Below are 57,671 nucleotides of genomic sequence, written 5' to 3'. Positions count from 1 at the left end.
CGGGCTCCCAGCGGTCGAGGCGGGAGACATGGTCGCCGAGGGTGCGCAGGAAGGCGGTGAAACCCGCTGGGCCGCCGAGCAATCGGAGGATGAGGTTGCCCGCGGTGTTGTCGGAGACGGTGATCGCGGCGTGGCAGATCGCGGAGACGGTCATCCCGGTGTCGATGTGCTTTTCCGTCTCGGCGGAGTTCACCACGATGTCGGCCGCCGTGTAGTGGATGACCTGGTCGAAGTAGCCGGTGGACAGCGGATGTGCTTGCAGGAGAGCCCCGCACGCCAAACCCTTGAAGGTCGAAGCCATCGGGAAGCGCTCACCCTCGCGGTAGTTCACCGTCGTGTCACTGCCGGTGTCGACGACCGAGAGGCCGAGTCGTGCACCGTATTTCGCCTCCATTTCGGCGAATGAAGGCGCGGTCGACGAGGCGAGCGCGGATGTCGACGGTGGCGCCGGTACTACGTCATTGCTCGAGCAGGCGGTCGATGTCACGGCCGAGATCGCCAGCGTGACGGCGGCGAATCGGGTTCGAAGGCGCGGCGCTCGGTGCTTCAGTGCGGTGGGAGTCACCGGTGCACAACATCATCGCCTGCCACCACGAGGCCAATATCGGACACCGGCCTGGACAAGTCGCGCTCGATATCACCGCAGGTCGGAAGCGGTAAGTCCAGGCGGACGGCCGATCGTCACCGGCGGCGTCTCGCCGATCGACCGAGTGGCGGCAAGCGCGCTGGTTCAATGGCCGATATGGATCTGATCCGCCACCTCCGGTTCTTCGTCTCCGTCGCGGACGAGGGCCACTTCGGGCGGGCGGCAGCGGCGCTCGACATGACCCAACCTCCCCTGTCGCAGGGATTGCGCCGCCTCGAACAGCATCTCGACATCGAACTCATCCGCCGCACCAGCCAGGGCGCACTGCTCACCACCGCGGGCAGGCACCTGTTGCCGCGTGCCCGGCTGCTCGTCGACGACGCCGACCGGTTGCTCGCCGAATCGCAGCGGATCGCGCAGCTCAGCGGGACCGTGCGGTTCGCGGCGACAAGCGCGCTGCCCGATCGGCTGGTCACCGCGTGTGTCACGGGTCTGCGCGCCGCGGGTGGCAGCGTGGCGACGACGCTGGGCACGACCGTCGATCTCGTCGCGGAGGTGCGGGCGGGTGTGTGCGATGTGGCGGTGGTCGAACATCCGGCGCTGGTCGACGGTGTCGAGGCCGGACCGGTGGTGAAGTTACCGCGCTGGTTGGTGGTGCCCGCTGATCACCGCACCACCACCGCCGAGCGGCCGACCTTCCCGATGCTGGCCGGGCTGAACTTCGCGCATCCGCCGCGGGCCGCGAACCCACCCGCCTTCGACAGCATCATCGATCTGCTGCGGGAACGTGGGCTCGACGCCGCGCCGCTCGCGGCTCCCGACGATCGGGCGGTGCTGGCCGCCGTCGCCGCGGGCACCAGTTTCGGCGTCACCGCCACACCGCCGACACCGACGCCGGGGGTGGCTTGGCTCACGCTGTCGCCGCAGTCGATTGCCGTGCGGGTCAGGGTCATTCGCCGGGTCGATGCCGGCGCCCATGCCGATGCGTTGGATCGGGTGCTCTACCGGGAGCGGCTGCGATGAGCACGTTCGACGCGGCGAAAGCGATCAGTCCGCCCGGTGCGAGCCGGGATGGTCACGGCGTTCTGGGCATTGCCGACTCGGCGAGTGCCAGGATCCGTGCCGTGTTCGCGGACGCGGGCTGTGCCGGTTGGCTACACGCCCGGCGCTGCGACGGCTCCCCCGGCGAGGTCTCTGTCGGTGGGCGCGACCGCGTGGTGATCGCGTCGGTCTACAAGCTGCTGTTGCTGGCGGCGTTCCTGCGGCAGGTCGACCGCGACCGGATCGACCCCGCGGGCCGACTCACCATCAACCCCGCCGACTGCACTCCTGGCCCGACCGGCATTGCGGCACTGCGTGATCCGGTCACGCTGAGCCGTCGAGATCTGGCGACGTCGATGATGACGGTGTCCGACAATGCCGCCGCCGACGTGTTGCTCGGCGAAGTCGGCCTCGCCGCGGTGGGCGAGCTCGTACACGAACTCGACCTGACGGATACCCGCATCGTCGGCGGCACGGCCGACCAGCACCGCAGCCTCGTGCGCGATACCGATACCCACAGCACCGCGGAGGCTTTCGCGGCGCTGGCCGACAACGACGAGGCGTGGACGGTTTCCGCCTACGACCCCTCCTACGCCAGCGCGACCACACCCGAGGAGATGACACGGTTCCTGTGGAAGCTGTGGTCGGGCGACATGTTGTCCACGGCGAGCACCGAATTCGCACGCACGGTGATGAGCAGGCAGATCTGGCCGCACCGTATCGCCGCCGGATTCCCCCATCGCGGAGTGCTCGTCGCGGGCAAGACCGGCACGATCGGGGTGATCCGCAACGAAGTCGCCGTCATCGAGTTCCCCGGCGAAACACCGGTAGCGGTAGCGGTTTTCACCCGCGCCGCCCGCGCCGACCCGATGCTGCCGGTGGTCGACGCCGCCATCGGTGAGGCCGCACGGATCGCCGTCACCGAACTCCGTCGCCCGCGCTGAGGCGACAACGACCGAACGACAGTGGCTAGCATCTCGTTTGTGGGTGGAGATTCTTCCGGCTTCGGCCGAATGCAGAAAATCGGGATCGCGGCGGGGGCACTGGGTGTGGCGCTGGCGGTGGCGACTCCGTTGCTGCCGGTTCAGCAGCAGCGCGCGAGCCTGGATTGGCCGCAGCCGCAGTCGATGCAACTGAGCGCGCCGCTCGTGGACTACGTGCCGCTGTCGCTCGATCTGAGCATTCCGTGCACGGCGTTGCGCGATATGACCGGCGGGACCGTGCTGTCCACAGTGCCCGCCCAGGCGCCGCGAGCCGGGTCGAAGGGATTGGTAGCGCGGATCGAGGACCGGCCGGGAGCCGGTCGGACGCTGTCCGTGGTGCTCCGCGACAAGCTGCTGTTGAGTGCGTCGATCGCGGATATCGCAGGCGCCGATCCGGTGCGAGCGGGCACGCCCGGCGCCGACGCCGAGAGCACGCAGCCCCCGCCTGCCGGGACCAACCCACCGCCAGGCACCCGACCTCCCGGCAGCACGCCGCCCGACGGTGCTCCCGCTCCTGGCAGCCCTCCCCCTTCGGGCGCGGTTCCGCCCAGCGGTGCACAGGCATCGCCTACGAAGCCACCGGCCGGTCCGGATGGCGGGGACGCTCCGGGAAACGCTGTGCCTGCGAACGCGCGGGATGCTCGATGCGGTGCGTTGACGGTGGTTTCCACCGCGACGAGCACGACCGCCGAACTCACCCGCATGACCAGGGCCGACGGATCGCCGATGAAGACGACCGTGGACGCGGATATGCGGCCGCAAGTGGTCGGCGTCTTCACCGAATTGGATCGTGGACGGATGGGGGACGCGCGGCTGCATGCCGAGATCGATGCGCGGTTCTCGTCGAGTCCGAGTGGCTGGAAACTGGTGGCGATCATCGGCGCGGTGTTGTGCGCGCTGCTCGCGTTGATCTGCTTGCACCGCGGCGATATTCGCGACGGTCGTCGGGCGCGTCGCATCCTGCCCGCACGCTGGTGGCGATTCAGCGGTCTCGATGTGGCGGTCGCGGCGACCTTGGTCGGGTGGCATGTGATCGGCGCCAACAGTTCTGACGACGGCTACATCCTCACGATGGCGCGCGCGTCGAAGGAAGCGGGCTACACCGCCAATTACTACCGGTGGTTCCAGGTCGCCGAGGCCCCGTTCGGGTGGCCCTACGAGGTGCTCGCGCAGATGACCCGGGTCAGTGAGACCGGGCTGTGGATGCGGTTGCCCGCGTTGCTCGCCGGGTTCGTGTGCTGGCTGGTGCTCAGCCGGGAAGTGTTGCCACGCCTGGGTTCCGGCGTGAGTTCGAGCCGAGTGGCGCGCTGGACCGCGGCGCTGGTGTTCCTGTCGATCTGGCTTCCCTACAACAACGGCCTGCGCCCCGAACCGCTGATCGCGGTCGGCGCGCTCCTCACCTGGTGCTCGATGGAACGGGCGATCGCCACCCGCCGCCTGCTGCCCGCCGCCGTCGCGGTGCTGATCGCCGCGTTCTCCCTCGCGGCCGGTCCCACCGGATTGATCTGCGTGGCAGCACTATTGGCCGGTTCGCGGCCGGTGCTCCGGACGATCGTCGCCCGTGCCACACCGGATTCTGGCACTGTCGCGAGCACTCGCGGAGCCGTGTTCCTCCGGTACACCGCACTCGTGGTCCCGATCGTCGCCGCGGGCACTCTCGTGTTGGTCGTCGTCTTCGCCGATCAGACCTTCTCGACCGTCCTCGAAGCCACCCGTGTGCGCCAGCTCGTCGGCCCCGACATGTCCTGGTTCGAGGAACGCACCCGCTGGGATTCCCTGTTATCGGTCAACCCCGACGGCTCCCTGGCCCGCCGCTTCGGCATCCTCGCGATGCTCCTGTGTCTCGCCGTCGGCATCGTCGCGACTCTGCGCCGCGGCCGGATCCCCGCGACCGCCCGTGGCCCGGTCACCCGTATCCTCGCCGTCGTCTTCATGGCCCTGCTGCTGATGATGTTCACCCCCACCAAGTGGACCCATCACTTCGGCGTCTACGCGGGCCTGGCAGCCGCACTCGCCGCGATCACCGCGGTCGCCCTGACCCGCACCCGCTCCGGCTACCTGCGCACCCTGTTCGCCGCCGCCGTCCTGTTCCTGCTGGCCGTGAGCTTCACCGGCTCCAACGGCTGGTGGTACGTCTCGGGCTACGGAGTCCCCTGGCCCGACCGCGCCCCCACCCTCGGCGGCATCGAGATATCGACGATCTTCCTCGCGGCAACGGCCGCAGCGCTGCTCACTGCCCTGTGCCAGTACTACCGGGCGCCCTTCGCGAACCCCACCGATCGCGGTACCGACGGACTGAAGCGCCGGGTATCGGCTGTCGCGCCGCTGACGATCGCGGCGGCGGCCATGGTGTTGTTCGAAGTGGGATCGCTGGTGTCCGCAGCTGTTTCGCAGTACCCGGCCTACTCGGTCGGGCTGTCGAATCTGCGCGCGCTGGCGGGAGATCAGTGCGCGATGGCGGATGACGTTCTCGTCGAGACGAATACGGCGGACTCGTTGCTCACCCCGTACAGCGGCACCGTCGCCGAGGGACTGGGCGCCGAGAACACCGGCTTCACCCCGAACGGCGTCGGGAGCCTCGCCCCCGATCCCGGCCCCGGCCAATCCGCCGCCCCGCCTTCGGGTTCGGGACCTGGCCCCGGCGGTGCAGGCCCGGGTGGAGGCACACCCGGCGGCCCCGGCGCAGGCGCGCCCAGCGGAGCAAGCCCTGGCGGCTCAGCACCTGCTTCTCCCGGCACCAGAGGGGAGCCGGGCGGCGGGGCGAACGGCTCCACACCAGGCGGTTCCACCGGGGCACTGCCGAGCGGTCCGAATGCGGGACCACCGGGCGTGTCCGGGCCCGCGGTGGCGGGAGTTAACGGGAGCACGGTCGCATTGCCGTTCGGCCTCGCTCCAGAACGCACACCGCTGCTCGGCAGTTACTCGAGTGGTGAGCCGCAGCGGACGCAGCTGACGACGCAGTGGTATCGGATGAATCTCGCTGCCGCACAACAGAACCCGGCGTACCGCGTGCTGATTCTGACGGTCGCCGGACGGATCGAGTCCACCGCGCCCGATGGTTCGCGCATGCCAGGGCAGCGGTTGCGGGTGGAGTTCGCTCGTCGCGACGGCGACGGAACCATCACTGCCCTGGGCGATGTGGTCCCGCCGACGGTCGGTGGCGCTCCGGGCTGGCGCAATATCCCGGTCGCGCTGGATCGAATTCCCGCAGGCACCACTGCCGTTCGGCTCGTCGCCGACGCGGGCGAGCCCAACCCCATGCAGTGGCTCGCGCTCACCCCGCCGCGCCTGCCGAAACTGTCGAGCCTGAACACCGTCGTCGGCAGCTCCGACCCGATCCTCGCGGATTGGCATGTAGGACTGGCGTTCCCGTGCCAGCGCCCGTTCGATCATCGACACGGTGTCGCGGAGATGCCGATCTGGCGGATCCAGCCCGACAAGCTCAACGCACAGGTCTCCGAGACGTGGCAGGGCGACACCGGCGGCGGCCCCCTCGGCTGGACCGGCCTGCTCATGCAGTCCCGCACCATCCCCGCCTACCTGGCCGACGACTGGACCCGCGACTGGGGCGAACTCCAACGCCTCATCCGCACCGTCGCCGCGCCACCGGCGGACATCGACGTCCACACCGAAACCCGCTGGGGCCTGACCACCGTCTCCCCGATCAAGACCGGCTGACCGGCGCAAAAAGAAGCCGCCCCTACCCGAACACGGGTAGGGGCGGTTTCTGTTGTGGCAGAGACTACTTCGGCGGTTCGCCACCAGCGGGCGGTCCACCGGCCGGTGGTCCACCGGCGGGCGGTGCGCCACCGCCGGGCGGCGTCGCGCCCGCGGGCAACGGCTTGCCGATATTGCGTGCCATATCCGGCATCAGGCGGATGGCGACCTGTTCCCAAGTACCCCAGTTGTGAATGCCGATGTCGGGGAAGTCGTAGCTGACATTCTCGTAACCCAGTGCGGTCACCCGCTTTTCGAACGAACGGGTGTTGGCGAGGGCGATCGCCTCCAGTGGCATGCCCTGGGTGATCGCGTCGATCGAGGACAGGTCCTGGTCGGCGGGCTTGGCGCTGCCCGCGGAGACGTAGAGGCGGGTGTTGTTGGCGATGAGCTTCTCGACGAAGCCGTAGGGGTCCATCCGGCGCCACTTCTCGCTGCCCGCGGGTGCCATCGCCTCGATGTTGTACCCACCGCTGGCGATCATCGCCCCGCCGAGCGCCTCACGCATGCCTGGCATCGACATGTGCAGATAGCCCGACAGCGAGCCCGCGTAGGTGAACTGCTCCGGGTAGTAGGCCGCCATCAACAACGCCGCGCTACCACCGCTGGACAGGCCGACCACACCGTTGCGGGTCGAACTGAAGCCCAGCCGGGCCTTCATGGCGTCCGGGAGGGTCTTGGTGATGAAGGTTTCCCACTTGTAGGTGTTGGTCTTGCCCTGGGTGTCCTCCCAGCCACCGATCGCCGAACCGGAGTCCGCGCTCGGCAGCAGCGACCCGTCGGGATTGACGCCGCCGAAGCTGCTCGGCTGCTCCCAGTCGGCGTAGAAGCTGGACTGCCCACCCACCGGCATCACGACGTTGATATTGAACTTCGCCATCTGTGCCGGGATGGTGGTGTGCTTCTCCCAGCCGTTCAGGTCGTCCTCGGCGCGTTCGCCGTCGAGCAGGTAGACCACCCGATCGGTATTGCCGTCGGCCGCGCGGATGATCCTGGTGTTGATCTCCCCCATCGACGTGTCCACCCGGAAGTCGATCGCGGACGGGTCCGCATCGGCGGCGGCGGGCGCGACCGACGCGCCGAACGGCAGCGCCGCCACCACCGCACCTGCCATGACCCGCCGGAACAGCCCGGATCTGTGACGGCGCTGCCGCGCCCCTCCCACAATTACGCCACGCATGATCGGTGTACTGACCTTCCGTTTGTGCGGCCGCGCCGCTCCCCGCTCGACCCGCCGCGGTATGAAACCTGCGTGCGGGGCCCTGCCGGGCAGCATAGCGCGCACGACGATCCCCGGGAATATCGAATTACGCAGTGGGGCAGCCCGCTTCGCGCGTGCGCTCGGTGCTGCGGATTCTCGGCGAGGGAGCGCCCCGGACGGAGCGCTACCCTGGGAGGTCGATTCGTGGCCGCGCCCGGCCGCCCTGCCCAGAACGGGACCCCGTGAAGCTCGCCGTACGCCTGATGATGTTGTCGCTGGTACTCGCCCTGCTGTTCGGGGTGCCCTGGTGGACGTTGGTCTCGGCGCCGACCGGTGGCAGCGGCACACTGTTCTGGATCGGGACGGCGATCGGTGTGGCCGCCCTCGGGTTCCTGCCGCTCACGATGTTCCTCGGGCACGGGCCCGCGCAGTCCGATCCGGCGGTGATCGTCGGCGACACCCTGCTCGGGGTCCTGTGGGTGGTGTTCTCCTGGTCGGTGCTCGGGGTGTTCGCGCGTGGGGCACTGGCCGTGGCCGGTGTCGACGGTGCGCTCGCCGCGCGGCTCGTCGCGGCAGGCGTACTGGCGATCTCGGTGGTACTGGTCGCGTGGGGTGTCTACGAGGCGCGGCGGGTGCCACGGGTGCGCACCGTCGACGTGGCGATCCGCGGGCTGGCCGACGGGCTCGACGGTTTGCGCGTGGTGGTCGTCACCGATACCCACTACGCCGCGCTCGACCGGCGGCGATGGTCGGAGCGGGTGGTCGAGGTGGTCAACGCACAGCAGCCCGATATCGCCTGCCACGCGGGAGACCTAGCCGACGGATCGGTGGCGAAGCGGCACGCCCAGGTCGACCCGCTGGCCGAGGTGAAGGCGCCACTGGGCCGGTTCTACATCACCGGCAATCACGAGTACTTCGGCGACGCGCAGGGCTGGATCGACCACATGGCGTCGATCGGCTGGGAGCCGCTGCACAACCAGCACCGGGTCGTCACCCGCGACGACGACCAGCTCGTCGTCGCCGGGATCGACGACCCGACCGGCAAGGGCCTGCCCGGCCACGGCCCCGACCTGCCCGCCGCCCTGAGCGGCGCCCCCGATGTCCCGGTGGTGCTGCTGGCCCACCAGCCCAAACAGATCGCCGACAGCGCCGCGGCGGGCGTCGCGCTGCAGATCTCGGGCCACACCCACGGTGGGCAGATCTGGCCGTTCCACTATCTCGTCCGGCTCGACCAGCCGGTGGTCGCGGGCCTGAGCAGGCACGCGAACAACACCCAGCTCTACACCAGCCGCGGCACCGGCTTCTGGGGTCCGCAACTACGGGTGTTCGCACCCAGCGAGATCACCGTGCTGGTGCTGCATCCGGAGCGCTGATGCCGTTCAGCGGTGGGGCTGGGTGACCTGCGACGGCAGCGGACCACTCATCACGACGCTCGAACCGGTCCACGAGTAGGTGATCGTCGCGGGTCCGCCCTGGGGTGTGGCGAAGGGTTCGTCGGCGGCCAGCCACCGGTACTCGACGGTGACGGCGGTGCTGCTCGAACCGGCGACGGTGGTGAAGGCGTACGGCTCGGAAGTACCTGTGCCCAGGTACTTTCCGTTGTGGAAGAACAGCACGTGAATCGGGGCGCCCGCGGAGTTGCCGCCGATGGCGCGCACCCACAGCAGCTCACCGCAGTTGCCCGGCTGATCGGCGGAGGCCTGCCCGGCGACCCAGCTGCCGGTCAGGCTCGCCAGAGCATTCTGCACGCCGGTGGAGGACGTATCGATGCAGCGACCCGGTCCACTGATGTTGTTGGCGGGGGCGGGAGCTGTGGTGTCGGGCACCGGGATGATCGACGGAGGCGGTGTGAGCCGCGGTGTTTCGGGCTCTGTGGTGTCGCCGGGCCGAGGTGCGGAGGTCTCCTCGGGCGCGGTCGACCCCGGCGCCTGGGTGCCCGGCGCGGGCTTTGCCGACGAGGCGGCCGGCACGCGGGAGGTCGAAGTGGTTGTCCCTGAACCACTCTCGTCAGTGCAGCCTGCGACCAGCGCCGCGGCGACGGCGATCAGCGCACCCATCCGAACTGCGTTCTTCATGGTTCCTCGATTCTGTGTCCCCTACGCGCGGTAGCGCGTACATGCACACTTCATCGGGGCCCTCGGCACGGTCGTTAGGCGATTCAACGGAATCCTCACCCTAGGGTGCGACATCCGCACCCTGAGGCCTGGAGCTGCTAGGTTTCCTCGACACGGTGGGCCCGGCGAGGCTCGAGCAGTCCGGCCGTCACCATGCAGCCGAGGCGTGGCGAAGGGATGGGCGTGATGGATTTACAGGTACTCATCGATCAGTGGCGCGGGTACGTCCAACGTCATCGCGCTGTCTCGGTCGCCGATGTCGACGAGATGGAAACCCATCTGCGCGAACAGATCTCGACACTTCAAGGCGCGGGACTGTCCGGCGACGAGGCATTTATCGTCGCGGTGAAGCGAATGGGCAGCATGGACGCGATCTCCCGCGAGCATTCCGAAAGACTTTGGAAGCAGCTCGTTCTGGTGCCGGAGAAGTCTCAGGGCGGTGGGGGCAATCGAGAGCTGATGGTGGTCCTCGCACTCGCTGTAGGTGCTGCGCTCGCGGTGAAGGCGGGCTTCACCTGGCTGGACGGTCCCGTGCTTGGCCGCAACCTCAGCCTGCTCGTATTGCCTTTCCTCGCCGGATATTTCGGGTGGAAGCGACAGGTTTCGGCACGGGTGGCCGGGGTGCTGCTCATCCCGTTCGTCCTCACCGCACTCGTCCTCAACCTCTATCCGTTCGAGCCCGAAGGGGCGACCGAGGTCATCGCCGCGATCCACGCGCCGATCCTGCTGTGGTTGGTGGTCGGCCTGGCATACACGGGCGGTGACTGGCGATCCGGGCGGCGGCGGATGGATTTCATCCGGTTCACCGGGGAATGGGTCGTCTACCTGACCTTGCTGGCGCTCGGCGGCGGCGTGCTGATCGGGCTGACGGTCGGCGCGTTCGGGACCCTCGACTTCGATATCGAGCCCGTGATCGAAGACTGGGTGCTGCCCTTCGGCGCAGCGGGAGCGGTGATCGTCGCCGCGTGGCTGGTCGAGGCGAAACAGAACGTCGTGGAGAACATCGCGCCGGTACTCACCCGGGTCTTCACCCCGCTCACAATCGTCATGCTGCTCGCGCTGCTGGCCGCACTCGCGACCACCCGCGGACTGACCGCCATCGACCGCGATCTGCTCATCCTGATGGACCTGATCCTCGTCCTGGTTCTCGGCCTGCTCCTCTACACGATCTCGGCCCGCGATCCGCTGACCCCACCCGGCTTCTTCGACCGCCTGCAACTACTCCTGGTGGTCACCGCACTGGCCGTCGACGTGATGATGCTGGCCGCCATGCTCACCCGCATCGCCGAATTCGGGTCCACCCCGAACAAGGTGGTCGCGCTCGGCATGAATGTGGTGCTGCTGGTGAACCTGGCGTGGTCGGGCCACCTCGGCTTCGGTTTCCTGCGCGGCACGAAGACCTTCGCCGCTCTCGAGCGCTGGCAGACCGACTACCTCCCCGTGTACGGCATGTGGGCGGCGGGCGTGATCGTCGCCATCCCGCCGTCGTTCGACTTCCGATGATCTGACACTCGGCGAAAACCGCTGGCGGGGCGTGACAGGATCAGCAAGTGCTCTTGACGATCTCTACGACTCACACGCCGGCGACAGACCTCGGATACCTCGTGGTCAAACATCCCGACCGCGTGCAGTCGTTCACGACCACCGGCGGCACAGCCCACGTCTTCTATCCTCGAGCCGATGCCGACCGCTGCACGGTCGCGCTGCTGCTCGATGTCGACCCGGTCGAGTTGGCGCGACCGGCCAAGGGCCACAACGGTTCCGCGCTCGGGCGCTATGTGAACGATCGCCCGTATGTGGCGTCGAGCCTGCTGTCGGTGGCGTTGGGCAAGGTGTTCCGGTCGGCGCTGAACGGGACCAGCCGCGACCGCGCCGAGTTGGCGCAGACGGCGATTCCGCTGGAGATCGAGGTGCCCGCCGTACCGTGCCGGGGTGGGACAGAGATCGTCGAAAGGCTGTTCGCGCCGCTGGGCTGGACGGTGTCGACCACATCGGTGCCGCTCGATCCGCAGTTCCCGGAATGGGGCCCTTCGCCCTACACCCACCTCCGCTTGACCGGCACGCTGCGGCTGGCGGACGCGCTGAACCACCTCTACGTGCTGTTGCCGGTGCTCGACGACGCCAAGCACTACTGGGTGGATGCCGACGAGGTCGACAAGCTGTTGCGCGCGGGCGAGGGCTGGCTCGGTGCCCATCCCGACCGCGAGATGATCGCGCGGCGCTATCTGGCCGGGCGACGGACGCTGATGCTGTCCGCGCTGGAACGTCTGCGTTCGGTGGACGAGCCACTCGATGACGCCGAAATTCCCGGGGACGCGGTCGAACGCGTCGAAGCCGCCGAGCGCCGCACGCCGCTGGTGAAGCTCCGGAAAGAAGCGGTGCTCGCCGCACTGGCCGAGACCGGCGCATCGCGGGTGCTCGATCTCGGTTGTGGCCCGGGCGCTTTGCTCCTCGCGCTGCAAGCCGAACCCCGGTTCACCGAAATCGTCGGCGCCGACGTCTCCAGCGCGGCGCTGTCGATGGCGGAGCGGCGCTTGAAGTTCGATCGGATGTCGGACCGCCAGCGGGCCAGGATCACCCTGATCCAGTCGGCCCTGACCTACCACGACAACCGGCTGCAAGGATTCGACGCCGCGGTGCTCATGGAGGTGATCGAACACCTCGACGAGTCCAGGCTGCCCGCACTCGAACGCGCCGTCTTCGGGCATGCCGCACCCGGCGCGGTGATCGTGACGACACCGAACGTGGAATACAACGTGCACTACGAAACCCTCGACGGTCACCGTCACGACGATCACCGATTCGAGTGGACCCGTGCGGAATTCGCCGCATGGTGCGCCCGTGTCGCCGAGACGTTCGGCTACACCGTCGACATCCGCCCGGTCGGCGACCACGACCCGCAGACCGGCTCCCCCACCCAGCTCGCGCTCTTCCGGAAGGCCCCTGTGATATCGGCGCCTTTACTCGGCCCTGCGTGGTCACGCTCCGCTACCGCCTCCGGGCCTGAACGTAAAGGCGCGCTATGAACATCGACCTCCCCGAACTGTCGCTCATCGCGCTCGTCGGCATCTCCGGCTCCGGCAAATCCACCTTCGCCCGCGAGCACTTCAAGCCCACCGAGGTGCTGTCGTCGGACTTCTTCCGCGGCTTGGTCGCCGACGACGAGAACGACCAGTCCGCGACGAAGGACGCCTTCGACGCGCTCGGTCACATCGCCGGAATCCGGCTGCGCGCCGGTCGGCGGGTCGTCATCGACGCGACCAATGTGCAGAAGCACGCGCGGGCCGAATTGGTCGCGCTGGCACGGTCTTTCGATGTGCTGCCGGTCGCGATCGTCATCGACACACCTGAAGCTGTCGCGTGGGAACGCACTCAGGGCCGCACCGATCGCGACTTCGGTCGCAATGTGCTCAAGCGGCAGAGTCAGGACCTGCGGCGTTCGCTGCGCGAGCTCGGCCGTGAGGGTTTTCGCAAGGTGCACGTCGTCAGCGATCCGGCGGACGTAACGATCACCTACGAGAAGGCGTGGAACGATCGGCGTGAACTCACGGGGCCGTTCGACATCATCGGCGATGTGCACGGTTGCCGGGCCGAATTGGAAACGCTGCTGGGCGAACTCGGGTGGACGCTGGTTCGCGACGACGCGGGTCGACCGGTCGATGCCACACACCCGGAGGGGCGTCAGGCGGTATTCGTCGGCGACCTGGTCGACCGTGGGCCCGATTCGCCGGGCGTGCTGCGCTTGGTGATGGGAATGACCGCGAGCGGCCATGCGCTGTGTGTGCCGGGCAATCACGAGCAGAAGTTGCTCAAGAAGTTGCGTGGCAAGAACGTCACGGTGTCGCACGGTTTGGCCGAGACACTCGAACAATTGGACAGTGAGACACCGGAATTCGTGTCAGCTGCCGCGCAGTGGATCCACGACTTGGTGAGTCACTTGCGATTGGACGGTGGGCGCCTCGTCGTGGCGCACGCCGGGCTCAAAGAGGAGTACCACGGCCGGGCTTCCGGACGGGTTCGCGACTTCTGCCTGTACGGCGAATCCACCGGGGAGACAGATGAATACGGTCTACCGGTGCGTTATCCGTGGGCCCGGGACTATCGCGGTGCGGCGACGGTCGTCTACGGGCACGTGCCGACGCCGAAGGTGGAGTGGATCAACAACACCGTCTGCCTCGACACCGGCGCGGTGTTCGGCGGTGAGTTGACGGCGATGCGTTACCCGGAGAAGACGTTCGTCGCGGTGCAGGCCGAGCAGGTGTACTACGAGCCGATCCGGCCGCTCGCCGACGTCGAATCCGCGCGCGACAACGAGACTCTCGACCTCGCCGATGTCACCGGGCGCAGGCACATCCGCACCGATCACGGCACGGTGATCATCGACGCCGAGAACTCGGCGGCCGCGCTGGAGGTGATGAGCCGGTTCGCGATCGACCCCCGGCTGCTGCTGTGGTTGCCGCCGACCATGTCCCCACCGTCGACCTCGACCGTCGAGGGTTATCTCGAATACCCCACGGAGGCGTTCGCCGACTATCGCGCGGCGGGCGTGGACAAGGTGGTGTGCGAGGAGAAGCACATGGGGTCGCGGGCCGTGGTGCTCGTGTGCCGTGACCGGGCAGCGGCTCGGTTCGGAGTCGGCGACGGGTGCTCCGGTGCGATCTACACCCGCACCGGACGGTCGTTCTTCAACGATTCGGCACTCACCGAAGCCCTCCTGGAACGCGTACGTGCCGCAGCCGCACCGCTTTTCGACGAACTCGATTCGGACTGGCTGCTCCTGGACTGCGAATTGCTGCCCTGGTCGGCCAAGGCGGCCGGGCTGATCCGCACCCAGTACGCGGCTGCAGGCGCGGCCGCGCGGTCCGCACTTCCGGCCGCCGTCGCGGCACTCGACGCCGGCCTGGCCCGTGGGCTCGACCTCGGCGAACTGCGCGACCGCACCGCCGCCCGCGCCGAGAACGCGGACAACTTCACCGCCGCCTACCGCCGATACTGCTGGCCGACAACAGGACTCGACGGCGTCCAGATCGCACCGTTCGCCCTCCTGGCCTCCGAAGGCGCCACCTACGCCGATCGCGACCACAGCTGGCACCTCGACATCAGCGACCGATTGGTAGCCGCCGACCCGGTGACCTTCCGCCCCACCGGCCGCCGAATCGTCGATCTGTCCGACCCCGCCGCCGAAGCCGAAGCCACCACCTGGTGGCTGGAGATGACCGCGGCGGGCGGCGAAGGCATGGTCATCAAGCCCTACGCCGGCCTCGCCCACCGCACCAAAGGCAAACTCGCCCAACCGGGCATCAAATGCCGAGGCCGCGAATACCTCCGCATCATCTACGGCCCCGACTACACCACCCCCACCCACCTCACCCGCCTACGCGACCGCACCCTCAGCCGCAAACGCACCCTCGCCCTCCGCGAACACACCCTCGGCCTGGCAGCCCTGGACGCCGTCGCGACCGGCGCGCCGTTGTGGCGAGTCCACGAGCTGGTTTTCGCGATCCTCGCCATGGAATCCGTACCCACCGACCCCCGCCTCTGACCGCCCCTTCCCACTCGTCGCGCGCCCCAAACACTTGGACTCTGTTAGCTACGTAACACCTTGGTAGTTACCAGAGATCTCTCTACCGAACGGAAGTGCCTGAACAGACCCCCGAGAGGAACACACTTGACGACCCCGCCGTATCCGCAGCAGCCGTACCCACAACAGCCGTACGGCGGGCAACCGGGGTATCCGTATCCACCGCGACCACCGAAGAAGAGCAACGCGAACACGATCATCCTGGTGGTGGTCGGCGTCCTCGTCGCGCTCTGCGGGTTCGGCGGGTGTGTATCAGCACTATCGGGCAGCAGCGACAAAGCCACGGCCACTACGACGTTCACCACTGCCGCGGGCAAACCCACCGCACCCGGCAACCCGGCAGCCCCACTGCCCGACGATGACGCCCCCGCGCCCGCCGGAACTGCGGTGCGCGACGGCAAGTTCGAGTTCACGGTGAACGCGGTCGACGCACCGGTCAAGGTCGTCGGAGACAACCCCTACCTGCAGAAGACGGCGCAGGGCGAGTACATCCTGGTTCACCTCACAGTGACCAACATCGGCAACAAGCCGCAGTCGTACTTCTCGAGCAACCAGACGATGATCGATGACCGCGGCCGAGAGTTCGAGAACGACACCATGGCCGGAATCAACGTCAACGACGGCACCGCCATGATGTCGGACATCAACCCGGGAAACTCGATCCAGGTGGTCGTCGTCTTCGACGTGCCCGCCGGAACCGTGCCGACCACACTCGAACTGCACGACTCCGCATTCTCGGGCGGCGCCGAGGTCGCCCTCCGCTGAATTCCGTCGGTTGCACCCTGGCCCGACCCCTGAATCACCAGTCGTAGTACGAGACCACCGAGGGCTGGCCGGTGTAGCCGGGGCCTGCGGTGGTGTCAGCGCCGAGGTAGACGGCCGCGAAGTCGGGGCGGCCGTGGCCGTGGATCTGGTGTCGGCGGACGTCGTAGGTCAAGCCGGCCGCTCGGAGGGTCTCGATGACGGTGTCGGTTGCCGGGGAGCTGTTGGGGCGGCGGATTTCGGTGGGGTCGAAGTCGGCGGCGAATCGGGCCGTCGGTGCGAGCCAGCTCGTCATCGCTTCGATGAGGGCGAGTTTGTCGCCGATGTAGTGCAGGCCGTGTACGCAGGTGACCAGGTCGGCCTTGCGGGGTGGAGTCCAGGTTGTCGCCGAGGTGGCGAGCAGATGTAGACGGGGGGTGCGGGGTGTGCCGAGGAAGAAGTCGACGAGGTCTATGCCGATGATGGTGAGGTCGGCGGCCGGGAATTCTCGGTCGAATCGCGCTTCTGCCTCGAGCAGCGCGCGGCCCGAGCCGCAACAGACGTCGATCCAGGTGACCTGTGCCGTGGAGTCGGCGCGCAGGCGCTCGGCGAGTACCTCGTAGGGGTCGAATCCGAGTTCTCGGGTGTAGCTGTTCACGCCGGACAGTCCCCTGCCGCGGTTCATCGCGTTGTTCGCGACTATCGAGGACTGTTCCAGCGTCAGGTTGTCGAGCAGCACGGGATCTGTTGGCACCACATCATTATCGCTGCTGCGCAGTTCAGGTGGTATTTATCGGCGCCAGAAGAAGTTGTGTACCACTCCGCTGGGGCTGGGGATCTGCTCGTGGTGGAAGCGGTCGTCGTATTCGTCGGGGCTTTCCCACAGTCGTTCGCCCGCACCGATTTCCACCGGTGCGACTGCTATGTGCATCGTGTCGATGAGGTCGGCGGCAAGGAACTCGCGGACCGTGGCGACGCCGCCGCCGATGCGCACATCCTTGCCGTCGGCGGCGTCGAGGGCCTGGGCGAGTGCGTCCTTCGGGGTGGCATCGATGAAGTGGAAAGTGGTGTCGGCCAAGGTGAATGACGGGCGCTCGTGGTGGGTGAGGACGAAAACCGGGGTGTGGAACGGCGGGGTGTCGCCCCACCAGCCCTGCCAGTCGTAGTTCTCCCACGGTCCGCGCTGCGGGCCGAACTTGTTGCGGCCCATGATTTCCGCGCCGATGTTGAAGGGGAAGTCGCGGGTGATGTAGTCGTCGAGGCCGTAGGTGCCGCCGGGATCGGTGCGGTTGGGCCAGTGCGCGGTGGCGCCCGCCCAGGACATGAAGTCAGCGGGGTCGGCGTGACCGAAGGGGCGGTCGAGACTCTGTCCCTCCCCCGCACCGTACCCGTCGCGGGAAACGCTGAAGTTCTGAACGCGAACCATCTGAGCCATCGGGGTGCCTTTCTGATTGCAATATGCAAGCAGTGACGAACGTATCCTAGACTGATCCTATGTCGCAACCAGTTTCTCCGGAGAAGTTGCCGGTGACGCCGGGCAAGTCGGGCTGCCCGATCAATCTGACGGTCGAGCTACTCGGCGACCGATGGAGCCTGATCATCCTGCGCGACATCATGTTCGGCGGGTATACGCACTTCCGGGAGCTGCTCACCGGATCCATCGAGGGCATCGCCTCGAACATCCTGGCCGCTCGCCTCGCCAAACTCGTCGCCGCGGGGCTACTCACTCGTGACGACGACCCGAGCCACCGTCAGAAGGTCGAATATCATCTCACCGAAGCCGCGATTCAGCTCGTTCCGGTGCTGGCCGCGCTGGGCGCGTGGGGCGCGCGGTGGTTGCACACGGCGCCGGAGCTGACCGTGCGCGCGGAATTGTTGGCCGCGGGCGGGCCCCCGATGTGGGACCGGTTCATGGATGAACTGCGCGCCACCCATCTGCGCGGCGCGCCGCTGCCCGACGACGGGGTGCTCGCAGAACTCACCGCCGCCTACAACGCGGCAGTCGGCGAGTAAGCGCTACCGCACGGTCTGGCGGCCGACCTCGTTCAGGTGGGCCATCGCCTGTCGGTACGACTCGAACAGGCCGGTCTCGCAGTAGGGAACGTCGATCTCGGCGCAGAACTGGGCGACCATCGGCTGCGCACGGCGCAGGTTGGCGCGGGGCATCGACGGGAACAGATGGTGCTCGATCTGGTAGTTCAGGCCGCCCATGGCGGTGTCGACGAGGAAGCTGCCGCGCACATTGCGTGAGGTGAGCACCTGCCTGCGCAGGAAGTCGGTGTTGTCACCTTCGGGCAGAACTTCCATGCCCTTGTGGTTCGGGGCGAAGGTGGAGCCCATGTACAGACCGAACAGGCCCTGCTGAACGGCGATGAACACCAACGCTTTACCCGGCGACAGCACCAGGAACGCCGCGGAGAGCAAGCCGATGAAATGGGTGGCGAGCAGCGCGCCTTCCCAGATGCGGTTCGGGATCGGCCAGCGGAACACCGCGACGATGCTCTTCCAGTGCAGGCTGCCACCTTCGAGCAGCAACAGCGGGAAGAACAGCCACGCCTGGTAGCGGAAAATGAATCGGCGCCACCCCTTACCGGCCCGCGCGCGGTCACCGGAGAACGCGAGCACGCCCATCGCGTCCGGGTCGGCGCCCTCGGTATTGGGATGGGCGTGGTGGCGGTTGTGGTTGCTGGTCCACCAGCCGATGCTCAGCCCGATCGCGAGATTGCCGGCGATCAGGCCGTACAGGTAGTTGGCCCGCCGCCCGGCGAAGATCTGCTTGTGCCCCGCATCGTGGCCGAGGAACGCGATCTGCGAGAACACCGCCGCCAGGAACACCCCGACGGCCAGCGTCCACCACGAGTCACCGATGGCGAAAAACGCCGCCCAACCAGCAACGAAAGCCACCGCGGTCAGCGCACTCTTCCACCCGTAGTACCCCACTTGCCGGTCGAGCAGGTCCGCCTCCCGGACGCGGCGCAACAGGACCGAGTACTCACTGCCACGCACGGGGACGACATCAGACGCGATAACCACGGGACAAGCATGGCGCATGGAGGCCACGGCCGGGTGAACGGGTTGCAGATCGATGACGACCGGACCCCATCCTCTACTCGGAGCGGTTACCCGAGGTGATGTCAAGGGCAGCTTCCTTCATCGCTGGAGTCAGCTGCTTCGCGGCGTCGAGCAACTCCACGCCGAGCAGCGCACCGTCGGCATCGAAGACGAGAACGGCCTCGAGGCCGCCCTCGGAGTCGTGCGCCGACTCACTCCGTGCCACGCATCGCGGGCCCGATTGGTCGGACCGAATCGCGAGATACGCGGCGTCCGCCTGCCTATCCGAAGTCAGCTTCTCGATATAGGCGTTATCCAGCATCTCGGTCAGCTCCCACTGTTGGAACAAGGCATTCAGGGTCGGGTTCGGGCTCCGGTTCCGGTTCGGGCTCCGGCTCAGGTTCGGGCTCCGGCTCCGGCTCGGGCTCGGGCTCTGGCTCCGGTACGGGCTCAGGCTCCGGCTCGGGCTCGGGCTCGGGCTCAGGCTCCGGCTCGGGCTCCGGCTCCGGCTCCGGCTCCGGCTCCGGCTCCGGCTCAGGCTCCCATACAGAATCATCGGGAGGAGCAGCTGCCTCGTACTCCTCGATCGGCGGGACGCTGAAGTATCGCGGCGTATACGGGATCTTCGACGTCGTATCGGGAAACTCGTCCAGCTGCTCTTGTCGTGCGGGTACTTGCTCGCCCTCGGGGGTTTGCTCTCTGTCAGGTGTCGGCTGCGGCTCAGGTGCCGGTAGGGGATCGAGCGTCGGGTTCGGTGAGGTCTCGGTGGTAGATCGAAGTCCGTCGAGTTCGGCCCGTAGCTCCCGGCGCTGGCTCATGAACTCGTTGATCTGTGCCTGCAATTCCCGGCGCTGCGCCATCAATTCGTTCGGCCGCAACCCCGCTCCTTCGAGCGCCGCGGTCCGATCCGCGAACTCGTCCACACGCTGCGAGAACGCGTCGTCCGCGGCAGTTCGCATCTGCTCCGGCGTCATACCGTCCGGATCGATGCCCAATCCGCGCAGCTTGTCCCGCACAGAATCGAGCGCCGCGTCGGGGTTCTTCGCCTGCTCGCCTTCCGGCTTAGGCGCAACCTCCGGCTGCGACTGTTCCTCTCGCGGAGCACTGGTTTCTGGGTTGGCCTGGGGTGTGGCTTCCTTTCCCGCGGGACCGGCCTCGACGCCCGGTAGCGACTCGAACAGGTTGGTGTGGCGTTCGGCGGCACCGGCGCGCGGCTCCGAACCGGCCGCGGCGGGTTCGGGGGTACCCGCCCGCGGCGTGGTCGCTTCGTGGCCCCTCGGCGAGGTCGGCTGCGGACGGTTTTCCGCACCTGCCGTCGGCTTGGCTTGGCTGCCGTCACCCACCGCGGTTGGCTTGGCTTGGCTGCCGTCACCCACCGCGGGAGGCGGGGTGGACCGTGTGGGGTTCGACTCCGGACGAACGCTGTTGACAGCTTCTCCACTGGGATTAACACCGTTGTTCCCCTCCTGCACAACGGTTTCCGAACCAACAGCGGCACGGCTGCCAGCCGCATTCCTTTCGGCCGCACCGTTCGAGCCCTCACCGCCGACGGCACCGTCACCAGTGTTGCGAGTGCCCTGTGGCGATTCGGACACCGATGGGGTTCCGTTCTCGTGCACAGGATTCGACGACGATCCGTCGCCTCCGTGTGTCGCTGGCGCCCCCTTCGGCGAAGCACCGGACTCGTTCCCATTGTTCTGCCCGGACGAGCCCTCTCGCGCGCCCGCGCTTTCGGGGCCACCAGGAATTCCGGAACGAGTTTCGCCGCCGGCGGTGCTGGTTCCCTCACTCGAATTCGACAGTTGCCCAGTCTGATTCCCGGCACCGCTGCTAGCAGCAGCCCCAGCCCGCGACCCGGAACCGTTCTCGCCAAACGCATTCCCGGTACCACTGTTTCCAGGCTGGTTGCCGCCGGTCGACCGATTCTCCCCGGAAGTACTGTTAGCCGGATCCCCGGCGCGATGGCCGCTCTCGGCGCGCGCCGGCGCACTGCTGCCGTCCGGTCCACCGAAGCGTGCGGGGTCGGCCGCATTGAATCCGTTCGCACCGGGCCGACCGCCGGTCGGCGAATGACGGAAACCCTTACTGCCACCGGTCAACACACCGTAGGCCGCGCCGCTGGTGAGCAGTCGCGGATCCCACGTCCACCCATTGGCGATACCGCCGACGCCCCAAGCCCCCAACGCGCCAACCATGCCCGATCCGGCGCCGACAGCCGCGCCCTTCAGCCCATTGACGCCTTTGGCGGTCCATTTCCCGTCGGGCACAGGCAATTTCCCGGCCGCCTTGCCGAACAGCGCGCCTGCGGGACCACCGACCGCGCCCGCAGCCGCGGCGGTGTAGGCGGTGGTGCCCACCCGTTCCCAGTCGATCCCGTCCCGATGCCCCTTGCCGACCTGGTACGCCTGAATCGCGAGGTCCTGCCCGGCCCCGAGCACGGTGCTGATGGCGACATGCTTCACCGTGAATTTGGCGACCGCGGCAATACCGGTCTTCGCGGCGAATCGCGCGATGGCGGCGATCGCCCGGTTCGCCAGCAGCCGCACCGCCACGCGGGTGATGGCGATCGCTGCCGCTTGCACCGCGGGCGCGGTCGGCGGAAACAGCCATGCCAGCGCGATTTCGGCGGCGAGCATTCCCAGTGAGCTGATGACCAGGATCTTGGTGTACTCGATCTCGGTGGCCAGGGCATCCGCGGATTCGGCCACGTAGTCCAGAACCTTGGCCAGTTCCTCGAGCGACTCCGGGCCCCTGTCCAGCTTGTCCAATGCCGTGGTCATGGCCACGACGCCGTCGCCCCACGGGTACGCGTCGATGGTCGCCGTCTTGGCAGCGGCCAAATCCGGTAGCAGTTCCCGGATTTCGGCGGCGGCAGTGCGCCAGTCCTCGGCGATTGCCCACATCTGGTCTTCGTCGCCGTCGGGCCAATCCGACCCGGCGATCCAGCCGAGCCATTCCAGCTCACTGGGAATAGTGATGGACATGCGTTTACTTGAACGAGTCCGTCGACCGCTGTTCGGTGCGGGCCAGTAATTCCGCGGCCTTGTACTGCCCATCGGAGTAGGAGTCGAAGGTCTTGGCGGTATTGCCGATCCCCGTCGTGAGGTTCTCACGTGCCGCGATATAACCCTGATCGCCGTCCGCGAAGGTGCTGCCGTAACCGTCGCCGCCCCAGGGCGCACCCTTGGCGTCCAGGGAGGCCTCCAAGTTGGTGAGGATGGTGTTCATCCGATCGCGCAGATCACCCATTTTGCCTGCCGCACCACGCACTTGCTCCGGGGTTACCCCGACTTTCGATGCCACGCCTGGCCCCTTTCACCGATGAACCGATCTCAGACGATGGCATCGGCGCACGGGGCGGGAAAGATTCATTATCGAGTATTGACGCTTCCTTGATATATATTGCGGGACAACCGATCTCGTCTTGACGCAACGTTGATGCTCGCCCTACGACGGCGGCGGGCCGTACTCCGCTCGCATCCGCTCCGCCAGCTTCAGGAATACGGTGAAGTTCGGAATCAGGCTCACCGGAAGCGATTCCAGCGGTGCGGACTGTCCGGACACATGGATGCTCACCCACCCCTTGCTCACCTCGACATCTGTCACGTGCAACCACGCTGCCGATCGCTTCCCGGCACCGATCCGCGTGGACGTCATCCAGAAGTGTTCGAAGTCGAGCCGTCCACCCGCGTCGAGCACCGCTATCGACCGAGGCAATTGCGCGGCCGTCACGGCCTTGTCGATCGCCGGACCCCATTTCTCCGGATGGGCGATCGCGTGTCGCACCACGATCGGATCGCCCACGGAGTCGGTGAGCGTGTAGGAGTGCGAAACCTGTTCCGGTGCTGGATTTCTCACGAGCTGGACGACATTGCGCTTCAGTGCGGTGGTGTCGTAGCGAATGGTCCGTGGAGCCTCCCGCACGATCACGATGAGCCCGTGCTCGTACAGATCCAGTCGCGCTTTGCGGTTGCGGCTGTTGACATAACCCAACCGCAGCAGATCGAACACCAACCGACCACCGAGCATCCCCACGATCGTGAGACCGAGAATGCCTAGGATTTCGGCTCCGGTCACGAACCCGGTCACCGTCACCACCGTGAAGAGGACAACACCTACCGCCTCGATAACGGGTCGGCGCGTGCTCGGTTCCGCCGCGGTATAGGTCGCGAGGTGCCGCCCTAGATCCGCCTGCGCGGCGGCTCTGGCGACGGAATTCCGAAGCTCGAGATCAGGTTCGGGGACCACTGTCACGCCTGCTCACCGTCCACTGCGCCCATACTCGCCGATCATGCCGCAGCATCCCGGCACACGCCCGATCCGACGATCCTCCTTGACGGAACCTTCACGCTCGAACCGACCGGTGAAATCCGCGGACGGCCTTATGGCTCGGCGACGACGGTCTGACCGACCCAGACGATATTCTTCGATCTCTTCGATGCGCTTGTCCTTCTGGTCGCGGCGGACGATCAGGGGTCCTGGCTGAACCCGCGACGAAAGAGGCTGAGTTGAGCGACGATTCGTTGGACGAAGACGCAATGGCGGGGGCATCCGGGACCGAAGCTGGCTCGTCAGTGCGTAGCCGAGTGTTGGGGGCGGTAGGCGCGCTGTCGATACCGCTTCGCGCCGCGATCGGGATCGCGGCCGTAGGGGTGGGCGCGCTGCTGTTCTTCGCTCCCCTGCGGGTGCAGACCGTAGCCCTCGTCACCGGTGTCGGCTTCGCCCTCGTGGGGATCGCGGCGGCCCTGATCCCGCAGACTCGGGGCGGCGTTCCACTGCACGCGCGGGTGCTCGGTGGCGTGCTCGTCGTGCTGGGTGTCGCGATGGCGCTCTGGCCGAGTGCCGGGGCGCCGGGGCTCGCGTTCCTCATCGGGGCGGCGCTCATCGTCCACGGGCTGCTCGCCGCGTGGCAGGCTGTGCGCGGTGACGGCCGGGGCAATGCGGGCCGGGTGGGCAGCGTCGATCGGCGTATCACCGCGGGGCTCACCGCGGTCGCGAGTATCACCGTCGGCGTTGTCGCGTTCTCCTGGCCTGTCCTCACGATCGTGTTGTTCCGGTTCGGGGTCGCGGCGTGGTTCGTTTTCCTCGGGTTGCAACTGCTGTTCACCGCACTGCTCGAGCTCCGGGGGCACGGCGACGTCAACCGCCGTCGGCACCGAACCACACGCGGCTGGACCCGCACTATCGCCGCCGCTTCGGCGCTCGTGATCGCAGTGCTGCTGGCCTACGGCAGTGTTCGGCTCCTCTCCGGCGTGCCACTGCCCGAACCCGGCACCTTCTATACGGCGCCGGCGAACGCACCCACCGAACCCGGCCGACTGCTGCGGTCCGAGCCGCTCGACCAGGGCGTTCCCGACGGTGCGCGCGGATGGCGAATCCTCTATACGACAACGCATCCCGACGGCGCGGCCGCCGTGTCGAGTGGCACGATCCTCGCCCCGGAGCACCCGTCGGACAATCTGTACCCGCTGCTGACCGTCGCCCACGGCACCACCGGGATCGCGCCGAAGTGCGCGCCGTCGCTCGCCGCAGCGCCCTTCGACGACGGCGCCGGGACAGCGCTGCAGGAGATGGTGACCCAGCACGGCTGGGTCGCGGTCACCTCGGACTACATCGGGCTCGGGACACAGGGCACCCACCCGTACCTGGTCGGGGAGGCCGAGGCGCGCAACGTCCTCGACGCCTCGCGCGCGGCGCGGGAGTTCGACGAGATCTCGACGACCACCGACACCGTGGTGTGGGGCCATTCGCAGGGCGGCCAGGCGGCGCTGTGGACCGGGCAGATCGCGCGCGGTTACGCCCCCGAGCTCGACGTGAAAGGCGTTGCCGCCTTCGCCCCCGCCGCCGACCTCTTCGGCCTCGCGGAGTCCGACAAGACCGAGGTCGGCGGCAAGACCATCTCGGCCTATATCGCGACCACCTGGAATCGCCTCTACCCCGAACTCCGGCTCGACGAGCACCTGACCCCGGGTTCGGAGCGCGGGGTCGAGAAGATCCGAGACCTGTGCTTCAACGGCAAAGACGCCCTGCCCGCACTCCTGCGCGGCTCACAGATACCGAATCAGGTCTTCCCGGATCGCCTGCTCGACGGCGAATTCGGCGCGAAGCTGAAGCGCCAGACCCCCGTCGGCCCCTTCCCCGCCCCGGTACTGGTCGCGCAGGGACTCGCCGACCCACTCGTCAAGCCTGCGCTGCAACAGAATTGGATCGATGCGCGCTGCACAGCGGGCGAGCCGATCGACTACCGCACCTTCCCCGGCCTCAGCCACATGAGCCTCGTAGCGGCCGACTCACCACTCACCCCGCAGCTCGTCCAGTGGACGCTCGACCGCCGCAGCGGCACCGCCCCGACCCCGACCTGCAACGCCGGGTGATTCGCACGCGCGAGCATTCCGAAAACGACGAATGGCCCAGCTCGAAAGCCGGGCCATTCGTTCACGGACTCGCCGGTGATCCTGTCCGGCGCACCCGCTTTCGGCTCAGCTCTCGGCAACCTCGCTGCGGTCGCCGCTCCACAGGGTGTGGAATTTGCCCTCGGCGTCGATGCGCTCGTAGGTGTGCGCGCCGAAGAAATCGCGCTGGCCCTGGGTGAGGGCGGCCGGGAGGCGCTCGGCGCGCAGCGCGTCGTAGTAGGACAGTGAGGACGCGAACGCCGGGACCGGGATACCGAGCAGGGTGGCGGTGGACACCACACGCCGCCAGCTGTCGATGGCCGTCTCGATGGCCTCGCGGAAGTACGGCGCGAGGATCAGGCTCGGCAGGGCGGGGTCCTGTTCGTAGGCTTCTTTGATCCGGTTGAGGAAGCGGGCCCGGATGATGCAGCCGCCTCGCCAGATCGTCGCCAGATCGCCGGGGCGCAGATCCCAGCCGTATTCGGCGCTGCCCGCGGCGATCTGGTCGAAACCCTGCGCGTAGGCGACAACCTTGGAGGCGTACAGCGCCTGCCGGATGTCCTCGGTGAACTGCTCGACATCGGTGGGCTTGTCCGCGAGTGTGCCCGATGCGAGACCCACCGCGGCTTTGCGCTGGGCTCGGGAGCCCGACAGCGCCCTGGCGAAGACGGCCTCCGCGATGCCGGTGACCGGAACACCGAGATCGAGCGCGGACTTGACCGTCCAGCGGCCGGTGCCCTTCTGCTCGGCAGCGTCGACGATGACGTCGACCAGCGGCTTGCCGGTCTTCGCGTCGACCTGGGCGAGCACCTCGGCGGTGATCTCGACCAGGTAGCTCTCCAGGTCCCCGGAGTTCCACCGGGTGAACACCTCCGCGATCTGGCCCGCATCGAAACCGAGCGCGTCGCGGAACAGGTGGTAGGCCTCGCCGATCAGTTGCATGTCGGCGTACTCGATGCCGTTGTGCACCATCTTGACGAAGTGCCCGGAACCGTCGGGGCCGATGTGGGTGCAGCACGGGGTGCCGTCGACCTGCGCCGCGATCGACTCCAGCAGCGGGCCGAGCGACTCGTAGGACTCCTTCGGCCCGCCCGGCATGATCGCGGGACCGTTGAGCGCGCCCTCCTCGCCACCCGAGATTCCGGCGCCGACGAAGTTCAGCCCGCGTTCGCTCAGGGCGGCCTCGCGGCGGATCGTGTCGGTGTAGAGGGCGTTGCCGCCGTCGATGATGATGTCGCCCGGCTCCATCGCGGCGGCCAGTTCCTCGATCACGGCGTCGGTCGCGTCGCCCGCCTTGACCATGATCAGCACCCGCCGCGGCTTCTCCAGCGCCGCGACGAACTCCTCGACGGTCTCGGTGCGGACGAAATCGCCGTCGCCGCCGTGCTCGGCGAGCAGCGCGTCGGTCTTGGCAACGGAACGGTTGTGCAGTGCGACGGTGTAGCCGTGCTTGGCGAAATTGCGGGCGATATTGCTACCCATCACAGCCAGGCCGGTGACACCGATTTGTGCGCGCGCGGTGGGGGTCGGCATTGATCAGCTCTCTTCGTTGGGCGGTCGAGTGGGTGTGCGGAAACAGCTTCCGCGGCAGCGTGCCTCCGAGCGGCGCGCCCCTGGTAAGCCAAGCTACTTGGTGCCCGGACCGGACATCGCGCCGAGACGCGCGAGGAGCGCGGCGGCTTCGGTGAGTTTCGCGGCTTCCTCAGGAGTCATCTCGTCCAGGAGCCGCCGGATTCCGCTGGTCCACATGTCGTCGATCAGCCGATTGTTGTGCTCGGCCAACTCCGTTTCGTGCAGCCGGTACGAGCGACCGTCCTCGGGGTCGGCCCGCTTGTCGAGCAGTCCGCGGTCCACCAGATGGCGGACGGTGGTGCTCACATTGCTGCTCTGCAAACCCAGAAACCGGGCGACCTCGGAGACCGTGCTTCCCGGCCGCTCCGCCACGGTACGGAGCACTTCGATCTCCGAGTGGGGAAGCCTGGACAGTCCCGCCTCGCGCTCACCGAAGCGACGCAGCGCCCACACCAGCGACCGCGCCGTCTGGGCGAGGTGTGCGACGTCATCGACCGGGGGCTTGGACACGGCAGCAGTCTACCGTTTAGTCTATTTATAACTTTAGATATACTTTCATAGAAAGAGACGATGTGAGCCCGACCCCGCAGGACACCCTCGCTCCCGTAGCGCAGATCGACGCGCCGGTTGCCCCCGGCGAAGACCGGCCCACCCACTTTCCGGGGAAGTTGATCGCGACGCTGACGCTCCTGGCGGCGGTCGCACCACTGGCCATCGACATGTATCTGCCCGCATTCCCCCAGATGGCAGCGGAATTCGACACCAGCGCGTCAGCGATCCAGCTGACGCTCACCGCGTTCCTGATCGGTCTCGCCCTCGGGCAACTCGTCATCGGACCGCTGTCGGACCGCTACGGTCGGCGTCCACTACTACTCGCGGGCACCCTCGTCACCGCGCTGTTCAGCGCTGCATGCGCGCTCGCCCCCACCATCGAGGTGCTGGCCGGGGCTCGCTTCATCCAGGGATTCGCCGGTGCCGCGGGCATTGTGCTCGGGCGGGCCGTCATCTCCGATCGGGCTCAGGGCGCCGCCGCGGCGAAACTGTTCGGCCTGCTGATCGTCGTCAACGCCATCGCTCCGATCATCGCTCCCCTGCTCGGTGGCGTCATCGTCGCGGGCAGCGGTTGGCGCGCGGTGTTCTGGGCGCTGGCCGCGCTGTCGGTGCTGATGTTCGTGTGCGTGCTGACGATGGTTTCCGAGAGCCACCCGAAAGAGCGGCGCACCACCGGTGGGGTCGCCGCGACCCTGCGCGACGCCCGCACCCTCCTGCGCAACCGTCGATATGTCGGCTACACGCTGGCCTACGCGTTCGCTTTCGGCGTGATGTTCGCCTATATCTCCGCCTCACCGTTCGTCCTGCAGGATCTCCACGGATTGTCGACCACCTGGTATTCGCTCGCTTTCACCGCCAACGCGCTGGGTCTGGTCATCTTCAGCGTCGCCAACGGCGGGCTCGTCGCCCGCTTCGGTGATCGCGCGACGCTGCGGATCGGTCTCGTGGTGCTAGTCGTGTTCTCGGCATCGATGCTGGTCAACAGCCTCGTCGGACCCGCATTGTGGGCAACGCTTGCCCTGCTGTGGTGTGCGATCAGCAGCCTCGGCCTTGTCATCGCCAATGCCACGACATCGGCGCTCGGGCAGGCACGCCGAGCCGCGGGCACCGGTTCGGCCGTCCTCGGAGCGCTCCAGTTCCTGCTGGCCGCGGTGATCTCGCCGCTCGTCGGCATCGGCGGCGAACACACGGCCGTTCCGATGGCGATTGCCATGGTTGTCAGCGCGGTCGTCGCACTGGGCGCGCTCACGCTGACCAGCGAACGGTCCACCGCAGAGGTCGCCTAGCGTTTCGCCGGCGTGGATGGCTACGTTCGATGGTGAGCGACCACCCACGCCGCGACCTGCGCGCGGGTCGCGAAGTGCAATTTGCTCAGGATGTGCTCGACGTGCCCTGCGGCCGTGCGCTGCGAGATAACGAGTTTCTCCGCGATGGCCCGGTTGGTCAGACCCTCCGCGACGAGTTCGGCGATCTGCTTCTCGCGGCGGGTCAGTACGGCCATCGCGGCGGGAACCTCCGCCGCCGCTGACGGATCCTCCTCGAGTGCGTAGGCGAGCGCCGAGTCGATGTCGAGATCGCGGCCCCGGCGCAGCGCCACCTCGAAGGCGCGCTGCCCGAGCGCATTGATGGCGTACTGCTGCGCCTGGGTCTGGTGGCCGAACATCTCGAGAATACCGACCGCCTGGCTGCCCACGGATTCTCCGACCGCCATGGCGGCGCCGACGAGCACCGCGGCCCGCTGCGCCTGGCCCTGCTCGGCCGCGACAAAGGCCAAGGTCGCTAGACAGCTCGCGACGCTCAGCCCGTCCTCGATCATCCGGGACACCCGCAGACTCTCCTTGACCAGCACCGATCCGCGCTCGAGGTCGCCACGCTCGACCGTCGTATAGGCGAGCTGTGCGATCGCATAGGACCGGTAGACCGACTCGCCACGCGTGGTGGTGAGCGCCAGCGCCCGCTCCTGACAGGCCGTGGCGCGGTCCGCTTCCTGCAGCAGACCGCACGCGACGCCGAGGCCGAGCAAGCTCGACACCTGATGCAAGACATCACCGGCTGCCTCGAACCCCAGCACGGACCGCTCGAGCTGTGCCCGCGCACCGGTGAGGTCGCCGGAGAACAACGACAGCAAGCCGTGCGCACCATCGACATACGCGCACAACACCTCGTCGCCGCTGCCCTCGGCCAACGAACGTGCCTGTTCGATTCGCGCGGACCCGGACTCGAGGTCTGTCTGCATCGCGGCCAGCACCGTCTCCGCGCACAGCGCCGCGATGTGCGGCAACGTGGCCCCACCTGGTCTCTCCAACACGCGCCCGAGCCAGTACCGCGCCTCACTGACCCGCTGCCGCGCGACCCAGAACTCGTACTGCGCTACCGCGATCCGTTCGGCCGATTCCGCCTCATCGGGCCCGGCCAGGGAGTACTCCATCGCCTCACGCAGATTGGGCTGTTCCCGGTTCAGCCGATCGATCCATTCCAGCTGTTTCGGCCCGATCCATTCGCCGTAGGCCCGCAGCGCCAGGCGTTCGAACCAGTCCCGGTGGCGGCGCTGCAACGCCATCTCGCCGCCGCCGGCGCGCAACCGTTCCCGGCCGTACTCGCGCAGCGTTTCGAGCATCCGGTACCGGACGCCGCCCGCACCGCAGGTCTCACGGATCAAAACCGACTTGTCCACCAGCGAGCCGACCAGGTCGAGTACATCGCCGGGTTCGAGTCCGTCACCGCAGATCGCCTCCGCGGCATCCAATTCGAAACCGCCGGCGAACACCGTCACTCGCGCCCACAGCTCTCGCTCACGGTCGGTCAGCAGGTCGTAGCTCCAGTCGACGCACTGGCGCAGCGTCTGTTGACGGCTCGGCGCCGCGCGACCGCCACCGGTCAGCAGTCGATATCGGTCGGTGAGCCGTTGCAGGATCTGCTCCGGCGACATCGCCCGCAGCCGGGCCGCCGTCAACTCGATGGGCAGCGGCAGACCCTCGAGTCGCCGGCAGATGCTCGCGACGGTGATCTTGCTGTCCTCGGTCAGTTCGAAGCCGGGGACGGCAGAGCGCGCGCGGTCGACGAACAGCGCGACCGCGTCACAGCGCAACATCGCGCGCAGGCTCGGCGACCACTCCGCCGCTGGCACCGACAGCGGTGGCACCGGAACCACCACCTCCCCGCCGATGCCGATCGGCTCCCGGCTGGTCGCGAGGATGTGCAACCGCGGTGCGGCACGCAGCAGCGATTCGGCCAGCGAGGCGATCGCGTCCACCAGGTGCTCGCAATTGTCGAGAACCAGGAGCAGATGGCGCGTGGCGACGAAGTCGACGAGCAGCTCCTGCGGCGTCTGGGCCGTCCGCCCGGTCAGTTTCAGAGCGGACGCTGCGGCCCCTGCCACCAGATCCGGCTCACGAACCCTGCCGAACTCGACCAGCCAGACCCCGTCGTCGAACGCCCGGCGCACGTCCTCGGCCGCCCGGATCGACAACCGGGTCTTGCCCACTCCACCGATACCGGTCAAGGTCACCAGCCGCGACTCGGACAACAACTGTCTGACCTCGGCGATCTCACGTCCTCGGCCGACGAATTGAGTCAATTCCGCGGGGAGATTTCCCAGCGCGCCCTGACTGGTTGGCGGCATCGAGCATGCCTCACATTCGGTGGCGGAACGGTCTAGAACGCCAGGTTACGCCGTGTTCACCACGACAGAACCCGATCGACCCACGGCACCGCCACCTGCCGAGTGCTGGGTTCAGAAATAAACCGGTTTCCGAAAAACAGGTATATCGACCGTCCCCGCGAGGCCCTGGTCGGAGGACGCTGAAGCGAAGCCCATTTCCCGGAGGTCCGATGTACCCACCCGATCCAGCCGACAGCGGCAGAACCAGCGAAGACACCACGCGGCACGTGGAAGACATATTGATGATCCGCCGGTGCACCTGCTGCTACACGCTGTTCGCGGCGGTGACTGTCGGCTGCTCGTCCTGCGCATCCGGCAGCCTCGAGTGGCTGCCGTCGTCGGGCGCCGGTTCGATCGTGTCCTGGCGGGTACTGGATCGCGCCGCGACCGGAATGCGCGGCGCGCAGCCGCTGACGATCGCCATCGTCGAACTGGACGAGGGACCGTGGGTCTACACCTCCATCGAAGGCGAGCTCCCGCCCCGGAACTGCCCGGTGCGCGTCCAATTCCAGCCGTGTCCCAGAGACGACGGGTTCCCGGTATTCGCGGTGAGTGCCGGTCACCGAACGTCGGGCGACCAACACAGGTCCGCCAACCGTATCGACGCCTGACCAGGCTTGCTCCGGGCAACGTGTCGGCCACCTTCACCCCTTGGAACTATTTGCGGCGGCCACAAGCCGAGGTATCGTAGGTACGTACCTACATTAGGAGTCGCTGCAATGTCTTCGATGAGTGCTCGAGAGTTCAACCAGGATGTCAGCGCTGCGAAACGGGCTGCGACTGAGGGGCCGGTGGTGATCACGGATCGGGGTGAGGACGCTTTTGTGCTCTTGTCTATTGACGACTATCGACGACTGAAGGCCGACAGTCAGGATCTTGTTTCCCGGCTGAGCATGGATGACGAAATCGAGTTCGAACCGGCGCCACTGCAAGTGGAGCTGAGGGTCGCGGACCTGTGACTTTTCTCCTCGATACCAACGTCATCAGCGAGTTGCGCAAATCGTCACAGTCCGTGGACCCAGCGGTGCGCTCATGGGCGGCGCAACGGCGACCATCCGATCTGTTTCTGAGCGTTGTCACGATCATGGAGGTCGAAGTCGGCATCTGCCGGATTGAACGCCGCGACTCCGCCCAAGGCAGTCGGCTGCGCAGGTGGCTCGAAGACGATGTGCTCGACGTATTCGCGAACCGAATCCTGCCACTCGACCTGGCCGTAGGTCGACGCGCCGCACGGTTGCACGTGCCGGATCCTCGCCCCGAGCGCGATGCGATGATCGCGGCAACGGCGAACGAGCACGGTATGACGGTGGTGACTCGTAATGTCAAAGACTTCGAGCCGATGGACGTGCCTGTCATCAACCCCTGGGATCACACCTGACGGTCACCGGCGGTGGAGAAAATTGCGTGCGCGGGAAACCACATCCTTTGGTGAGAGGTCGCGTTTGAGGCCGACCAGATAGGAGACCGGCGATTCGTCACGCGCATCGCGAGACTTCTGCCGGGCGTCGGCGGTGGCGCCGATCAAGCATGCCGCCGCCGCACTCCCTGCTGAAACGACAGGAGGAAGGCCGATCTGATTCACCGCGGCAGCGACCAGAGCGGACGGAGTCAACGCCTTCATACCGAGCACTGAACGCACCGGTTGGAATCCGACGGTTCGCAGATCCGATTCGAGTTCCGCGACCCGCGGCTCGATCTCGCTGCGAACCAGCATGTGCAGGTGCTCTTGCAGGACGGTCGGTTCGTTGACCGTGGCAAGGTCGGCAAACGTGTCGGTGAGGGTGTCCAGGTACTTGCGGTAGGCAAGCTGCCTGGGCAGCAACCGCTCTCTGACCATCAGGATTTGCTCGAGCGGGATGCTGGCGAGGTCTTTCGGGATGACGGCCGTCACGGCGAGAAGTGTGAAAAGCCTGCCGACCTCGTCGGCGGTTGTTCCCGGGGATGAGTCACCGATACCGTCCAGGAGATACGCGGCCATCGTAGCGACCGACCAGTCGTTCAGTGCGGGAAGTAGGTGCCGCTCGTCGGTGATCGTGGCCATCCGATTCTGTTGTGCCAACCGCTCGGCCAACGAACACATGTACACCGCCGCAAGCTTGGGATGCATCCCCAACCAGCGGTGGTGCCTCACCGCCAATTCAGCATCGACCAACGCCTCGGTGAGCGTCCAGACCATCTTGTGTTCGTGAATCCACTCGAGACCATCAAGACCCTGGCCCGCGGAACGACTGTTGGCCAGGTAGCCATAGCGCGGCATCTCACCCAGGATGCCTGCGATGCCGTACTTCGACCGCAATTCATCGGCGCGCGCACCGACAATGTCAGCAAAGGCATCGGCCACTTCTTCCTCGACGTTCGCCACCGCGATGTCCAGGAGTGTGCCTGGATATGCCTCAAGCGTCGAATGGACTGCGCCAGGCAGGCAACCCCGCCACGGCCCTACCGATTCCGGGTCGTTGCCCCATCCGCCGTATCCGTGATCGCCGTCTCGAGGCACCATGCGCGCAATCCGCGGCCAGTGCAAGAGCGCCGACTTCAGCCAAGTCTCGTCTCGAATCCAAAGGTGCGGGTAGTACAAGGCAACGTCCGACACGACCGAATTCCCTTTCAACGCCACATGTTCCAAGCAGGGTGATCTGAACTGGACCGGCCCATCGTACGTGCCGAAGCAATGACATGACCGTCCGATGCGGTCGCTGGCCGGAACGGGCATTCGTAGCGCATGACGCAGGCCGTTTACGGGCATCACCGACGACCGTCTGTCCGCTGTCGGCGGCGCTCTCGAAAGTGGAGCTAAGGGGACTCGAACCCATGACCCCACACTGCCAGTGTCGCAAGGGATTTCCAGCGGGCGGGGCTCCGTCCATCTGGCCCAGGTCAGGGGCGGTACGCAGTTCGATGCGTACCGCCCCTTCCACTGTGTTTCTGCCTGTCTTGGCACACTGGGGCACAGCGGAACACCACGCTCACCTGCGCGGCAAGGTCATGCCGTGACGCCCAATCGACCGGCCAACGCACGCGATTCCCGTTCGGTGATCCGACCCCCATGCGTGACCAACTCGCCCGCCAGGGACCGCGCCAGCGGATGGCAGCGCATGGACTCTTCGCTCACGGCTGTGCCGGTGCGCAGCGCGCCCAGCGTCCCCAACCAATCGCGTTGTTGGGCGTAGGCACGCGCCAGTTCCAGCCACAGCCGTGCCCGCCGGTCGATCGACGGCACGGAATCGGGGTCGACCAGACTCGCCGCGTCCAATGCACCGCCCGACTTTCGCAGCTCCACCTGAACGGACACGGCCGATATCTCGGTGTTGGCCACGCCGAACAGCGTCCACGGGTGCGCGCTGCCGGTCGGCATCGCCTTCGCCATACCCATAGCCTGATCAATGCCGCGCAGTGCAACGCCTTCGCGGCCGATGCGGGCGGCGGTGATCGCGCCGTGAAGCTGGCAGGCACCCCAGAGCGCACGCGCGTCGGCGTCGTCATCGAGCTGAGGTTCGAGCAGGGCGACCGCATCGGCCGCCAGGCGATACGCATCATCTTCGCGGCCCGTGCTGCGCCAAACGTTGCCGAGTACCCACGATGCGGACGCCAGAGTGACCGGGTCGTCGGCAATCTCGGCTGCGGACATGCACCGGTCTGCGGCAAGCCAGAGCAGCGGGGCGTCAGCGACCCACGCAAGCACCTGTTCTGATAGTGCGTACGCGCCCGACAGGGCAGCGGCGGCGGCCCGGCGTTCCTGCCCGTCCAGGGTGCGCAGCGCCCGGCGGCCATCTCGGATGAGTTCGGGCAGCATCGCACCGGCGTCTGCCCGGGGCGTATCGGAGGTGTGCCACAGCCTCCACGCGCGTTCGACGCGGGCGGCCAGTTCGGCGGTATCGACCGGCGATGGGACCGGTGTCAGGTCCACGCCCTCGATGGCCTCACGGATCGCCGGAACAACGGGATGCCCTGCGCGCCGGGAGATGCCCACCAGCAACTCATGCTCCCCGGTGATCTCGGTCAGGTCCCGCACGCCCAGTGCCTGACCGATGCGCAGCAGCATCTCCAGGCCGGGTGGGTGCTGGAGTCGGCCTTTCTCGACATCACGTAACCAGTCCTCGGACCGGCCGACCAGACCGGCGACAACGGCACGTGTCCGGCCAGTACGCGTGCGGATTGCTTGGATGCGTTCGCCGATCGCCTTCGCGGCGAGTTCGTCAGGGGTCGACATAGCGGCCTGCCTTCTTCGCGGGTTGACCACTCGCAGAGACCCCTGATAGGTCGACGGGGGGTGCGGATCTCCGCGAGGAGGTTCCTCCCAGGATAAGGCCCGGTAGGCGTGCCACACCACAATCTGAGGTAGGGGGAATCCCCCTACCTCGCACGGTGGTTCGCGACCACCGGACCCCGGTACGTGACAGGCGCACAGTTCACACAGCCCCACCGCCGGGGTATGCCGGGCAACGCTGCTCGGCACATCGGGCGTAGCGAGCAGCGTCGACGATGGCGAAAGCTCTGCGGCGGTGGGCGCATCGACAATGACCCACAGGGGACCCGTGACACTGCCCCAGCGCACGCCGCACACGAAACCACCGCACCCGGTAGAAATCGCGCCACCCGAAGTGATCCGGCGGCTACTCGCCGCGCTCGATCGGTGGGAACCGAACCAGCGGACAGATATCACCTTTCGACTCGATCGATCCCCGCGCACTCTTTCCCATCGCAGGGAATCAACTGTGGCTACGGCACGCGGGCACAGCAAGGCGAAGCCACATCAAAATGCTGACCCACGGGTTGCATCCGGTTGAGCATCCCCACTCGTTTTCGACGAACTCCTGTTCGCCTTCGCGGTGGCCGACGCCCCCTCGACCGAGGAGCAGTATCGCGAGGCCGAGGTAGAGATGCCAGGCGAGATACCGTTGGGCAGCGACGAAGACTTTATCGACGACGAAGAAGAAGATTCCCCATGGGATGATTGGGAATCGTTGATGGGCAGCATCATTCTCGGCCGCTCACCTGTCTGCGACGCATTGTCAGCCATACTGCCGTTCGACAAGGTGGATCCCCACATCGGCCAACCGGATATCAGCGATGTGGACATACCCCACCCTTTCGAATGGTTTCACAACGCGATTGACGGCTGGGGAACCCGCCGCGACACCGAAGGCGAAGCCTGAGTTACGACGGTCGATTGCAGCTGTGTCAGCTTCACAGCGGATGCGCGGCTGCGTCGCGACAGCCTCCGGATCGCAGACCCACCGGCCGAGTAGCAACAGCTACAACTCGATAGCCGGTGGACCCGCGATCGGGGCCCAATCAAGGCCACTGCCGTCATTAGCGGGATATCATACCGCCCGGCAAGTGCTGACGCCGCTCACTGAATAGTCACCTGGATGCTGGCAACGCGTTCGAGCGCCTGGAGATCCTTCTCGATGACGTCGAACAGCAAATAGACGAGCACGAAGCCGACGATGCCGCCGACACCCAGTATGCGGACCGCCCAGACAACGGATTCGATTTCTGTCCCTGGCAGGAAGGTGATACCGGTGACGCCGACCAGCGGTATCGCGGCTGCCACGGTGAGGTAGAAGCCGGTGCGCCCAGCGAGCCTGCGGAGGTGGTCGACGTCGGCGGTGTCGGAACGCCCGCGTACCAGGAAAATTGGATACAGGCACCGCACCACGTACCAGGTGATCGCGAAGTACGGATACGCCACCGCGATTGCGCCGCACACGATGACCGACAGCAAGAAATGCGCGTATGTGCCGCGCGGAACGCCCCCGGCGATCAGATTCAGCAGCACCGGGAAAACCACACCGCCGAGAACCCAGAACCCGAAAGCAATCCACGCCACCCGGTTGCCGAGCCGTAGCGCGTCGATGCGTGCCCGAGTGAGAGTCTCATCGAGAAAGGTCCATCCGAAGCGCAGACCTACGAGTACTAGAATGAGGCGGCGCGAAATGTACAGAATCAGTATCGTGGCGACCGCAATGGCGAGCGGATACAGCACCCCCGCGACATAGTTGAAGGACTGCTGAGCCTCGGGGGTGAGTTTACTGACGATAAGAGTTCTGTTGTAGTAATAGTTGTACCCGGCCGCGACCACGTTCGGTACCCCGATCGCTATCGCGATAATCGGTATCGGCCACAGCGGCCCGGTCGGCCGGCGGCTGCGCTGCGGCGCATCCACCAGATCCCGTGCCCGAGAGTCGAGGCACAGCTCGAATTGCTGGGCCAGCTCCGCACCGTGGGCCCACCGATCCTTCCGCTGCGGCGACAGGCATGTCAGCAGCACTCGGCGCAGCGAGGCCGGGCAGTCCGCGGGCAGATCGTCCAGGAATTCCCGCGCGATCGGGCGACGCCGCACTTCGAGCAGCTGCTCGACGTATTCTTGTGAATCCTTCGCCTCGATCCGGGCAAACGGTCGTCGCCCGGTCAGCAACTCCCACAGCACGACGCCGAGGGCGTAGATGTCGCTGCGCGTGTCGAGATCGCCGACAGTGCCGGGCAGCGCGGGGTGGCTCGCTTCGAGGTGCTCAGGCGACATGTAGGCGAGGGACCCGCCGAAGTATGTCACCGGACTGCTGCCGGCGAGGTGATCGCTGAAGCTGATGTTGAAATCGGCCAACTTCGGCACCCCGTCAGCGGAGAGCAGGATGTTCGCCGGCTTGACGTCGCGGTGCAGCACACCCCGCCGCTCGGCGTAGTCCAGCGCCTCGGCGAGCCGACGTCCCAGCCAGGCCACCGTCTCCGGCCACGACAGAGCGGCGATCTCGTCACGCACGCCGACGCTCGAGGTACGCATCTCGCCTTTCTCCGCCAACGCCTCGTCGACGGCGTCCAGAAGTAGCCGTCCACCGCGTTGCTCCGGTGCGGTCTCGCGGACCCGTTTCAGCACCGATTCCAGCGTTCCACCAGGCAGGTACTGCATGTACATGAGTTTCAGCACGCGGTCGGGCAGCAACCGCTGGTCGTACACCCGAACGATGTATTCGTGTTCCAACTGGGCGAGGGTCTGGGGTTCAGTGCCATGGTCGGCGGAAACCTTCACCGCCACCAGTCGCTGCATCGAGCGTTGCCGAGCCAGAAACACCCTGGCGAACGTGCCGTGGCCGAGCTCGAGCACCAGGTCGAAGTCGTCGATCCGGTCCCCGGGCTCGAGCTCCTCACCGGCGATCGGCACGCTCGGCCGCTCCATGAGCGTGCTTTCGTACGGGTCACCCGGCCGGAGGATCACATCGAGCTCCTCGGCGTACTCGGGGTATTCCCGCACGTACTCGTCGACGTCGACCTGGACGCCGACGCGACGCAGAATGTGGAACTCCTCGTAGAGCAATTGCCGGGGCATCGGGCCGGATCGCAGCTCCGGAAACCGTACCCGGTAATCGGCGAGCCGCTTCGGACGGTCGTAGCGCAGCCAGCGGTACTTCAGGTCGACCTTGATCAGTCCGATCAGCGAGGCCCGGCGGACCGTGTCACCCTCCAGCGCAAACTTCGCCAGATCGGGTGGCGTTCCAGCCGATTCCCATGCCGCCGTGAATGCCTCGACCACGTCCACAAGCCGCGCCTCATCGCTCGCTGCCCGATCGGCCAACGGATCGAAGGCAGCGGTTTCATCGCCTGCCGGTCGAGCGCCCATCGCAGGTCACTCCGAGGTGAAACTCCGCCGCATGATCAATTTTATCGCGCTCCCCTCGAAACCAGCCCCAACTGCCTTGGCCATTTCACCCGGGGCCTGCACACCCGGTTGTATCTGACCGAGCGGGGGCTACACCACCGTGGGATTGGATCTGTCGCCGACCGCGATCGAGCTGGCCCGCACCGACCCGAAGTGCCCGTTCCGGGGCCATCGCCGGTCACCGCCGACGAGCTTCGCGAGGCAGTGGAGAAGTACTGGGTGGTCGAAGAGATCAGGCCGGCGCGAATCCATGGCAACATGCCAGTCGGCGACTTCGGGCCGACGGCCGACGGCCCGAGGTTCCGGTTCGAGGGCATCCGTGACGAGCCCAGTGGCCGCAAGTCGGTTCCCGCCTGGCTGCTGTGCGCCCACCTGGGCTGATCCCTCGACACGCCAGTTCGCGGGCACGACGAAACGAGAACGGCTCATGCTCTCCATGAGCATGCGCCGTCTACGAGTGGAGTGGAGCTAAGGGGACTCGAACCCCTGACCCCCACATAGAGCGTCATGAGCTCATAGGGCTGGCGAGGATCGAAGTTCAGCGTCCACACCAACGATCTCCTCCGATACGCGACAGATGTGCCCAGATCGACCCGGCGCCAGTTGCAGCGAATCAGGTTCAGCAACAAGGGATTATACTCCGCGCTGCAGACACTTCAGCCCGGACCGGGCAGTACGGCTTCCACCCGGGGGCGCGTCGAGGGCCCCACGCCGGGCATCTAATCCTGCGTACTTGATCGGTGTCACTGGAAGCCGACAGTCTCGTAGCGCCACTGCTGCCTTGACGAGGCCCTGCCTGGCGAGCGCCCACCGTCGCTCGACTGGCCGAGAGGTGGTATCCGGCTACGCCAACCCGATGCGTAGCCACTCATCCCAGCTACTCGAAGCACCGTACCGGCTGGATTGGCCGCTTTTCGTCTGTCACGGTTCGGGCGTCCACACCGGATGAGCGGTATCGCCTACGTAGGCGCAAATCAGCGCCTGGCCCGACGACGACTCCGCGACGGAGCTCCCGAGCCTACACACGGTGCCTGGCTGTTTAACGCCAGCGAACGACAAGGAGGGGGTCCACTTTGCCGTCGACCCGTCCGCGTATACGCATTTCAGTTGGCCACCATCTGACCCGATCACCCACCTGTCGAGACTTGGATCGCAGTCCCTCCCAGCCGCAGGCGTCGGCGGGCGCGGTGCCGGAATTGGCACCGGCGCGACAGTGGTCGTCGATTCGGTGGCAGCGGGCGAGGGAGTCCGGTTTGCGCTGCGGGTCGGCAGCGGATTCGGGAAAGTGATCGTCGCGTTCGCCGGGGACAGCTTGACATGGGACTGCGCGGCTGTTTCCGGCGTGGCATCCTCGGCCCACACGGTTGGTGTGAACCGCACTGCCGCCTGGTCGGGCTGCACTGAAACGACAACCCAGCCAGCAGTCTTGCGGCCCGGCGCGGCACTGGCCGCTGCTTGGTAGTCACGGCAACCAGCCGCCAAGCTGGCGTTTCCCGCACCGTGAGAAGCACCCAGCTTGTCGATGGTGGTGATCTCGGCGTAGCCCGGCTCGATCGATAAACTCAGCGCCCCAGGATTGTCGACCTCATACCGCACCGCGAGACCTTCTTGACCAGGCTCGCCGCCCCCTTCCAGACACGACGCTGGCAGCAGGACAATCTCGTAGATGATCAAGGTTGCGACAGCCCGCCCATCGTTGGCGCGCGAGAAGTGATACATCACTCCCAGACCCAGGGTCGAGGGCTTGCGCGTCTGCGTCGTGGTTGGTGTGAAGGCTGGGGCATCGCCCGCATCGCCGAACCGGAGCAGGCCAACGACGGCGGTGATCGCGGCGACGCCTAGCACGATTGCGGTAATGATCAGTCCACGTTGAGACCGGTTCCGCCCCTTGATATCCCCTGCATTCACGTGCGCGATCCTTGCTCCCCTTGGACTGAATCCGCAGCCTAACAGCCAGCTGCAAGATGTCAGCTGGGGTGTTCGGATCTGACAGAACGCCTCTTGGGAGGTGTAACGGGCGGGGCGGGTAGCGCGGTCGCGGGAGGTTTTGAGGTAGGTGATCTTCTGTTGGTCGTCGGCGGTGTCGTTGTTGAGGACAAAGACACACTCGGTCAGCGAGGCGCTGATCAAGCGAATTGGTGTCGGAGGCGTCCCGGTCGGGTCGGGCGACTTCGAAGAGGGAAACAGAAACCATGCCGACCGGCCCGACCAGCATCGTCAGATCGAATAGGAATCTGCGACGACCAGACGTTTTCCGGTTGCCCATGTTTTGCGTGTCCTGCCGGGGGCACGAACCTGCGACAACGGCAACCACAGCAGGTGCACGACCGCACCGGCCAAACAGAATCCAGGACCAAAACGGGGGGAACGCAGGGTCAGACACAAATAGCAGGTCAGGCCCGGTCTAAGACCGGGCCTGACCTGCTATTTCTGTGGAGCTAAGGGGACTCGAACCCCTGACCCCCACACTGCCAGTGTGGTGCGCTACCAGCTGCGCCATAGCCCCGTGTTCAGTTGTTCAGCTGCTCTCGCTGCTGCCTGAATGAAGTTACACCATGCGTCTGAGAGACAACAAATCGGCTGGTAGATGGCGAAAATGTGGGGTGGGGGCGGGGACTTCGGGGGCACGTGAGGCGGGACGGATCGGCTGGTCAGGGGTAGAATGTGCCCAACCTCACGCGGGGGCTCATGGGGCCAGGTTCACTACCCAGTTCTCGTCTTGCCAGTTGATCTTGGTGGTGCCGTCGTAGATCGAGGGGGTGGCGGCCTTGTTGCCGGTGCGGGCGTCGAGGTCGGCGAGGTTTTTCGCGGCGGCGGTCTTGGCGGCATCGGATTGGGTGCCGTTGTTGATGCAGGCGGCGACGGATTCGGGGGCGCCGGATTCGGTGGCGATGGTGGCGAGGGCGGGGTTGCTCAGGTCGGAGCCGCCTTCGGCGGGCTGCCGCTTCGTGAACAGCGTCTCGTGGAACTTGCTGTAGGTGGGGCCCGAACCCGTTTGGGCGACACAGAGATTCGCGGCGATCGCGCGGGTGGAGTAGTCCTTGCTCCTGGACTGGGGGTCGAGGAAGCTGACGAGGTGGTAGTTCACCGCGAGCTTGCCTTCGTCGATCTTCTGGGCGAGTTCCTGGCCGAAGCTGGTTTCCATCGTGCCGCAGGCGGGGCAGATGGGGTCCTCGAAGATCTCGATGGTCTCGAGGGCGTCGGGGCGGCCGAGGCGTATGACGCCCTCGGGGGTGGCGCTGACCTGCACGGCGGCCTCGCGGACGGGGCCGTAGCCCTCGTTGCGGACGGCGGGCGGCGGTTCGGCGCTCCACTTGTAGGCAGCGAACACCATCAACCCGATGAGGACGACCGCCACCGCGGCCAGCGCGTAGGTGGTGTTGCTGGAAACGGGGCGCGGATTGTGCGAAGAACCGGCTGTGCTCACCCGTCCACTCTGCCTCGAGTCGCCGCCGGCTCGCCGCCCGGGCAGGCCGAAATGGCGCTGACCTGCTACTGGGGCTTGTGGTAGTCGCTGGGTCGACCGGCGGGAACCATGCCGTCACGCACCACCGGCACCCCGTCGGGGCTACCGTCGCAGCTGCATTGCGGATCGATGCCGTCACCCGCGTGATCGGGGTGCTCGGGATCTTCGGGATGGATGATCTGCGAGGGCTCGGGAGTCACCAGCCACAGCGCGGCAGACACCGCGAGCACCGCGCCGGTGACCGCCATGCCCACACCGAAGGAGGTGCGCTCGGCCAGCCAGCCGATGACGATCGGGCCGAGCACGGTGCCGAAATCGGCCGCCATCTGGAACGCGGCAAGCACCGGGCCGCCGCGAGCACGCGAACCGATCACATCGGCCAGTGCGGCCTGCTGCACGGGGCTGAACATCCCCGAACCGAGGCCAGCGATAAACGACGCGATCAGGAACCACAGCAGGTTCGGCGCGAAGCCGAGCGCACCGGTCCCGAGCGCGCAGATGACCGAGCCTGCGATCAGGAACGGCTTGCGCCCGAACCGGTCGGAGAGCCGACCCGACAGGAACAACACCGCCGCATTACCGGCGGCGAACACCGTCAATGCCACGCCCGCCATGCCGATGTCCTGGTGCAGGGTCTCGACGACCAGCAGCGGCACGAACGCCATCCGCACACCGAATACCGCGATGCCACCCGCGAAACTCGACAGCAGCACCGCCCGGTAAGCGGGCTCGGCCCACCCTTGACGGAAGGTGAATTCGATCGGCTGCACACCGTTCTCGGGTGTGAGCACCGGCGATTCACGCAACCCGGCGAACACGATCACACACACCACCAGCAGCGCGGCCATATAGATGAGGAACGGCGCACGCAGCCCGAACCCGGCCAAACTACTTCCGACCAGCGGACCGAGCAGCGACCCGATCAGAAAACTCGTCGAGTAGACGCCGGAGATCCGGCCACGCGCCGCAGGCGGTGACACCCGGATGATCAGCGCCATCGATGACACCGTGAACATCGTCGACCCGATACCGCCGAGCGAACGCAGCACCAGCAGTTGCCAATACGTCTGCGCCAGTGCGCACGCACCGGTCGACAGGGCGACGATCGCGATGCCGGCCAGATACACCCGCCGCTCGCCCAGCTTCTGCACGAGCCGCCCGCTGGCGGGCGCGAACAGCAACCGCATCAACGCGAACGCGCTCACGATCGCCGAGGCGGCCGCGATGCCGACCCCGAATTCACGCGCGTACTGCGGCAGCACGGGTGCGACGAGACCGAACCCGAGCGCGATCACGAAAGCGGCCGCGATCAGGACCCAGATCTCGGCGGGTAGCCGGACTTTGGCCGGAGCGCTCACTCGATCAGCGCCTGGTTCACCATCTCCTCGGCCGCAGCCTGCACCTGGGTGAGATGTTCAGGACCGAGGAACGACTCGGCATAGATCTTGTATTTGTCCTCGGTGCCCGAGGGACGTGCGGCGAACCAGGCGTTCTCCGTGGTGACCTTCAGCCCGCCCAGCGGCGCTCCGTTGCCGCGCGCGGTGGTGAGGATGCCGGTGATCTCCTCGCCCGCGATCTCGGTGCCGGTGACGGCGTCGGGAGTCAGGCGCGCGAGTTTGGCCTTCTGTTCCCCGGTGGCGGGGGCGTCGATGCGCGCATAGGCGGGGCTGCCGTACTGGCGTTCGAGTTCGCCGTACCTGGCCGACGGGGTCTGGCCGGTGACGGCGGCGATCTCGGCGGCGAGCAGCGCGAGGAGGATGCCGTCCTTGTCGGTGGTCCACACGGTGCCGTCCATCCGCAGGAACGACGCGCCCGCGCTCTCCTCACCGCCGAAAGCCAAACTGCCACTGAACAATCCGGGCACGAACCACTTGAAACCGACCGGCACCTCGTGCACATCCCGCCCGAGCACGCCGACCACGCGGTCGACCATCGACGAGGTGACGACCGTCTTGCCGATCTTGGTGAGCGCGTCCCACCACATCCGATTCGCGACGAGGTATTCGATCGCGACGGCCAGGAAATGGTTGGGGTTCATCAGGCCACCGTCGGGGGTGACGATGCCGTGCCGGTCGGCGTCGGCGTCGTTGCCGGTGGAGATGTCGTAGTCGTCCTTGATCCCGACCAGGGCCGCCATGGCGTGGCGGGAGGACGGATCCATCCGGATCTGGCCGTCGCTGTCGAGGGTCATGAAACGCCAGGTGGGGTCGACGAACGGGTTCACCACCTCGAGCTCGAGATCGAAGCGCTGCCCGATCTCCTCCCAGTAGTCCACGCTCGCGCCGCCCATCGGGTCGGCGCCCATCCGGATGCCCGCGCCGCGAATCGCGTCCAGGTTCAACGCGTTCGGCAGATCGGAGACGTACTTGTCGAGGTAGTCGTAGCGCTGCACGTGGGAGTTCATCGCCTGATCGAGCGAGACGCGTTTGACCCCGGCCAGGCCGCCGCGCAGCAGTTCGTTGGCCCGGGCGGCGATGGCGTCGGTGGCCTTGGTGTCGGCGGGGCCGCCGTGTGGCGGGTTGTATTTGAAGCCGCCGTCGCGCGGTGGGTTGTGCGAAGGGGTGACCACGATGCCGTCGGCCTGGTGCTTGGTGCCGCCGCGATTGTGGTTCAAGACGGCATGACTCAGTGCGGGTGTGGGCGTGTAGCGGCCACGGGCGTCGATCACGGCCGTGACGTCGTTGCCCGCCAGGACCTCGAGTGCGGTGGTCCAGGCAGGTTCGGACAGGGCATGGGTATCGCGCGCGAGGTAGACCGGGCCGGTGATGTCACGGGTGGCGCGGTATTCGACGATCGCCTGCGTCATCGCCATGATGTGGGCCTCGTTGAACGCGCCGTCCTCGCTGGACCCACGGTGCCCCGAGGTACCGAACACCACCTGCTGGCTCGGCTCGTCCGGATCGGGGACGAGGCTGTAGTACGCGGTGACCAGGTGAGCGATGTCCACCAGGTCGGTCGGGCGGGCGGGCCGTCCGGCGCGATCGTGGGCCATGGTGGGTGTTCCCTTCCGTGTCGGCTGCGCGCGGCTGGTCATGAGAATCATGCGCACAACCACTGGGTCAGGGACGCGGCGGCGTAAACCGCGGCCAGGCTCGCCGCGACGCTGATCACGACATTGCCCACGGCATACACGTAGGCGCCCTCGGTTACCAGACGGATCGTCTCGTAACCGAACGTGCTGAACGTGGTCAGCGCACCACAGAAGCCGGTTGCCGCGAATGCCAGCAGCGAACTGCCCGCACTCGCGCCGATCAAACCCCCGAGCAACGCCGAACCGACAATGTTAACGGTTAGCGTCCCCCATGGCAGCCCAGTCGGAAACCGCGCCGACATCTGCCGGTCGATCAGGTACCGGGCAGGTGCGCCGAGCATGCCACCGGCCATCACCAGCGCCACCGTCATGCCACGCCTCCCCGTGTGGGAACCGACATCTCGACCATCGGCCCACCCCCTTCCGTCGTCGAATTCATGCGAACCCCCGCCGCGCGACCCACCGGGTCGCGATCATGGCGACTGCCACGGCACCGAGTGCCGCCAGTACCGACAGACCGAGATAGGCCACCGCGGTGCCCGTCGCACCGGTGCCGATGAGTCTACGAATCTCGAGGCTATAGGTGGAGAAAGTCGTGAAGCCGCCCAGCACACCGATTCCCAGGAACGGCCGCACGAGTTTCGGTGCCTCCCACAGTTCGGTGACCACGACCATCAGCACCCCGATCGCGAAGCAGCCGAGCACATTCACCGTCAATGTCGACCACGGGAATCGGCCGGGGAGCACCGGCCACCAGTGACCCATCCCGAACCTCGCGACGGCACCGAGGCCGCCCCCTACCGAGATCGCCGCGAGGACGGCGGGATCGAGCGCCGGAGGCCGCGATGTCATGCGCTGCCCTCCCGTTGGCCGATCCGTGTGGTGGTCGTTGCTCATGGTATCGAGACCCACCGACACGAGGGCGCGCGGTGCGGTTGCGGCAAACTTTCAGCAGACCCCACCGGCGAACGACGATGGCCCGAACCGATTGTCGGTTCGGGCCATCGCGTCGCAGTTGTGCTGGATCAGTGCGCCAGCACCGGCTCGCCTTCGGCCGGAGCGGGCACGGTGTTCGGCATGAGCACCGCGATCACGATCGCACCGAGCACGAAAGTGGCCGTCGCCCACCAGAAGCTGGTGGTGTAGCTCTCGATCGCGCCCTGCGCCATGGTGAGCGGGCCCGGCTGATGCGCCGACACGTAGTCGGTCATCGCCGAGGCCGCGATGGTGCTGAGCAGCGCGGTGCCGATGGAGCCACCGACCTGCTGGCTGGTGTTGACCATCGCCGAGGCGACACCGGCGTCCTCGTGCTGCACACCGGCCGTCGAGCCCTGGAACGCGACCGACATCGCACCACCGAGGCCGAGGCCGAGCAGTACCAGCGCGGGCAGGATATGGGTGACATAGCCCGAGTCGAGACCGATCTGGGTGAGCCACAGCATGCCCGCGGCGGCGATCAGGAAGCCACCGCTGATGACGATCTTGGGGCCGACCTTCGGCAGCAGCAGCGACGGCGCGGTGGTCGAGGAGACCACCATGCCCGCCACCATCGGCAGGAACGCCAGACCGGTCACGATCGGCGTGTACGCCAGTGTCAGCTGCATGTAGAAGGTGAGGAACAGGAAGATCGCGAACATGCCGATGCCCATGACGAACACGGTCAGGTACGACGCGCCACGGGTGCGGTCGGCGACGATGCGCAACGGCAGCAACGGATGCGCGACCTTCGTCTCTATCCACACGAAGGCCGCGAGCAGCACGGCGCCACCGATCAGGAACGCCAGCGTGGTCGGGTCGCTCCAGCCGTTGGACTCGGCGTGGGAGAAGCCGTAGACGATGCCGAACAGCGCGGCGGTGACGGTGACGGTGCCGTACCAGTCGAGCTTGGGGCGCGAGGTCGAAGTGTGCTTGGCCAGCAGCAGCACGGCGCCGACGAGCGCGACGGCGGCGAAGATCAGGTTGACATACATCGCCCAGCGCCACGACGCCCATTCGGTGAGCACGCCACCGAGCAGCAGACCGATCGCGCCACCGGCACCGGCCACGGCACCGAAGATGCCGAACGCCTTGGACCGTTCACCGGGTTCGGTGAAGGTGACCGTGAGCAGCGACAGCGCGGCGGGGGCGAGCAGCGCACCGAACACACCCTGGCCGACCCGGGCCGCGACGAGCATCTCGAAACTGGTGGCCGCACCGCCGATGGCCGAGGCCACCGCGAAGCCGATCAGCCCGACGATGAAGGTGTTGCGGCGACCGAACAGGTCGCTGAGCCTGCCGCCGAGCAGCAGGAGGCTGCCGAAGGCGAGGGCGTAGCCGGTGATGACCCACTGCCGGTCACCGTCGCCGAAGCCGAGGTCTGCCTGCGCCGCAGGCAGTGCGATATTGACGATCGTCGCATCGAGCACGACCATCAGCTGGGCGATGCCGAGTACGGCAAGCACCCACCAGCGCAGGGCGTGCGAGCCGCGGCGACCGGTATCCGCGGGGCTCTCGAGCCCGGTGTCGAGTGTGGTGGTCATAACTCCCCTAGTAGGTCTGCGGGTGGTTTCTGGTGGCATAATCGGAGATACCGCCTCCGCTTCATTCGAAGCTACCAGAGTAACGGAGAAACGACCTCCACTTAATCCCTGGATTGATAGGATGTACTTGTGAATCACGCCACGACGACTGCCACACCACCCCGCAGACTGCGCGCCGACGCCGCGCGCAATCAGCAACGCATCGTCGCGGCCGCCCGTGAGCTATTCGCCGATCACGGCCTCGAGATCACCCTCGACGACGTTGCCGAGCGCGCCGGAGTCGGCGTCGGCACGGTGTACCGGCGCTTCGCGAACAAGAAGGAACTCATCGCCGAGGTCTTCGACCAGCACGTGAAGGACTTCGCCGACGCGGCCGACGCGGCCATGAGCAACCCGGACGCCTGGCTCGCGCTCGTCGAGTTCTTCGAGAGTGCGTGCAAACACCTGGCGACCAACCGCGGTTTCGGCGAGGTGATGCTCGAACTCGAGGAAGATCCGGCCCGTTTCGCCGAGTTGCGCGACCGGATCCAACCGGCGGTCGCGGGCATCATCGATCGTGCGCGCGTGGCGGGCGCGGTGGACGCCGACGTCGCCACCTCCGACTTCTTCGCGCTGATCCACATGGTCAATTCCATCGCCGAGTTCGCCGGTCCAGTGAATTCCGAAGTGTGGCAACGGTATATGGCCATCGCGCTCAACGGCGTCCGCACCGACGCGGTGCCGCGCAGGCCACTGCTGGTCGCGCCGATGACCAACGAGGAGGTCGAGCAGGCCAAGGCCGCCGGCTGCCTCGGCCGCCGCCGCTGAGCCGAAACCTGTCCATCGAGTAGCGCGCGTCACAGCGCATCCTCTACTGTTGGACACATGACCAAGAGCACCTGGGTGAACTGGGCAGGCGAGCAGCGCTGCGCACCCGCCGTCGTCGCCGCGCCGCGTGACGTCGGGGAACTGGCCGCGATCGTGACGGAGGCGGCCGCCGCGGGGCGGACGGTACGCGTCGCCGGGTCGGGGCACTCGTTCACCGACGCCGTGCTCACCGACGGCACGCTGGTCGATCTCAGTGGTCTGGACAAGGTCCTCGATGTCTACGCCGACACCGGACTGGTCCGGGTGGAAGCCGGGATCTCGCTGCACGCGGCGAGCCCGCTACTGCACGGACACGGGCTGGCCTTCCCCAATCTCGGCGACATCGACACCCAGAGCCTCGCGGGCGCCACCGCCACCGCCACCCACGGCACCGGCGCCCGGCTGCGCAACATCTCCGCGGCACTGCACTCGGTGGAGGTACTGCGCGCCGACGGCACCCGGGTGGAGCTCAACGAGCAGACCGACCCCGACGGCTGGCGGGCGGCGCGGGTCAGTGTCGGCGCGCTCGGCATCGTCACCGCGGCCACCTTGCAGCTCGAGCCGTCGTTCGTGCTGGAGTGCGTCGAGCGGCCGGTGCCACTGAACGAGGTGCTCGCCGATATCGACGAATTCGCCGACGGCAGCGATCATTTCGAGTTCTTCGCGTTCCCGCACAGCGAGACGGCGATGACCAAGTCCATCGATCGCACGGAGTCGCCCGAAGAACCGCGCGGCAAGGTGCGCGAGTGGATCAACGACATCCTGATCGCCAACCATGTCTACGACGGCATGTGCAGGCTGGGTCGGCGAATTCCTGCCGCCATCCCCATGATTCACCGCGCGGCCACCCTGGCGGGCAGCAACAACCGGCAGGTCGACCGTTCCTACCGGGTGTTCTCCACCCCGCGGCTGGTGAAGTTCAACGAGATGGAATACGCGATCCCGCGCGCCCACGCGGCCGAGGCGATTCGCGAAATCCTGGCATTGGGAAGGCGATTCGGCACACCGATGCCGATCGAGGTGCGCTGGGTCGCGCCCGACGACGCCTTCCTGTCCCCCGCGGGTGGACGCGAGACCTGCTACATCGCGGTGCACCAGTACCAGGGCATGGTGTGGGAGCCGTATTTCCGCGCGTGTGAGGCGGTGTTCGACGCCTACGACGGCAGGCCGCACTGGGGCAAACACCACTTCCAGACCGCCGAGACGCTGCGTTCGCGCTACCCCGAATGGGACCGCTTCACCGCCGTACGACGGCGCTTCGACCCCACCGGCGTGTTCGCCAACGACTACGTGCACCGGGTGCTCGGCTCACTAGACTGACGCCGCGGCGGTGCGGACATCGCTCGGACAACAGTGTCGCCGGATCCCCCGCACCGCCCCCGCCGCAGCGCCCTGATGGAATGATGACGGGTGATATCCGAAGCGCCACAAGCACTTCGCCCCTGCGCCGAAAGGGCGACCATGGCCCACACTCCCAGCGTGTTGTTCGTCTGCGTCAGCAATGCGGGCCGATCACAGATGGCGGCGGGTTTCCTGCGCGCCATGGCCGGTGACCGGATCGAGGTGCGCACCGCGGGCAGCGAACCGGCGGCCGAGCTGAATCCCGCCGCGGTGGCGGCCATGGCCGAGATCGGGATCGATATCTCCGGCGCACGGCCGACCCCGCTCACCGATGATGCTGTCGGGCTCTCGGATGTGGTGGTCACGATGGGGTGCGGCGAGGTGTGTCCGTACTTTCCCGGAATCAGCTATCGCGACTGGGTGCTGTCGGATCCGGCCGGGCAGCCGATCGAGGTGGTTCGCGGCATTCGCGACCACCTGCAGATTCTGATCGGGAACCTGATCGCGGAACTGGTGCCGGTGCCCGCGCGCTGACGTCCGATTCGTTCAAGACCGCACCCGCTCGGGTGCCTAGGCTGAGAATATGACTCCACAGCTCGATGTCGTGTCCGTTGTTGTTTCCGATATGGCCGCTTCGGTGGCCTTCTACCGCAGGCTGGGACTGGTTTTCCCCGACGGTGCCGAATCCGAGGGGCATGCCGAGGCCGTGATCGGCGGTGGCCTGCGGCTGGCGCTGGACACCGAGGCGACGATCGCCTCCTTCATGCCCGGCTGGCAGCCGCCGACCGGTCCCGGCCGCAGCAGTCTGGCGTTTCGATGCGCCGATCCGGCCGAGGTCGACAAGCTCTACGCCGAGCTCGTCGACGCCGGCCATCACGGCGAACTCCCACCGTGGGATGCCTTCTGGGGCCAGCGTTACGCCTCGCTCGCCGACCCCGACGGGCACGGAATCGACCTCTACGCGCCGTTGCCCGCCGAGTAGGCCGACCAGTCGTGAGGGTCGCGCTGGCGCTGCTGATAGCGGCCGAGCATCTCGCGGACCTCGTCGCTCACCGGGGGTTCTCCGGTGAGCCTGGTCCACAGGTGCGCGTCGTGCTCGGTGAGCGTCACCGGTCCGGTCGCGGCCACCTCCACGACGAAGGTGAACTGCCTGGTGCGGGCGCCTTCGCCGGTCAGGTAGTCGAAATCGCCGAGGTAGTCGCTGACTCCGGTGACCTCGAGCCCGGTTTCCTGCGCGACTTCGCGGCCAAGCGCTTCGTCGAGTGCCTCACCCGGCTCGACGACGCCGCTGGGCAACTCCCACCGGCCACCGAGGAAATCCTGTCGTCGGCGGCGCAGGATGAGCACACGATGATGGCGGACGACGACCGCGCCGACGACAAGCCGGCGGATTTCGTCTCGTTCTGCCTCGATACGGAGGGTGGAGTACACGGATTCGTCGATCATCGGGTCACATCCTCTCGTCGGTGTTTCGGACTGGCCTAAGCACTTGCGACGGGGCGTGCACTACTGAGCCTAAACCTTCCGTCACGCTGTGCCGAATGAGACTTTCCGGGCAGCGAGACGCCCGATCAGCGGTGTTGCAGGGCGCCTACCGAGCATCCCGCCAGGTCACGGAACTCCCGCGACAGGTGTGCCTGGTCGGCGAAGCCGTTCGTCGCGGCGATTCGCGCGGCCGGAATTCCGGTGCGAACCGCTGCCAGCGCACGTTGAAAGCGCAGAATACGAGCCAACATCTTGGGTCCGTAGCCGAAGGCGAACAGGGAGCGCCGGTGCAGCATCCGGGCCGACATACCCGTCCGATCGGCGGTCTCGGCGACTGTCGCGCCGGCCGACAGCGAATCGACAACGGCGGTGAGAGCCGGGTCCGCGGGGCCGTTTTCGGTGGCGAATCGCAATGCGATCGTCTCGAGCGCCGCAACGCGGTCGGGCGCGTTGTCGATGCGGTCGACGAGTTCGCGGGTGGTGCGCGACGGCGCCAGCTCGGCCAGGTCGACCCGCTGGTTGAGCAGTTCCACCGCCGGAATCCCGAGCAACGTGGGCGCGGTGCCCGGCGCGAATCTGATGCCGACGAATTCGCTCGCTCGTGCGGTCGGCGCCAGGAACGCGCGACTGTCCGGGCCCGCGACCATCAGCGTGCCCTCGGTCCAGATCAGATCCATGCAACCGTCGGGGAACACCGTGACCGGACCGGTGTGGGCGGGCATGGTTCGCGACCAGACGACCGCACGGTCCAGCCGCGACTCGCGTTCCCGGTATTCGGCCACACTTCGACGGTAGCCCTACCTACCGACAACAACCCCGTATGTCTCTACTTGGAGGGGCCCGAAGGGCCCCGACTCGAGCGCGCCAGCGCTCCAACCAACACCGTAAGATCTGACGGCACGACGTTCGCTCGGCAGAGGGGTGCCACATGCAACCGACAGCAGCAGTGCGTGGTGGACGGCCGCGGGTGGCGGGATTTCCCGGCGCCGATATAGATATCGAGCCGGACGTGTGGTCGGGGGCGCGGGTCGATGACGACCGGATCCGGGCGTTGGCCGTCGGCGCGTATTACGGGCGCAGTTGGGGTGCACAGTGCGATGACGTCGCGTTCCTGCCGGAGGAGCCCGACAGCGCGTCGACCCGGCGCGAGACCGCGATCGAAGGACTGCACGAGTCGTGGGGCGTCGACAATGCCGAGGACGCGCACGACACCGTGCGGCGGTTGCTGGCCGGGATGCACGCGCCGCTGTTCGAACTCGTCCATCCACTCGCCGTCATGGCCGCGTCCGATACCGGCCGCGTCGACCGGTCGGGGCTGGCCGACGAACATCGCGAATTCCTGCACACGCTCTCGGGTTTCCGCGGTTATCGCGGGCCTGCCGGGATCGATCGCGACTACGACGCGTGGCTGCAAGCCATCAAGCTCGGCATCACCGACAGTCTGCCGACGCCACTGCAGATCGACGCCACCGCGTGGGATCTGGCCCGGCTGGTGTTCATCGCCCGCGCGGCGTGCACGGCGGGTTATCTGACCGACGACGAGGCATGGGAGCACATGCTGACCGGGCTGGATCGGGCGCGTCAGCACTATCGCAACTGGCGGCAGTTCGGCGACGGCTTCCTCACGGGCGCGATCTTCTGGGCGGCCACCCAGGATCTGTCGGCCGCGAAAAGCCAAGTGGCCGAACGTAGGCGGATGATCGCTGGGCTGCACCTCCGGCCGTCGAGTCCGTGGCGGCGGGTGGCCCTACATCGGGGTGCGCCGGTGTTCAGCCCGGCATCGTCAGCATGATGCCGACGGCTTGACGGCGGAACGGGTCGTCGTCGACCATTCCCAGTTTGCGGCGTTCCACCAGCAGTTGCCATTCGCCGAAGAGGTCGGCCGAGCAGGGCATGGACTGGGCGATGGATCCGTCGACGTGCTCGATTTCGCAGGCCAGGCGGACGGCCTCGGTGATGCGGGTGAAGTCGGCCGGTTCCCAGTCGACGAAGTCCAGGTCGGTGCCTGCGCCCGAAATACGCAGGGTCGCAACCTTTCCGGGTTCCGTCAGCACTTCGGCACCGGTGAGAACCGAGACCGGGAATTCGTACACCGCCCACGCGGAGACGAACAGCAGGCGCAGAGTCGTGATCGCGACCAGACCCGGCGCACCCTCGTGGCCGGCTTGGGCCAGTTCGAGAACGTACTCGTCGGGGCGGGCACAGCTGTGCAGGATGTCGATCTCGCGTAGGGAGTTGCCCGCGTGGCGCATTCGGCGCGCTGCCGCCGTGACATCGGGACGGTGCCGGCCGTTCGGAGCCTGAACTGCTTGCGGTGGAACGAGATTCGGGCGGGGCGGAAACACCCTGCGTAGGCTGACGAGGTCGCGTTCGACAGCTCTGATCAGCGCCTGCGCCTGCTCGCGTAGATCGGTTTCCAGGAACACCGGCACCGGATGACGATCCGTCGGCGCACCGTTGACCACGAACTGTGCCGACCGGAAGAACAGCAGCAGCGCCATCTGCCCGTCCTCGGTGGTCGCGAGCGCGATCCTGCCCAGCTCGGCCACGCCGACGTCGAGCGCGATCTCGTTGTCGGCGCGCAGCGGCGTCGTCACCAGCCGCCCGTCCGCATACCGGACCGCGACCCGCGCACCCCATACTTCGATCACCGCCACGTCCCTCCTGGCATGCCCCGCATCGGTGGATCCTACCGATGCGTCAATCGTGGGCCGGGCGATGGTGTGCGAACGTGCGCTGAGGTGGCAGGCTGTAGGTATGCCCGATGAACAGGAAGTCTCCGCCGAACAGTCCGGTGCCGCGAACGAAACTCCGGAAGAGGCGACCAAGCGGAAGTTCCGCGAGGCGCTCGAGCGGAAGAACGGCCACTCCTCCGCGGGTGGGGCCGCCCAGAATTCCGCCAAAGTGCGTGGTACGCATGCTCAGGCGGGTGGGAAGCGGACGTTCCGCCGTCGCGCAGGCGGATAGTTTTCGCGCCTTGCCGCTCCGTGAGCAGCCCTGCCGCCACAGGTAATCACCTTGTGGCGCAGGGCTTTTCGCGAATTACTGCAAGCGGGAGGTATCAGCGTCCGCTTCGGCTCGGACGGCGTTCTCGAAGGTTACGCCGCTGTCCGCTTCGCTGAAGACCAGCCAGCAGCCCCGGATGGCGCCGAGCAGGTCTTCGAGCAGGTCGATCGCGGGGCGGGTGGGGTCGAGGCGGCAGATGCGGTAGCCGTCGGTCCAGGCGTCGGGATCGTCGTCCTCGTCGCGTTCCTCGATTTCCTGCGCGGCGTCGATGATTCCGTCCAGGTCGCGGACCTTGCCTTCGGAGACGGCGATGGCATCGGCGATCAGGTCGACCACCACCTGTGTCGGCGTCTCCCCCTCACTGAGCCGTTCCAAGACCACAGTCGGGGTTTCGACCTGGAGTGCTTCGATGTCGTCCGCCTCGGCGACCACGTCCACCGGCTCGAGGCCCGTGACCTCGCCCGCCACCGTTGCCGCGGCGCGCAGCCAGTGTGCGGCGGCGACCGATGCGGCGGCGGGGTCCAGCTCGGTGAACAGGTCGATCGTGCCCAAGGGATTGGCGCGCAGCAGCGTGTCGGCCGCGTGCACCTGGACCGGGGAGATCTCCGGTCGAGTCAGTTCGACGGCTTGTCGCGCCCGACCGCCCAGATCGCCCAGCTCCGCGGCCGTGATCGCCGCCTGCTCGGTCAGCACCTCGTTCACCAAGCGGTCGATCAGGGCCGCATCGCCGATCGCATGGAGCACGCGGCCGAGGTGATGCGCCGATTCCTCGATGGGGCTGTAGAAGACGAGCATGCACCCGTCCTCATCGGGCAGGTTGGGCGTGCGCAGCGCGTCTTCCACCTTCGCGAACCGACCACGCTCCTCGGCCCGCCGCCACGCCTCCCCGTTCTCGACATCGGGATCCCCGGCAGCGGTCGCCGGATGCGTATAGGTCCGCCACTGAAACCGCGCCAAACTGGCCAGCGCCGCCGCCAGCTCCACCCCGTGCTCCGCCCCCGGCACCTCGGCGATCGTCTCGGCGACATCACCCCGACCGGTCCCCCAGGTAGCGACCAGCGTCCCCGCCCCCGAGTCGTATGCATACCGCGTCATTCGCTCAGTTCTACGTGGCCCACCACCACGCCCCTACATCAGGGGTCTCGGTGAACAAATCGGCAGCCATCTAGTGACGGGTACGAACCGATACTCCCGTCACACGTGGTGCGCGACCGTTCATACCGCTCGCTAACCATCCGACCTGACTCAGGCCAGAAGGCTCGCGCGTAAGAACCGATACGGTGTCCACCCTATTCTCGCCAGTGGCCTCGATGTCGTCGGCGCTCGTGCGAGGCCACCAGCCACCGCGGCAACAAACTTGCGGGTGAGTCGGAGTGTTCGCACGCAACCACATGCCGATCAGTGCCTACACGCATGAAAAACTAAATGCGATACCAGCAGAATTGAGTTTCGTGAGATTTCATTTCCCACTCTTGCCATTGTTGACATAGAGGTAGAGCGGCGCTTTGCCGGAAACGACACCAAGACCATGCGTAGATACGGCCGTACGAATCACTCCAGCAATCTTGCGGAAGCTTGGCATTCGGAGGTCAAGTGACGCACCTGTTCGTTTTGACTTTGACTGAAAGCCAATTAGCTCTTCCTTGCTCAACCCAAGAGGCGGTGGGCAAGCCAGTGAAGCGGCAAACAAAAGCCGCTCCCGCTTTCGCATCGCGAGCCATATTTGCGAGGCCATCCAAGTGTCGAGGGCAAACAAACCTGCATCATCGTCAATTAGAGGGAAAAATGACATCACACCTTCGAATGACATCGGTGGAATGGATCCATGTTGAAAGCGCCGTATGTCGTTCTCACTGAGAGGGCCGTAGAGGTATCTGCGTATCTGCCAAATAAGGGTCACGTAGTCGCGGTCTACGTCGGTCAGCTGCGTGGCCGCCTGCCCCTTCCGCAAAGGCTCAAGCAGAAGGTTAACGAAGATGAGGTGTTCGATCTTCGACTTAATTCTCTCAATGGTGGAGGCTTTCATCCGAGTAGATCGGAGACCTATCGTGTGACCCAAATAGTCAATTGACTTCGTAGTTCTAATTTCCGCGTCTTGGGCCCTTTCTTTAACGAGGAGGCTAACACCCGGGCTCTTTTCCACATTGATTTCTGAGCCGATCTTGTCTGACACATGATGCAGGGCTGCAGCGGCATCACAGATTCGCCCGTAGTCGGCGCTCCACATGAGGGTGTCGTCCGCGTACCTAACAAAGCCAACACCGATACGTTCGAGTTCTCTGTCGAGATCCGCAGCCGCCACATTCGCGAGAAATAGGCTGACGGATGTCCCTTGTGGAATGCCGCGAACTCTCGGCAACCCTTCCAATTCAGACGGTAGGCAAGGTTCTGGAGATTCAAGAAATCTCTGAATTAGGAACTGCTCCAAAGGAGTCCTCACAATACCGACTCGATCAAGCGTGTCAAGAAGATAGGCATGATCAACTGTGTCGAAAAACTTACTGAAGTCGTATTCAGCAACAAATACGCGATGTTCACGAGCAAATTCTGACTTTATATAGCCTATGGCATCATGAGGCGTCAGATCTGGTCTATACGCATACGCGCGGGCACTAATTCGAGGAAGGTTCTTCCGAGTTAGAGAACGAAGCAGCCTATTCGAAACTACCTCGTCGGCGATCTGGAATGTGCTGACTACACGACTGCCGCCGGAAGATTTGGGCACTTCGAAGCCAGCGGGCGGTCGAGGAGAGTAGGAACGATTCCGCATACTCGCCGTGATCGCGTGTGCGATCGCGCCCCGACGTGCTCTAACGAGATACGGGTTAAACCCTGGATCGACTGCCCAGGCTTGGGGACGCTTTACAGCCAACGGCACCTGACTAAGAGTGCTTCTCCGCGTTCGGCGTGCGTTCTCATCCAGAACTGATTTGACGTAGGTCTCGTGCTCACGAATTAAGCGCTTGGCAGAATCGAAGATCCCCTCGTCCAGGCCCCACCACATCCGCGCCTCCTCACCAAGTAACGCGGGGGGGGGGTGTAACCCCCACACCAACCCCCCCACCAACGGCGGCGACCCAAAGCACATGGGGGTCTTGGTGGGGGTGCCCCGCGCGCGGCGGGGCCCC

The 57,671-nt window shown here is 66.6% G+C and carries 50 protein-coding genes and 1 tRNA gene (1 of these 51 cut by a window edge); 22 read left to right on the top strand and 29 right to left on the bottom strand.

Translation table 11 applies throughout. The features are described 5' to 3' along the window. Positions 1 to 565, bottom strand: the 5' portion of a protein-coding gene (bla, locus tag ACFWPX_RS11490) for a class A beta-lactamase (protein WP_378927327.1). 368 nt of this gene lie to the left of the window's left edge; 565 of the gene's 933 nt are visible here — the first part of the coding sequence; it begins with the start codon at positions 563 to 565; the stop codon falls past the left edge of the window. A 168-nt stretch (positions 566 to 733) separates the two neighbouring features. Between bla and ACFWPX_RS11485 the strand changes: the two genes are divergently transcribed. The 3 genes from ACFWPX_RS11485 to ACFWPX_RS11475 all read left to right on the top strand — a co-directional run bounded on the left by ACFWPX_RS11485 (position 734) and on the right by ACFWPX_RS11475 (position 6,288). Continuing rightward, positions 734 to 1,609, top strand: coding sequence for a LysR family transcriptional regulator (locus ACFWPX_RS11485; RefSeq protein WP_378927326.1), 876 nt, complete (start codon positions 734 to 736; stop codon positions 1,607 to 1,609). A gap of 68 nt (positions 1,610 to 1,677) precedes the next feature. Beyond that, positions 1,678 to 2,571, top strand: coding sequence for a serine hydrolase (locus ACFWPX_RS11480; protein ID WP_378927551.1), 894 nt, complete (start codon positions 1,678 to 1,680; stop codon positions 2,569 to 2,571). 39 nt (positions 2,572 to 2,610) lie between these two features. Beyond that, complete coding sequence (locus ACFWPX_RS11475; protein ID WP_378927325.1) at positions 2,611 to 6,288, top strand: arabinosyltransferase domain-containing protein; 3,678 nt, start codon at positions 2,611 to 2,613, stop codon at positions 6,286 to 6,288. Positions 6,289 to 6,352: 64 nt separating this feature from the next. Here ACFWPX_RS11475 and ACFWPX_RS11470 read toward each other — a convergent pair whose 3' ends face one another. After that, positions 6,353 to 7,441, bottom strand: a complete 1,089-nt coding sequence (locus tag ACFWPX_RS11470; RefSeq protein WP_378927324.1) for an alpha/beta hydrolase — start codon at positions 7,439 to 7,441, stop codon at positions 6,353 to 6,355. Between the two features lie 329 nt (positions 7,442 to 7,770). Here ACFWPX_RS11470 and ACFWPX_RS11465 point away from each other — a divergent pair, with 329 nt between their 5' ends. Further along, positions 7,771 to 8,901, top strand: coding sequence for a metallophosphoesterase (locus ACFWPX_RS11465; protein ID WP_378927323.1), 1,131 nt, complete (start codon positions 7,771 to 7,773; stop codon positions 8,899 to 8,901). Positions 8,902 to 8,907: 6 nt separating this feature from the next. Here the strand turns inward: ACFWPX_RS11465 and ACFWPX_RS11460 are convergent, their stop codons facing one another. Continuing rightward, positions 8,908 to 9,603 (bottom strand): LppP/LprE family lipoprotein, encoded by a 696-nt coding sequence (locus ACFWPX_RS11460; RefSeq protein ID WP_378927322.1) that lies wholly within the window; start codon positions 9,601 to 9,603, stop codon positions 8,908 to 8,910. Positions 9,604 to 9,819: 216 nt separating this feature from the next. On the opposite strand from ACFWPX_RS11460, the gene ACFWPX_RS11455 reads away from it, so the two are divergent. From ACFWPX_RS11455 to ACFWPX_RS11440, 4 genes are all read left to right on the top strand, one after another. Next, on the top strand, positions 9,820 to 11,145 hold the full coding sequence (locus tag ACFWPX_RS11455) for a permease prefix domain 1-containing protein (protein WP_378927320.1): 1,326 nt from the start codon (positions 9,820 to 9,822) through the stop codon (positions 11,143 to 11,145). A 47-nt stretch (positions 11,146 to 11,192) separates the two neighbouring features. Continuing rightward, positions 11,193 to 12,668, top strand: coding sequence for a 3' terminal RNA ribose 2'-O-methyltransferase Hen1 (locus tag ACFWPX_RS11450; RefSeq protein ID WP_378927318.1), 1,476 nt, complete (start codon positions 11,193 to 11,195; stop codon positions 12,666 to 12,668). Further along, positions 12,665 to 15,184 carry a polynucleotide kinase-phosphatase gene (locus ACFWPX_RS11445; RefSeq protein ID WP_378927316.1) on the top strand — a complete coding sequence of 840 codons (2,520 nt, stop codon included), beginning with the start codon at positions 12,665 to 12,667 and terminating at the stop codon, positions 15,182 to 15,184. The genes ACFWPX_RS11450 and ACFWPX_RS11445 overlap by 4 nt, the downstream gene beginning before the upstream one ends. Before the next feature lie 126 nt (positions 15,185 to 15,310). Further along, positions 15,311 to 15,988 carry a DUF4352 domain-containing protein gene (locus ACFWPX_RS11440; RefSeq protein ID WP_378927315.1) on the top strand — a complete coding sequence of 226 codons (678 nt, stop codon included), beginning with the start codon at positions 15,311 to 15,313 and terminating at the stop codon, positions 15,986 to 15,988. 34 nt (positions 15,989 to 16,022) lie between these two features. On the opposite strand, the gene ACFWPX_RS11435 is transcribed toward ACFWPX_RS11440, so the two are convergent. Both ACFWPX_RS11435 and ACFWPX_RS11430 read right to left on the bottom strand, forming a co-directional pair. Then, positions 16,023 to 16,718, bottom strand: a complete 696-nt coding sequence (locus tag ACFWPX_RS11435; RefSeq protein ID WP_378927314.1) for a class I SAM-dependent methyltransferase — start codon at positions 16,716 to 16,718, stop codon at positions 16,023 to 16,025. A 36-nt stretch (positions 16,719 to 16,754) separates the two neighbouring features. Continuing rightward, positions 16,755 to 17,399, bottom strand: coding sequence for a dihydrofolate reductase family protein (locus tag ACFWPX_RS11430; protein WP_378927313.1), 645 nt, complete (start codon positions 17,397 to 17,399; stop codon positions 16,755 to 16,757). 59 nt (positions 17,400 to 17,458) lie between these two features. On the opposite strand from ACFWPX_RS11430, the gene ACFWPX_RS11425 reads away from it, so the two are divergent. Next, the gene (locus ACFWPX_RS11425) at positions 17,459 to 17,977 is read left to right on the top strand and encodes a winged helix-turn-helix transcriptional regulator (RefSeq protein ID WP_378927312.1); all 519 of its coding nucleotides are present in this window, start codon (positions 17,459 to 17,461) and stop codon (positions 17,975 to 17,977) included. Between the two features lie 3 nt (positions 17,978 to 17,980). On the opposite strand, the gene ACFWPX_RS11420 is transcribed toward ACFWPX_RS11425, so the two are convergent. From ACFWPX_RS11420 to ACFWPX_RS11400, 5 genes are all read right to left on the bottom strand, one after another. After that, on the bottom strand, positions 17,981 to 18,997 hold the full coding sequence (locus tag ACFWPX_RS11420) for a fatty acid desaturase family protein (RefSeq protein WP_378912712.1): 1,017 nt from the start codon (positions 18,995 to 18,997) through the stop codon (positions 17,981 to 17,983). A gap of 73 nt (positions 18,998 to 19,070) precedes the next feature. Beyond that, positions 19,071 to 19,337, bottom strand: a complete 267-nt coding sequence (locus ACFWPX_RS11415; protein WP_378927311.1) for a DUF2283 domain-containing protein — start codon at positions 19,335 to 19,337, stop codon at positions 19,071 to 19,073. After that, complete coding sequence (locus tag ACFWPX_RS11410) at positions 19,327 to 21,999, bottom strand: hypothetical protein (RefSeq protein WP_378927309.1); 2,673 nt, start codon at positions 21,997 to 21,999, stop codon at positions 19,327 to 19,329. Before ACFWPX_RS11410 ends, ACFWPX_RS11415 begins: the two co-directional genes overlap by 11 nt. A gap of 4 nt (positions 22,000 to 22,003) precedes the next feature. Continuing rightward, positions 22,004 to 22,318 (bottom strand): WXG100 family type VII secretion target, encoded by a 315-nt coding sequence (locus tag ACFWPX_RS11405; RefSeq protein WP_378927308.1) that lies wholly within the window; start codon positions 22,316 to 22,318, stop codon positions 22,004 to 22,006. Between the two features lie 144 nt (positions 22,319 to 22,462). Continuing rightward, the gene (locus tag ACFWPX_RS11400; protein WP_378927307.1) at positions 22,463 to 23,269 is read right to left on the bottom strand and encodes a DUF6585 family protein; all 807 of its coding nucleotides are present in this window, start codon (positions 23,267 to 23,269) and stop codon (positions 22,463 to 22,465) included. 320 nt (positions 23,270 to 23,589) lie between these two features. Between ACFWPX_RS11400 and ACFWPX_RS11395 the strand changes: the two genes are divergently transcribed. Beyond that, entirely contained in the window at positions 23,590 to 25,389 is a 1,800-nt protein-coding gene (locus ACFWPX_RS11395) for a lipase family protein (protein WP_378927306.1), read from the top strand. 105 nt (positions 25,390 to 25,494) lie between these two features. Here the strand turns inward: ACFWPX_RS11395 and gndA are convergent, their stop codons facing one another. Next, positions 25,495 to 26,940, bottom strand: a complete 1,446-nt coding sequence (gene gndA, locus ACFWPX_RS11390) for an NADP-dependent phosphogluconate dehydrogenase (RefSeq protein ID WP_378927304.1) — start codon at positions 26,938 to 26,940, stop codon at positions 25,495 to 25,497. Positions 26,941 to 27,033: 93 nt separating this feature from the next. Beyond that, positions 27,034 to 27,489, bottom strand: a complete 456-nt coding sequence (locus tag ACFWPX_RS11385) for a MarR family winged helix-turn-helix transcriptional regulator (protein WP_378927303.1) — start codon at positions 27,487 to 27,489, stop codon at positions 27,034 to 27,036. A gap of 158 nt (positions 27,490 to 27,647) precedes the next feature. On the opposite strand from ACFWPX_RS11385, the gene ACFWPX_RS11380 reads away from it, so the two are divergent. Beyond that, positions 27,648 to 28,817 carry a multidrug effflux MFS transporter gene (locus ACFWPX_RS11380; RefSeq protein ID WP_378927550.1) on the top strand — a complete coding sequence of 390 codons (1,170 nt, stop codon included), beginning with the start codon at positions 27,648 to 27,650 and terminating at the stop codon, positions 28,815 to 28,817. A gap of 20 nt (positions 28,818 to 28,837) precedes the next feature. On the opposite strand, the gene ACFWPX_RS11375 is transcribed toward ACFWPX_RS11380, so the two are convergent. Further along, the gene (locus ACFWPX_RS11375; protein ID WP_378927302.1) at positions 28,838 to 31,153 is read right to left on the bottom strand and encodes an ATP-binding protein; all 2,316 of its coding nucleotides are present in this window, start codon (positions 31,151 to 31,153) and stop codon (positions 28,838 to 28,840) included. 266 nt (positions 31,154 to 31,419) lie between these two features. On the opposite strand from ACFWPX_RS11375, the gene ACFWPX_RS11370 reads away from it, so the two are divergent. The 3 genes from ACFWPX_RS11370 to ACFWPX_RS11360 all read left to right on the top strand — a co-directional run bounded on the left by ACFWPX_RS11370 (position 31,420) and on the right by ACFWPX_RS11360 (position 32,570). Further along, positions 31,420 to 31,803 carry a Zn-ribbon domain-containing OB-fold protein gene (locus ACFWPX_RS11370; protein ID WP_378927301.1) on the top strand — a complete coding sequence of 128 codons (384 nt, stop codon included), beginning with the start codon at positions 31,420 to 31,422 and terminating at the stop codon, positions 31,801 to 31,803. A 117-nt stretch (positions 31,804 to 31,920) separates the two neighbouring features. Continuing rightward, complete coding sequence (locus tag ACFWPX_RS11365; protein ID WP_378912722.1) at positions 31,921 to 32,151, top strand: type II toxin-antitoxin system Phd/YefM family antitoxin; 231 nt, start codon at positions 31,921 to 31,923, stop codon at positions 32,149 to 32,151. After that, positions 32,148 to 32,570: a type II toxin-antitoxin system VapC family toxin gene (locus ACFWPX_RS11360; protein ID WP_378912723.1), complete on the top strand. Its 423-nt coding sequence runs from the start codon at positions 32,148 to 32,150 to the stop codon at positions 32,568 to 32,570. The genes ACFWPX_RS11365 and ACFWPX_RS11360 overlap by 4 nt, the downstream gene beginning before the upstream one ends. A gap of 3 nt (positions 32,571 to 32,573) precedes the next feature. On the opposite strand, the gene ACFWPX_RS11355 is transcribed toward ACFWPX_RS11360, so the two are convergent. Next, positions 32,574 to 33,554 carry a DUF6236 family protein gene (locus tag ACFWPX_RS11355; protein WP_378927299.1) on the bottom strand — a complete coding sequence of 327 codons (981 nt, stop codon included), beginning with the start codon at positions 33,552 to 33,554 and terminating at the stop codon, positions 32,574 to 32,576. A gap of 621 nt (positions 33,555 to 34,175) precedes the next feature. Continuing rightward, positions 34,176 to 35,402 (bottom strand): helix-turn-helix domain-containing protein, encoded by a 1,227-nt coding sequence (locus tag ACFWPX_RS11350; protein ID WP_378927298.1) that lies wholly within the window; start codon positions 35,400 to 35,402, stop codon positions 34,176 to 34,178. Between the two features lie 619 nt (positions 35,403 to 36,021). Here ACFWPX_RS11350 and ACFWPX_RS11345 point away from each other — a divergent pair. Further along, entirely contained in the window at positions 36,022 to 36,348 is a 327-nt protein-coding gene (locus tag ACFWPX_RS11345; protein WP_378927297.1) for a hypothetical protein, read from the top strand. A 197-nt stretch (positions 36,349 to 36,545) separates the two neighbouring features. Here ACFWPX_RS11345 and ACFWPX_RS11340 read toward each other — a convergent pair whose 3' ends face one another. Next, complete coding sequence (locus ACFWPX_RS11340; protein ID WP_378927296.1) at positions 36,546 to 38,810, bottom strand: protein kinase; 2,265 nt, start codon at positions 38,808 to 38,810, stop codon at positions 36,546 to 36,548. A 192-nt stretch (positions 38,811 to 39,002) separates the two neighbouring features. On the opposite strand from ACFWPX_RS11340, the gene ACFWPX_RS11335 reads away from it, so the two are divergent. Beyond that, positions 39,003 to 39,230, top strand: coding sequence for a hypothetical protein (locus tag ACFWPX_RS11335; protein ID WP_378927294.1), 228 nt, complete (start codon positions 39,003 to 39,005; stop codon positions 39,228 to 39,230). Positions 39,231 to 39,770: 540 nt separating this feature from the next. On the opposite strand, the gene ACFWPX_RS11330 is transcribed toward ACFWPX_RS11335, so the two are convergent. The 8 genes from ACFWPX_RS11330 to ACFWPX_RS11295 all read right to left on the bottom strand — a co-directional run bounded on the left by ACFWPX_RS11330 (position 39,771) and on the right by ACFWPX_RS11295 (position 47,865). Next, positions 39,771 to 40,979 carry a hypothetical protein gene (locus ACFWPX_RS11330; protein WP_378927293.1) on the bottom strand — a complete coding sequence of 403 codons (1,209 nt, stop codon included), beginning with the start codon at positions 40,977 to 40,979 and terminating at the stop codon, positions 39,771 to 39,773. 303 nt (positions 40,980 to 41,282) lie between these two features. Further along, positions 41,283 to 41,355 (bottom strand) — tRNA-Ala (locus tag ACFWPX_RS11325). Positions 41,356 to 41,535: 180 nt separating this feature from the next. Further along, on the bottom strand, positions 41,536 to 42,276 hold the full coding sequence (locus ACFWPX_RS11320; RefSeq protein WP_378927292.1) for a thioredoxin domain-containing protein: 741 nt from the start codon (positions 42,274 to 42,276) through the stop codon (positions 41,536 to 41,538). Positions 42,277 to 42,341: 65 nt separating this feature from the next. Next, on the bottom strand, positions 42,342 to 43,673 hold the full coding sequence (locus tag ACFWPX_RS11315) for an MFS transporter (RefSeq protein WP_378927290.1): 1,332 nt from the start codon (positions 43,671 to 43,673) through the stop codon (positions 42,342 to 42,344). After that, positions 43,670 to 45,307, bottom strand: a complete 1,638-nt coding sequence (pgm, locus tag ACFWPX_RS11310; RefSeq protein ID WP_378927288.1) for a phosphoglucomutase (alpha-D-glucose-1,6-bisphosphate-dependent) — start codon at positions 45,305 to 45,307, stop codon at positions 43,670 to 43,672. The genes ACFWPX_RS11315 and pgm overlap by 4 nt, the downstream gene beginning before the upstream one ends. 47 nt (positions 45,308 to 45,354) lie before the next feature. Then, positions 45,355 to 45,717 (bottom strand): fluoride efflux transporter CrcB, encoded by a 363-nt coding sequence (gene crcB, locus ACFWPX_RS11305; RefSeq protein ID WP_378920780.1) that lies wholly within the window; start codon positions 45,715 to 45,717, stop codon positions 45,355 to 45,357. 64 nt (positions 45,718 to 45,781) lie between these two features. After that, entirely contained in the window at positions 45,782 to 46,198 is a 417-nt protein-coding gene (gene crcB / locus ACFWPX_RS11300) for a fluoride efflux transporter CrcB (protein ID WP_378920783.1), read from the bottom strand. Between the two features lie 173 nt (positions 46,199 to 46,371). After that, positions 46,372 to 47,865 carry an MFS transporter gene (locus ACFWPX_RS11295; protein ID WP_378920785.1) on the bottom strand — a complete coding sequence of 498 codons (1,494 nt, stop codon included), beginning with the start codon at positions 47,863 to 47,865 and terminating at the stop codon, positions 46,372 to 46,374. A gap of 129 nt (positions 47,866 to 47,994) precedes the next feature. Here ACFWPX_RS11295 and ACFWPX_RS11290 point away from each other — a divergent pair, with 129 nt between their 5' ends. From ACFWPX_RS11290 to ACFWPX_RS11275, 4 genes are all read left to right on the top strand, one after another. Beyond that, positions 47,995 to 48,672 (top strand): TetR/AcrR family transcriptional regulator, encoded by a 678-nt coding sequence (locus ACFWPX_RS11290; protein WP_378920786.1) that lies wholly within the window; start codon positions 47,995 to 47,997, stop codon positions 48,670 to 48,672. Positions 48,673 to 48,729: 57 nt separating this feature from the next. After that, a complete protein-coding gene (locus tag ACFWPX_RS11285) occupies positions 48,730 to 50,031 on the top strand; it encodes a D-arabinono-1,4-lactone oxidase (RefSeq protein ID WP_378927287.1) in 1,302 nt (433 codons plus the stop codon). Positions 50,032 to 50,172: 141 nt separating this feature from the next. Next, positions 50,173 to 50,586, top strand: coding sequence for an arsenate reductase ArsC (locus ACFWPX_RS11280; protein WP_378920790.1), 414 nt, complete (start codon positions 50,173 to 50,175; stop codon positions 50,584 to 50,586). Positions 50,587 to 50,635: 49 nt separating this feature from the next. After that, on the top strand, positions 50,636 to 51,034 hold the full coding sequence (locus ACFWPX_RS11275; protein WP_378927286.1) for a VOC family protein: 399 nt from the start codon (positions 50,636 to 50,638) through the stop codon (positions 51,032 to 51,034). On the opposite strand, the gene ACFWPX_RS11270 is transcribed toward ACFWPX_RS11275, so the two are convergent. Both ACFWPX_RS11270 and ACFWPX_RS11265 read right to left on the bottom strand, forming a co-directional pair. Next, positions 51,010 to 51,498 (bottom strand): NUDIX hydrolase, encoded by a 489-nt coding sequence (locus ACFWPX_RS11270; RefSeq protein WP_378920794.1) that lies wholly within the window; start codon positions 51,496 to 51,498, stop codon positions 51,010 to 51,012. The genes ACFWPX_RS11275 and ACFWPX_RS11270 overlap by 25 nt on opposite strands. A 125-nt stretch (positions 51,499 to 51,623) precedes the next feature. Then, a complete protein-coding gene (locus ACFWPX_RS11265; protein ID WP_378920796.1) occupies positions 51,624 to 52,319 on the bottom strand; it encodes a helix-turn-helix domain-containing protein in 696 nt (231 codons plus the stop codon). A gap of 146 nt (positions 52,320 to 52,465) precedes the next feature. Between ACFWPX_RS11265 and ACFWPX_RS11260 the strand changes: the two genes are divergently transcribed. Beyond that, positions 52,466 to 53,329, top strand: a complete 864-nt coding sequence (locus ACFWPX_RS11260; RefSeq protein ID WP_378920798.1) for a DUF1266 domain-containing protein — start codon at positions 52,466 to 52,468, stop codon at positions 53,327 to 53,329. On the opposite strand, the gene ACFWPX_RS11255 is transcribed toward ACFWPX_RS11260, so the two are convergent. Continuing rightward, positions 53,307 to 54,194 (bottom strand): hypothetical protein, encoded by an 888-nt coding sequence (locus ACFWPX_RS11255; RefSeq protein ID WP_378927285.1) that lies wholly within the window; start codon positions 54,192 to 54,194, stop codon positions 53,307 to 53,309. The two genes, ACFWPX_RS11260 and ACFWPX_RS11255, sit on opposite strands and share 23 nt — an antisense overlap. A gap of 100 nt (positions 54,195 to 54,294) precedes the next feature. Between ACFWPX_RS11255 and ACFWPX_RS11250 the strand changes: the two genes are divergently transcribed. Next, positions 54,295 to 54,504, top strand: a complete 210-nt coding sequence (locus ACFWPX_RS11250; RefSeq protein ID WP_378920802.1) for a DUF5302 domain-containing protein — start codon at positions 54,295 to 54,297, stop codon at positions 54,502 to 54,504. Between the two features lie 75 nt (positions 54,505 to 54,579). Here ACFWPX_RS11250 and ACFWPX_RS11245 read toward each other — a convergent pair whose 3' ends face one another. After that, on the bottom strand, positions 54,580 to 55,638 hold the full coding sequence (locus ACFWPX_RS11245; protein WP_378920804.1) for a hypothetical protein: 1,059 nt from the start codon (positions 55,636 to 55,638) through the stop codon (positions 54,580 to 54,582). Positions 55,639 to 56,002: 364 nt separating this feature from the next. Beyond that, complete coding sequence (locus ACFWPX_RS11240; protein WP_378927284.1) at positions 56,003 to 57,547, bottom strand: reverse transcriptase domain-containing protein; 1,545 nt, start codon at positions 57,545 to 57,547, stop codon at positions 56,003 to 56,005. Positions 57,548 to 57,671: the final 124 nt, after the last annotated feature.

Origin of the sequence: Nocardia sp. NPDC058518, assembly GCF_042719655.1 — a bacterium.
GTDB lineage: Bacteria > Actinomycetota > Actinomycetes > Mycobacteriales > Mycobacteriaceae > Nocardia.
Note: the sequence above shows the minus strand (reverse complement) of the source record. Positions and strands in the feature narration are given on the sequence as shown.

Bases quoted from the DNA above. Each gene is read 5' to 3' on its own strand.
- ACFWPX_RS11340 (WP_378927296.1), bottom strand. From the start codon at position 38,810: ATGGGCGCTCGACCGGCAGGCGATGAAACCGCTGCCTTCGATCCGTTG.
- gndA (WP_378927304.1), bottom strand. From the start codon at position 26,940: ATGCCGACCCCCACCGCGCGCGCACAAATCGGTGTCACCGGCCTGGCT.
- ACFWPX_RS11260 (WP_378920798.1), top strand. From the start codon at position 52,466: ATGCAACCGACAGCAGCAGTGCGTGGTGGACGGCCGCGGGTGGCGGGA.
- ACFWPX_RS11280 (WP_378920790.1), top strand. From the start codon at position 50,173: ATGGCCCACACTCCCAGCGTGTTGTTCGTCTGCGTCAGCAATGCGGGC.
- ACFWPX_RS11240 (WP_378927284.1), bottom strand. From the start codon at position 57,547: ATGTGGTGGGGCCTGGACGAGGGGATCTTCGATTCTGCCAAGCGCTTA.
- crcB (WP_378920783.1), bottom strand. From the start codon at position 46,198: ATGACATCGCGGCCTCCGGCGCTCGATCCCGCCGTCCTCGCGGCGATC.
- ACFWPX_RS11270 (WP_378920794.1), bottom strand. From the start codon at position 51,498: ATGATCGACGAATCCGTGTACTCCACCCTCCGTATCGAGGCAGAACGA.
- ACFWPX_RS11275 (WP_378927286.1), top strand. From the start codon at position 50,636: ATGACTCCACAGCTCGATGTCGTGTCCGTTGTTGTTTCCGATATGGCC.
- ACFWPX_RS11415 (WP_378927311.1), bottom strand. From the start codon at position 19,337: ATGCTGGATAACGCCTATATCGAGAAGCTGACTTCGGATAGGCAGGCG.
- ACFWPX_RS11455 (WP_378927320.1), top strand. From the start codon at position 9,820: ATGGGCGTGATGGATTTACAGGTACTCATCGATCAGTGGCGCGGGTAC.
- ACFWPX_RS11285 (WP_378927287.1), top strand. From the start codon at position 48,730: ATGACCAAGAGCACCTGGGTGAACTGGGCAGGCGAGCAGCGCTGCGCA.
- ACFWPX_RS11245 (WP_378920804.1), bottom strand. From the start codon at position 55,638: ATGACGCGGTATGCATACGACTCGGGGGCGGGGACGCTGGTCGCTACC.
- ACFWPX_RS11425 (WP_378927312.1), top strand. From the start codon at position 17,459: ATGTCGCAACCAGTTTCTCCGGAGAAGTTGCCGGTGACGCCGGGCAAG.
- crcB (WP_378920780.1), bottom strand. From the start codon at position 45,717: ATGACGGTGGCGCTGGTGATGGCCGGTGGCATGCTCGGCGCACCTGCC.
- ACFWPX_RS11410 (WP_378927309.1), bottom strand. From the start codon at position 21,999: ATGTCCATCACTATTCCCAGTGAGCTGGAATGGCTCGGCTGGATCGCC.
- ACFWPX_RS11375 (WP_378927302.1), bottom strand. From the start codon at position 31,153: ATGCCGCCAACCAGTCAGGGCGCGCTGGGAAATCTCCCCGCGGAATTG.
- ACFWPX_RS11485 (WP_378927326.1), top strand. From the start codon at position 734: ATGGCCGATATGGATCTGATCCGCCACCTCCGGTTCTTCGTCTCCGTC.
- pgm (WP_378927288.1), bottom strand. From the start codon at position 45,307: ATGGCCCACGATCGCGCCGGACGGCCCGCCCGCCCGACCGACCTGGTG.
- ACFWPX_RS11250 (WP_378920802.1), top strand. From the start codon at position 54,295: ATGCCCGATGAACAGGAAGTCTCCGCCGAACAGTCCGGTGCCGCGAAC.
- ACFWPX_RS11460 (WP_378927322.1), bottom strand. From the start codon at position 9,603: ATGAAGAACGCAGTTCGGATGGGTGCGCTGATCGCCGTCGCCGCGGCG.
- ACFWPX_RS11470 (WP_378927324.1), bottom strand. From the start codon at position 7,441: ATGGCAGGTGCGGTGGTGGCGGCGCTGCCGTTCGGCGCGTCGGTCGCG.
- ACFWPX_RS11430 (WP_378927313.1), bottom strand. From the start codon at position 17,399: ATGGCTCAGATGGTTCGCGTTCAGAACTTCAGCGTTTCCCGCGACGGG.
- ACFWPX_RS11350 (WP_378927298.1), bottom strand. From the start codon at position 35,402: ATGTCGACCCCTGACGAACTCGCCGCGAAGGCGATCGGCGAACGCATC.
- ACFWPX_RS11365 (WP_378912722.1), top strand. From the start codon at position 31,921: ATGAGTGCTCGAGAGTTCAACCAGGATGTCAGCGCTGCGAAACGGGCT.
- ACFWPX_RS11295 (WP_378920785.1), bottom strand. From the start codon at position 47,865: ATGACCACCACACTCGACACCGGGCTCGAGAGCCCCGCGGATACCGGT.
- ACFWPX_RS11445 (WP_378927316.1), top strand. From the start codon at position 12,665: ATGAACATCGACCTCCCCGAACTGTCGCTCATCGCGCTCGTCGGCATC.